Annotated in this window: 54 protein-coding genes and 3 tRNA genes (2 of these 57 only partly in view); 28 read left to right on the top strand and 29 right to left on the bottom strand. The window is 51.8% G+C overall.

Annotated elements, in window-relative coordinates; all coding sequences use genetic code 11:
• A protein-coding gene (locus B3B59_RS05730) for an MFS transporter (RefSeq protein WP_286808341.1) crosses the window boundary here: on the top strand, positions 1 to 1088 show its 3' portion. Its footprint begins 202 nt before the window's first position; the window shows 1088 of its 1290 coding nt (coding positions 203–1290); the start codon falls outside the window, past its left edge; its stop codon occupies positions 1086 to 1088.
• Positions 1089 to 1173: 85 nt separating this feature from the next.
• On the opposite strand, the gene rlmB is transcribed toward B3B59_RS05730, so the two are convergent.
• The 4 genes from rlmB to B3B59_RS05710 all read right to left on the bottom strand — a co-directional run bounded on the left by rlmB (position 1174) and on the right by B3B59_RS05710 (position 6357).
• Positions 1174 to 1905 (bottom strand): 23S rRNA (guanosine(2251)-2'-O)-methyltransferase RlmB, encoded by a 732-nt coding sequence (gene rlmB, locus B3B59_RS05725; protein ID WP_023334255.1) that lies wholly within the window; start codon positions 1903 to 1905, stop codon positions 1174 to 1176.
• A gap of 64 nt (positions 1906 to 1969) precedes the next feature.
• Complete coding sequence (rnr, locus tag B3B59_RS05720; RefSeq protein ID WP_040077494.1) at positions 1970 to 4411, bottom strand: ribonuclease R; 2442 nt, start codon at positions 4409 to 4411, stop codon at positions 1970 to 1972.
• Positions 4412 to 4449: 38 nt separating this feature from the next.
• On the bottom strand, positions 4450 to 4875 hold the full coding sequence (gene nsrR, locus B3B59_RS05715) for a nitric oxide-sensing transcriptional repressor NsrR (protein ID WP_040077495.1): 426 nt from the start codon (positions 4873 to 4875) through the stop codon (positions 4450 to 4452).
• A 183-nt stretch (positions 4876 to 5058) separates the two neighbouring features.
• On the bottom strand, positions 5059 to 6357 hold the full coding sequence (locus tag B3B59_RS05710) for an adenylosuccinate synthase (protein WP_040077496.1): 1299 nt from the start codon (positions 6355 to 6357) through the stop codon (positions 5059 to 5061).
• Positions 6358 to 6704: 347 nt separating this feature from the next.
• Here B3B59_RS05710 and B3B59_RS05705 point away from each other — a divergent pair, with 347 nt between their 5' ends.
• Positions 6705 to 7013: a hypothetical protein gene (locus B3B59_RS05705; RefSeq protein ID WP_286808339.1), complete on the top strand. Its 309-nt coding sequence runs from the start codon at positions 6705 to 6707 to the stop codon at positions 7011 to 7013.
• A 68-nt stretch (positions 7014 to 7081) separates the two neighbouring features.
• Here B3B59_RS05705 and hflC read toward each other — a convergent pair whose 3' ends face one another.
• The 9 genes from hflC to nnr form a co-directional block, all read right to left on the bottom strand.
• Positions 7082 to 8080: a protease modulator HflC gene (gene hflC / locus B3B59_RS05700; RefSeq protein ID WP_046886390.1), complete on the bottom strand. Its 999-nt coding sequence runs from the start codon at positions 8078 to 8080 to the stop codon at positions 7082 to 7084.
• Positions 8081 to 8082: 2 nt separating this feature from the next.
• Positions 8083 to 9336 carry an FtsH protease activity modulator HflK gene (gene hflK, locus B3B59_RS05695; protein WP_046886389.1) on the bottom strand — a complete coding sequence of 418 codons (1254 nt, stop codon included), beginning with the start codon at positions 9334 to 9336 and terminating at the stop codon, positions 8083 to 8085.
• Between the two features lie 64 nt (positions 9337 to 9400).
• A complete protein-coding gene (gene hflX / locus B3B59_RS05690) occupies positions 9401 to 10681 on the bottom strand; it encodes a ribosome rescue GTPase HflX (RefSeq protein WP_040077500.1) in 1281 nt (426 codons plus the stop codon).
• A gap of 77 nt (positions 10682 to 10758) precedes the next feature.
• Entirely contained in the window at positions 10759 to 11067 is a 309-nt protein-coding gene (hfq, locus tag B3B59_RS05685; protein ID WP_032616179.1) for an RNA chaperone Hfq, read from the bottom strand.
• A gap of 85 nt (positions 11068 to 11152) precedes the next feature.
• A complete protein-coding gene (gene miaA / locus B3B59_RS05680; protein WP_040077501.1) occupies positions 11153 to 12103 on the bottom strand; it encodes a tRNA (adenosine(37)-N6)-dimethylallyltransferase MiaA in 951 nt (316 codons plus the stop codon).
• Positions 12096 to 13943: a DNA mismatch repair endonuclease MutL gene (gene mutL, locus B3B59_RS05675; RefSeq protein ID WP_263616728.1), complete on the bottom strand. Its 1848-nt coding sequence runs from the start codon at positions 13941 to 13943 to the stop codon at positions 12096 to 12098. Before mutL ends, miaA begins: the two co-directional genes overlap by 8 nt.
• A 9-nt stretch (positions 13944 to 13952) precedes the next feature.
• Positions 13953 to 15287, bottom strand: coding sequence for an N-acetylmuramoyl-L-alanine amidase AmiB (amiB, locus tag B3B59_RS05670; protein WP_046886387.1), 1335 nt, complete (start codon positions 15285 to 15287; stop codon positions 13953 to 13955).
• Between the two features lie 16 nt (positions 15288 to 15303).
• Positions 15304 to 15765: a tRNA (adenosine(37)-N6)-threonylcarbamoyltransferase complex ATPase subunit type 1 TsaE gene (gene tsaE / locus B3B59_RS05665; RefSeq protein ID WP_207292856.1), complete on the bottom strand. Its 462-nt coding sequence runs from the start codon at positions 15763 to 15765 to the stop codon at positions 15304 to 15306.
• Entirely contained in the window at positions 15758 to 17284 is a 1527-nt protein-coding gene (gene nnr, locus B3B59_RS05660) for a bifunctional ADP-dependent NAD(P)H-hydrate dehydratase/NAD(P)H-hydrate epimerase (RefSeq protein WP_286808337.1), read from the bottom strand. The genes tsaE and nnr overlap by 8 nt, the downstream gene beginning before the upstream one ends.
• On the opposite strand from nnr, the gene queG reads away from it, so the two are divergent.
• Positions 17283 to 18422, top strand: coding sequence for a tRNA epoxyqueuosine(34) reductase QueG (gene queG / locus B3B59_RS05655; protein WP_046886385.1), 1140 nt, complete (start codon positions 17283 to 17285; stop codon positions 18420 to 18422). The two genes, nnr and queG, sit on opposite strands and share 2 nt — an antisense overlap.
• Positions 18423 to 18690: 268 nt before the next feature.
• Here queG and B3B59_RS05650 read toward each other — a convergent pair.
• From B3B59_RS05650 to orn, 4 genes are all read right to left on the bottom strand, one after another.
• Positions 18691 to 18766: transfer RNA gene (locus tag B3B59_RS05650), tRNA-Gly, on the bottom strand.
• A gap of 32 nt (positions 18767 to 18798) precedes the next feature.
• Positions 18799 to 18874: transfer RNA gene (locus B3B59_RS05645), tRNA-Gly, on the bottom strand.
• Between the two features lie 32 nt (positions 18875 to 18906).
• Positions 18907 to 18982 (bottom strand) — tRNA-Gly (locus B3B59_RS05640).
• A 205-nt stretch (positions 18983 to 19187) separates the two neighbouring features.
• Positions 19188 to 19733 (bottom strand): oligoribonuclease, encoded by a 546-nt coding sequence (orn, locus tag B3B59_RS05635; protein ID WP_040077508.1) that lies wholly within the window; start codon positions 19731 to 19733, stop codon positions 19188 to 19190.
• A 107-nt stretch (positions 19734 to 19840) separates the two neighbouring features.
• On the opposite strand from orn, the gene rsgA reads away from it, so the two are divergent.
• The 3 genes from rsgA to mscM all read left to right on the top strand — a co-directional run bounded on the left by rsgA (position 19841) and on the right by mscM (position 25299).
• The gene (gene rsgA, locus B3B59_RS05630) at positions 19841 to 20893 is read left to right on the top strand and encodes a small ribosomal subunit biogenesis GTPase RsgA (protein ID WP_040077510.1); all 1053 of its coding nucleotides are present in this window, start codon (positions 19841 to 19843) and stop codon (positions 20891 to 20893) included.
• A 97-nt stretch (positions 20894 to 20990) separates the two neighbouring features.
• Positions 20991 to 21959 carry an archaetidylserine decarboxylase gene (gene asd, locus B3B59_RS05625; protein ID WP_040077511.1) on the top strand — a complete coding sequence of 323 codons (969 nt, stop codon included), beginning with the start codon at positions 20991 to 20993 and terminating at the stop codon, positions 21957 to 21959.
• A gap of 16 nt (positions 21960 to 21975) precedes the next feature.
• Positions 21976 to 25299, top strand: a complete 3324-nt coding sequence (mscM, locus tag B3B59_RS05620) for a miniconductance mechanosensitive channel MscM (protein ID WP_286808335.1) — start codon at positions 21976 to 21978, stop codon at positions 25297 to 25299.
• A 38-nt stretch (positions 25300 to 25337) separates the two neighbouring features.
• Here the strand turns inward: mscM and epmA are convergent, their stop codons facing one another.
• Positions 25338 to 26315 carry an elongation factor P--(R)-beta-lysine ligase gene (gene epmA / locus B3B59_RS05615; RefSeq protein WP_040077514.1) on the bottom strand — a complete coding sequence of 326 codons (978 nt, stop codon included), beginning with the start codon at positions 26313 to 26315 and terminating at the stop codon, positions 25338 to 25340.
• A gap of 309 nt (positions 26316 to 26624) precedes the next feature.
• Between epmA and frdA the strand changes: the two genes are divergently transcribed.
• The 5 genes from frdA to blc all read left to right on the top strand — a co-directional run bounded on the left by frdA (position 26625) and on the right by blc (position 30531).
• Positions 26625 to 28415: a fumarate reductase (quinol) flavoprotein subunit gene (gene frdA / locus B3B59_RS05610; protein ID WP_263616674.1), complete on the top strand. Its 1791-nt coding sequence runs from the start codon at positions 26625 to 26627 to the stop codon at positions 28413 to 28415.
• On the top strand, positions 28408 to 29142 hold the full coding sequence (locus B3B59_RS05605; protein WP_286783885.1) for a succinate dehydrogenase/fumarate reductase iron-sulfur subunit: 735 nt from the start codon (positions 28408 to 28410) through the stop codon (positions 29140 to 29142). The genes frdA and B3B59_RS05605 overlap by 8 nt, the downstream gene beginning before the upstream one ends.
• Before the next feature lie 10 nt (positions 29143 to 29152).
• Positions 29153 to 29548 carry a fumarate reductase subunit FrdC gene (gene frdC / locus B3B59_RS05600; RefSeq protein ID WP_040077518.1) on the top strand — a complete coding sequence of 132 codons (396 nt, stop codon included), beginning with the start codon at positions 29153 to 29155 and terminating at the stop codon, positions 29546 to 29548.
• Positions 29549 to 29558: 10 nt separating this feature from the next.
• Positions 29559 to 29918 (top strand): fumarate reductase subunit FrdD, encoded by a 360-nt coding sequence (frdD, locus tag B3B59_RS05595; protein WP_286808333.1) that lies wholly within the window; start codon positions 29559 to 29561, stop codon positions 29916 to 29918.
• An 82-nt stretch (positions 29919 to 30000) separates the two neighbouring features.
• Complete coding sequence (gene blc, locus B3B59_RS05590; protein ID WP_040077521.1) at positions 30001 to 30531, top strand: outer membrane lipoprotein Blc; 531 nt, start codon at positions 30001 to 30003, stop codon at positions 30529 to 30531.
• Here blc and sugE read toward each other — a convergent pair.
• Positions 30528 to 30845 carry a quaternary ammonium compound efflux SMR transporter SugE gene (sugE, locus tag B3B59_RS05585; protein WP_040077522.1) on the bottom strand — a complete coding sequence of 106 codons (318 nt, stop codon included), beginning with the start codon at positions 30843 to 30845 and terminating at the stop codon, positions 30528 to 30530. The genes blc and sugE overlap by 4 nt on opposite strands.
• Positions 30846 to 31113: 268 nt before the next feature.
• Between sugE and B3B59_RS05580 the strand changes: the two genes are divergently transcribed.
• The gene (locus B3B59_RS05580) at positions 31114 to 31728 is read left to right on the top strand and encodes a helix-turn-helix transcriptional regulator (RefSeq protein ID WP_207292850.1); all 615 of its coding nucleotides are present in this window, start codon (positions 31114 to 31116) and stop codon (positions 31726 to 31728) included.
• Positions 31729 to 31747: 19 nt separating this feature from the next.
• On the opposite strand, the gene ecnB is transcribed toward B3B59_RS05580, so the two are convergent.
• The 3 genes from ecnB to efp all read right to left on the bottom strand — a co-directional run bounded on the left by ecnB (position 31748) and on the right by efp (position 32762).
• Entirely contained in the window at positions 31748 to 31894 is a 147-nt protein-coding gene (ecnB, locus tag B3B59_RS05575; protein WP_039055654.1) for a lipoprotein toxin entericidin B, read from the bottom strand.
• A gap of 109 nt (positions 31895 to 32003) precedes the next feature.
• Entirely contained in the window at positions 32004 to 32135 is a 132-nt protein-coding gene (locus B3B59_RS05570) for an entericidin A/B family lipoprotein (RefSeq protein WP_072056347.1), read from the bottom strand.
• Positions 32136 to 32195: 60 nt separating this feature from the next.
• Positions 32196 to 32762, bottom strand: coding sequence for an elongation factor P (efp, locus tag B3B59_RS05565; RefSeq protein WP_040077524.1), 567 nt, complete (start codon positions 32760 to 32762; stop codon positions 32196 to 32198).
• A gap of 40 nt (positions 32763 to 32802) precedes the next feature.
• Between efp and epmB the strand changes: the two genes are divergently transcribed.
• Complete coding sequence (epmB, locus tag B3B59_RS05560) at positions 32803 to 33831, top strand: EF-P beta-lysylation protein EpmB (RefSeq protein ID WP_212478510.1); 1029 nt, start codon at positions 32803 to 32805, stop codon at positions 33829 to 33831.
• 81 nt (positions 33832 to 33912) lie between these two features.
• Here the strand turns inward: epmB and B3B59_RS05555 are convergent, their stop codons facing one another.
• On the bottom strand, positions 33913 to 34488 hold the full coding sequence (locus tag B3B59_RS05555; RefSeq protein WP_286808332.1) for a transcriptional regulator: 576 nt from the start codon (positions 34486 to 34488) through the stop codon (positions 33913 to 33915).
• 1024 nt (positions 34489 to 35512) lie between these two features.
• Here B3B59_RS05555 and B3B59_RS05550 point away from each other — a divergent pair.
• The 9 genes from B3B59_RS05550 (at position 35513) to yjeJ (ending at position 46236) form a co-directional block, all read left to right on the top strand.
• Positions 35513 to 36076, top strand: a complete 564-nt coding sequence (locus B3B59_RS05550; protein ID WP_040077527.1) for a fimbrial protein — start codon at positions 35513 to 35515, stop codon at positions 36074 to 36076.
• Between the two features lie 63 nt (positions 36077 to 36139).
• A complete protein-coding gene (locus tag B3B59_RS05545) occupies positions 36140 to 36835 on the top strand; it encodes a fimbrial biogenesis chaperone (protein ID WP_286808330.1) in 696 nt (231 codons plus the stop codon).
• 31 nt (positions 36836 to 36866) lie between these two features.
• Positions 36867 to 39404 (top strand): fimbria/pilus outer membrane usher protein, encoded by a 2538-nt coding sequence (locus B3B59_RS05540; RefSeq protein WP_286808328.1) that lies wholly within the window; start codon positions 36867 to 36869, stop codon positions 39402 to 39404.
• A gap of 17 nt (positions 39405 to 39421) precedes the next feature.
• Positions 39422 to 40444 carry a fimbrial protein gene (locus tag B3B59_RS05535; protein ID WP_286808327.1) on the top strand — a complete coding sequence of 341 codons (1023 nt, stop codon included), beginning with the start codon at positions 39422 to 39424 and terminating at the stop codon, positions 40442 to 40444.
• Positions 40445 to 40883: 439 nt separating this feature from the next.
• Entirely contained in the window at positions 40884 to 41261 is a 378-nt protein-coding gene (locus B3B59_RS05530) for a hypothetical protein (protein WP_046885489.1), read from the top strand.
• Between the two features lie 161 nt (positions 41262 to 41422).
• On the top strand, positions 41423 to 41785 hold the full coding sequence (locus tag B3B59_RS05525) for a hypothetical protein (RefSeq protein ID WP_046885490.1): 363 nt from the start codon (positions 41423 to 41425) through the stop codon (positions 41783 to 41785).
• A 164-nt stretch (positions 41786 to 41949) separates the two neighbouring features.
• Positions 41950 to 43236 (top strand): HlyD family secretion protein, encoded by a 1287-nt coding sequence (locus tag B3B59_RS05520; protein WP_286808325.1) that lies wholly within the window; start codon positions 41950 to 41952, stop codon positions 43234 to 43236.
• Positions 43229 to 45343: a peptidase domain-containing ABC transporter gene (locus B3B59_RS05515; RefSeq protein WP_263616667.1), complete on the top strand. Its 2115-nt coding sequence runs from the start codon at positions 43229 to 43231 to the stop codon at positions 45341 to 45343. Before B3B59_RS05520 ends, B3B59_RS05515 begins: the two co-directional genes overlap by 8 nt.
• A gap of 26 nt (positions 45344 to 45369) precedes the next feature.
• On the top strand, positions 45370 to 46236 hold the full coding sequence (gene yjeJ, locus B3B59_RS05510; RefSeq protein ID WP_286808323.1) for a YjeJ family protein: 867 nt from the start codon (positions 45370 to 45372) through the stop codon (positions 46234 to 46236).
• A gap of 129 nt (positions 46237 to 46365) precedes the next feature.
• On the opposite strand, the gene B3B59_RS05505 is transcribed toward yjeJ, so the two are convergent.
• From B3B59_RS05505 to B3B59_RS05495, 3 genes are all read right to left on the bottom strand, one after another.
• On the bottom strand, positions 46366 to 46719 hold the full coding sequence (locus B3B59_RS05505; protein WP_040077535.1) for a DUF4156 domain-containing protein: 354 nt from the start codon (positions 46717 to 46719) through the stop codon (positions 46366 to 46368).
• Positions 46720 to 46850: 131 nt separating this feature from the next.
• On the bottom strand, positions 46851 to 48497 hold the full coding sequence (gene groL, locus B3B59_RS05500; RefSeq protein WP_040077537.1) for a chaperonin GroEL: 1647 nt from the start codon (positions 48495 to 48497) through the stop codon (positions 46851 to 46853).
• Positions 48498 to 48536: 39 nt separating this feature from the next.
• A complete protein-coding gene (locus B3B59_RS05495) occupies positions 48537 to 48830 on the bottom strand; it encodes a co-chaperone GroES (RefSeq protein WP_003855929.1) in 294 nt (97 codons plus the stop codon).
• 178 nt (positions 48831 to 49008) lie between these two features.
• Here B3B59_RS05495 and yjeH point away from each other — a divergent pair, with 178 nt between their 5' ends.
• Positions 49009 to 50250 (top strand): L-methionine/branched-chain amino acid transporter, encoded by a 1242-nt coding sequence (gene yjeH / locus B3B59_RS05490; RefSeq protein ID WP_286808321.1) that lies wholly within the window; start codon positions 49009 to 49011, stop codon positions 50248 to 50250.
• A 30-nt stretch (positions 50251 to 50280) separates the two neighbouring features.
• Here yjeH and B3B59_RS05485 read toward each other — a convergent pair whose 3' ends face one another.
• A complete protein-coding gene (locus B3B59_RS05485; RefSeq protein ID WP_040077540.1) occupies positions 50281 to 50751 on the bottom strand; it encodes an FxsA family protein in 471 nt (156 codons plus the stop codon).
• A gap of 335 nt (positions 50752 to 51086) precedes the next feature.
• On the opposite strand from B3B59_RS05485, the gene aspA reads away from it, so the two are divergent.
• The 5 genes from aspA to B3B59_RS05460 all read left to right on the top strand — a co-directional run bounded on the left by aspA (position 51087) and on the right by B3B59_RS05460 (position 56671).
• Entirely contained in the window at positions 51087 to 52523 is a 1437-nt protein-coding gene (gene aspA, locus B3B59_RS05480) for an aspartate ammonia-lyase (protein ID WP_040077541.1), read from the top strand.
• A 114-nt stretch (positions 52524 to 52637) separates the two neighbouring features.
• A complete protein-coding gene (locus B3B59_RS05475) occupies positions 52638 to 53939 on the top strand; it encodes an anaerobic C4-dicarboxylate transporter (protein ID WP_207292846.1) in 1302 nt (433 codons plus the stop codon).
• Between the two features lie 113 nt (positions 53940 to 54052).
• Entirely contained in the window at positions 54053 to 54376 is a 324-nt protein-coding gene (gene cutA / locus B3B59_RS05470; RefSeq protein WP_172657815.1) for a divalent cation tolerance protein CutA, read from the top strand.
• The gene (locus tag B3B59_RS05465) at positions 54352 to 56049 is read left to right on the top strand and encodes a protein-disulfide reductase DsbD (protein ID WP_286808318.1); all 1698 of its coding nucleotides are present in this window, start codon (positions 54352 to 54354) and stop codon (positions 56047 to 56049) included. The genes cutA and B3B59_RS05465 overlap by 25 nt, the downstream gene beginning before the upstream one ends.
• A 46-nt stretch (positions 56050 to 56095) precedes the next feature.
• A complete protein-coding gene (locus B3B59_RS05460) occupies positions 56096 to 56671 on the top strand; it encodes a transcriptional regulator (protein ID WP_040077545.1) in 576 nt (191 codons plus the stop codon).
• Here the strand turns inward: B3B59_RS05460 and B3B59_RS05455 are convergent.
• Entirely contained in the window at positions 56668 to 57258 is a 591-nt protein-coding gene (locus B3B59_RS05455; RefSeq protein ID WP_040077546.1) for a LysE family translocator, read from the bottom strand. The genes B3B59_RS05460 and B3B59_RS05455 overlap by 4 nt on opposite strands.
• 35 nt (positions 57259 to 57293) lie before the next feature.
• A protein-coding gene (locus B3B59_RS05450; protein WP_040077547.1) for an AraC family transcriptional regulator crosses the window boundary here: on the bottom strand, positions 57294 to 57671 show its end. The gene runs 468 nt beyond the window's last position; the window shows 378 of its 846 coding nt (coding positions 469–846); its start codon lies off the right edge, out of view; it ends in the stop codon at positions 57294 to 57296.

The following is a 57671-nucleotide window of genomic DNA, read 5'->3' as shown; positions in this document are numbered from 1 at the left end:
TCCGCCCGCTGGGCGCGGTGGTTTTTGGACGCCTTGGCGATCGTATCGGGCGTAAACCTACGCTGATCATCGTTTTAATTATGATGACCCTGGCGACGGCGGCCATCGGCCTGGTGCCGGTGTATGCCAGTATCGGCATTGCCGCACCGCTGATCATTACCGGGCTGCGCATTCTGCAAGGGCTGTTTGCGGGTGGCGAATATGGCGGCGCGGTGTCGCTGATGACCGAGTTTGCCCCTCGTGGCAAGCGTGGGCTGTACGGTGCCTGGCAGTCGTTTACCGTTGCGCTGGGTCTGCTGGCGGGGGCCGGTATTGTGGCGCTGCTGTCGGTGCTACTTACGCCCGAGGCGTTGTACGACTGGGGCTGGCGGATCCCGTTCTTTATCGCCCTGCCGCTGGGTGCCGTCGCGTTATGGCTGCGGGTCAGCATGGAAGAGACGCCAAGCTTTGTTAAGCAGCAGGCGCAGGCGGAAGTACAGCAGGCTGAAACCGGCGCCACGCTAAAAGCCATTATCATGGGGATTGGTCGTGTGATGGTCTGGTCGGCGGCGGGATATACCTATCTGGTGATTATGCCCGCTTATCTGCAGTCCGCTCTGCATACGGGCTTTAACCAGGCGCTGTTGATTGCGGTGATTTCGAATATTGGCTTTGCCCTGACCATTATCCCGGCTGGGATGCTGAGCGACCGGGTTGGCCGCCGGACGGTAATGGTGGTTGCCACCGTGCTGTTACTGCTTCTCGCCCTGCCACTACTGAAGATTTTGCAGGCGGAGTCCAGCACGCTGGTGGTGAAAGCTCTCGTGGTGCTGATTGCGGGCGGCCTGGTGGGCATGCTGGCAGGACCGGGGCCGGCCATGCTCTCTGAGATGTTCCCGACCCGCGTTCGTTATACGGGGCTGGGCCTGGCCTACTCGCTGTCGAATGCGATTTTTTCGGGCTGCGCCGGGTTGATCATTACCGGGCTGATTAAAGAGACGGGGAACCTGGATATTCCGGCTTACTACGTGATGGCAACGGCGGTGGTGAGTATCGCGGCTCTTATGACGCTCAGGAAGGATGACCATTTACGGTCGCTGGAGGAGTGAGGTGAGCACCGTCTGATGCCCTCCCGCCCTTACAGGGAGAGGAAGAAAACACGCAAGGCCGTCCCCTGGACGGCCTTGCTGTTTATTACCCGCGTTGACGTACCGCTTCAAACAGGCAGATGCCCGTCGCAACGGAGACGTTCAGTGACGACACGCTACCCGCCATCGGAATGCTGATCAGCTCATCGCAATGCTCGCGCGTTAAACGGCGCATGCCTTCCCCTTCTGCACCCATCACCAGCGCCAGACGGCCCGTCATTTTGCTCTGATAGAGCGTATGGTCGGCTTCACCGGCAGTGCCCACGATCCAGATGTTCTCTTCCTGCAGCAGACGCATGGTGCGTGCAAGGTTGGTTACGCGGATCAGCGGCACATTCTCAGCCGCGCCACAGGCTACTTTCTTGGCCGTGGCGTTCAACTGTGCTGAACGATCTTTGGGAACGATCACCGCATGCACGCCCGCCGCATCGGCACTACGCAGGCAAGCGCCCAGGTTATGGGGATCGGTTACGCCATCGAGGATCAGGAAGAACGGATTATCCAGCTCGGCGATCAGATCCGGCAGATCGTTCTCCTGATACTGCCGACCCGGTTTCACGCGGGCGATAATGCCCTGATGCACCGCACCCTCGCTTTTCTCATCCAGGAACTGACGGTTCGCCAGCTGGATCACCACGCCCTGTGCTTCCAGGGCATGAATCAGCGGCATCAGACGTTTATCTTCACGTCCTTTCAGAATAAAAACTTCCTGAAAACGCTCCGGTGCGCGCTCCAGCAGGGCTTGCACCGCGTGGATGCCGTAAATCATTTCACTCATTGATGGTTCTCGTAATGTACATTTCCCCTCTCCGCAGAGGGAGAGGGTCAGGATGAGGGGAATATTACTCCGCCTGCTTTTTCTTCGCTGCGCGCTTCGCTTTGGTCGCAGCAGCTATTTTCTGCGTCTTCGCGGAAGGCTTCTTCTCTGAGCGCGCCTCTTTCTTTGCCGCTTTTGGCTTCTGTTTTTTCTCACCACGGAAGGCACTATCAGGCTCGAAATTCACACGCTTACCGGCCTGACGGCGTTTACCGCCTGCCTTACCATTTCCGCCTTTTTTCGCCTTCTCACGCTCGGTTTTACCCACATTGCGTGGCGCACGTTCGCTGGAGATCAAGCTGAAGTCGATTTTACGCTCGTCCATATTAACGGCTTCAACTTTCACTTCAACGCGATCGCCAAGGCGATAGGTCTGGCCGCCGGATTCGCCAATCAAACGCTGGCCTACCTGATCGAAACGGTAGTAGTCATTGTCCAGACTGGAGACATGCACCAAGCCATCAATGAACAGCTCATCCAGTCGGACAAAGAAGCCAAAGCCAGTCACGCTGGCAATTACCCCTTTAAAGACGTTGCCCACCTGATCCAGCATGAAATCACATTTCAGCCAGTCAGAGACCTCACGGGTCGCTTCATCGGCACGGCGCTCCGTCATAGAACAGTGCTGCCCAAGCTGCAGCATCTCTTCCAGGGAATAGTGATAGCCACCGGTTTCAGTGGTCTTGCCTTTGTGACCCTGCTCCTGCGCCAGCAGATACTTAATGGCGCGGTGTAGCGAAAGATCCGGATAACGGCGAATCGGCGAGGTGAAGTGCGCATATGACTGCAGCGCCAGGCCGAAGTGTCCCCGGTTTTCTGGGTCGTAGATCGCCTGTTTCATCGAGCGCAGCAGCATGGTTTGCAGCATCTCGGCATCCGGACGATCGCTGATGGATTCAAGCAGTTCCGCATAATCGCGCGGCTCTGGTTTATTGCCGCCCGGCAGCTCAAGGCCCAGCTCTGCCAGCACGGTACGGAAAGAGGTGATCGCTTCCGTCGTTGGCTTATCATGAATTCGGAACAGCGCAGGCTCTTTCGCTTTCTCAACAAAACGTGCAGCCGAGATGTTAGCGAGGATCATGCACTCTTCAATCAGTTTGTGCGCATCGTTACGCTGAGTCTGCTCAATACGCTCGATACGGCGCTCGGCATTGAAGATGAATTTAGCTTCTTCACTTTCAAATGAGATACCGCCGCGCTCTTCACGAGCCTGATCCAGGGTTTTATAGAGGTTATGAAGCTCTTCAATATGCTTCACCAGCGGCGCGTACTGCTGGCGCAGCTCCTGGTCGCCCTGCAGCATATGCCAGACCTTGGTGTAGGTCAGACGTGCGTGCGAGCTCATCACCGCTTCGTAGAATTTGTAGCCTGTCAGGCGCCCCTTCGTGGAGATGGTCATCTCACAGACCATGCACAGCCGGTCAACCTGCGGGTTCAGCGAGCAGAGACCGTTTGAGAGGACTTCCGGCAGCATCGGCACCACTTGCGACGGGAAATAGACCGACGTACCGCGGCCACGCGCTTCGTTATCCAGTGGCGTATTCGGCCGGACGTAGTAGCTTACGTCCGCGATAGCGACCCATAAACGCCAGCCGCCACCCCGTTTTTTCTCACAGTAGACGGCATCATCGAAGTCGCGGGCATCTTCACCATCGATAGTGACCAGCGGCAGGTCGCGCAGATCGACGCGTCCAGCCTTGGCCTCTTCTGGCACCTGTTCTTTCAGGTCTTTGATCTGCTCTTCAACGGCGGTTGGCCAGACGTAAGGGATCTCATGGGTGCGCAGCGCCATATCAACGGCCATGCCGGTACCCATGTTATCGCCCAGCACTTCAACAATTTTACCTACCGCTTTGGTACGGCGGGTTGGACGCTGGGTGAGTTCAACCACCACCACAAAGCCCATGCGCGCGCCCATCACCTCTTCCGGCGGGATCAGAATGTCAAAGCTCAGGCGGCTGTCATCGGGTACGACAAAGCCCACGCCCGCATCGGTAAAGTAACGACCTACGATCTGACTGGTTTTTGGTACCAGCACGCGCACTACGCGCGCTTCCCGGCGGCCTTTACGGTCTGCACCCAGCGGTTGCGCCAGGATTTGATCGCCATGAATACACATCTTCATCTGTTCAGATGAGAGATAGAGATCATCTTTGCGGCCTTCAACGCGCAGGAACCCGAAGCCGTCGCGGTGGCCAATCACCACCCCTTTCAGCAGATCGAGACGTTCAGGCAGTGCGTAGCACTGGCGCCGCGTAAAGACCAGTTGACCGTCACGCTCCATGGCGCGCAGGCGGCGGCGAAGGGCTTCTATTTGTTCTTCACCTTCAATATTGAGTTCAACGGCAAGTTCTTCACGATTGGCGGGTTTTTCGCGTTTAGTTAAGTGTTCAATGATGAACTCGCGGCTGGGGATAGGATTCGCGTATTTTTCGGCTTCGCGTTCCTGGAAAGGATCTTGTGACATTTCGGTTCCTCCGTTGTCATCTCCGGTGGATATTCTCTTCATTCCACCAGCAATAATTTATAAAGCGGTTGATTCTCTTCAACCAAATCGGCCAGCGTATAGTTATCCAGTTCCTTGAGAAAACTTTGCACGGCCGTAGAAAGCGCCTGTTTCAGGCGACAAGCGGGTGTGATATGGCAGAACGCGCTGCTGCAGTTCACCAGCGACAAGGGTTCCAGCTCTCGTACCACATCTCCAACACGAATACTCTGTGCCGGTTTGCCGAGGCGGATCCCGCCATTTTTCCCGCGGACGGCAGCAACATATCCGGCACGGCTAAGTTGATTGATTATTTTGACCATATGATTACGGGACACGCCGTAGACCTCTGTCACCTCAGAGATACTGGTCATCTGTCCTTCGGGTAATGACGCCATATAGATCAGCGCACGTAATCCGTAATCGGTGAAACTTGTTAACTGCACATCAACCTCAGGAAAAGGGCAAAACGCGGTATAACCGCAGAGATATTCACTATTGATGATAAACCAGCCAGATGGTAAGCGGCTAATTTATTTAAACTGAAGCGGGGTGAAAAGCGGGAAAGAGAGGACAAAAACCGGGGTTGCAAGCCTGCAGGTTACCCAACAGGCTTGCAGAAACGCGTCTTATGCGTCGAACGGATCGCGCAGAATCATCGTTTCACTACGATCCGGGCCGGTAGAGATAATATCGATCGGCACTTCGGTCAGTTCTTCAATACGCTTGATGTAGTCCAGCGCTGCTTGTGGCAGGCCGCTACGCTCTTTCACGCCGAAGGTGGTTTCGGACCAGCCCGGCATGGTTTCGTAAATTGGCTCAATGCCTTCCCAGTCATCTGCCGCCAGCGGCGTGGTGGTCACTTCGCGGCCATCTGGCATGCGGTAGCCCACACAGATTTTAACCTCTTTCAGGCCGTCCAGGACGTCCAGTTTGGTCAGGCAGAAGCCAGACAGGGAGTTGATCTGTACTGCACGACGCACTGCAACAGCGTCCAGCCAGCCGGTCCGACGACGACGACCAGTGGTCGCGCCAAATTCGTTACCCTGCTTGCAAAGGAACTCGCCGGTTTCATCAAACAGCTCGGTCGGGAACGGACCTGCACCCACGCGAGTGGAGTAAGCTTTGATGATCCCCAGAACGTAATCCACATAACGCGGACCCAGGCCAGAACCGGTCGCCACGCCACCTGCGGTGGTGTTAGAGGAGGTGACGTACGGATAGGTACCGTGGTCGATATCCAGCAGCGTACCCTGTGCGCCTTCGAACATTACGAAGTCGCCACGTTTACGCGCCTGATCCAGCAGATCGGAGACATCAACAACCATACCGGTCAGGATGTCGGCAATCGCCATCACGTCGTCGAGCACTTTCTGGTAGTCAACGGCGTCAGCTTTATAGAAATTCACCAGCTGGAAGTTGTGATATTCCATCACCTCTTTCAGCTTTTCAGCGAAGGTGGCTTTGTCGAACAGGTCGCCAACGCGCAGACCGCGACGGGCTACTTTGTCTTCGTAGGCTGGGCCGATACCACGACCAGTAGTACCAATCGCTTTCGCACCACGTGCTTTCTCACGTGCCACATCCAGCGCGACATGATAGTCGAGGATCAGCGGACATGCTTCAGAGAGGAGAAGGCGCTCACGCACCGGGATACCACGGTCTTCCAGGCCTTTCATCTCTTTCATCAGGGCAGCAGGAGACAGCACAACACCGTTACCGATGATGCTGGTCACATTGTCACGAAGAATGCCTGATGGAATAAGATGGAGGACGGTTTTTTCACCGTTGATTACGAGAGTATGACCTGCGTTGTGACCGCCCTGGTAGCGTACAACATATTTAGCGCGTTCAGTCAGGAGATCAACGATCTTCCCTTTACCTTCGTCACCCCATTGGGTGCCCAGTACGACGACGTTGTTACCCATTTTTCAAAATCACCGTTTGCTTAAAAATGGATTCTACCATCGGTTTTGTTGATGTTCAGCTTTTTTTGTATACAAATTTCGGCGATATGGGCCGATTTGCAGAGAGTTAAACGATTACCTCAATATGTTGTGTAATCAGCTGGCTTTGATCACTAGTCAGACTCAGGCGCATCGTATTGTCCTGCATCTCTGTACGGCTATTTCATCTGTGACCGCCGGAATATGTGATTCAAGATGTGAAATAAAATTCATAATCTCATCGTATTGCTGGATATTTTAAAAGTTGTCACCATCCCTCATGCGCAACCGGAGGGTCGCGTAATAACAACATAATTAGGATGATTATCATGAAAGAATTAACCGTAATTGAGCTCGAACTCGTTAGCGGCGCAGGCTGGCTGCAGGATGGTCTGGCAACGCTGGGCGGGCAATTTGGCACCGCATTGTGGTCAACGGCCAGCGATATGCTCAATGTTGATCTGCCGCTGATCGGTAGAGTCAATCTGGGTATTTTTGCGCCGGATCTGGGTACAGAAGTGGGAACGTCTCTGGGTTCAACCATTGGCGGTTTTATCGAAACTTCGTTGTCTGCACTGCCTAAAACAGGTTCTTTCTTCACTAAGCTCTTCAGAGCTAACGTTAGCACTACCGCTTAAAATTTAACCTTAAGCAAAAATGGCGCCTCAATGAGGCGCCATTTTTATTTCATCAGCTGCTGAACCTGTTAGTTTGCAGCCGGTGATTTCATATACCGGAAGAAATCGCTATCCGGGCTCAGAACCATAACGTCCTGGTTGCTCTTAAAGCTGTTTTCGTAAGCACGCAGGCTACGGATAAAGGCGTAGAAGTCTGGATCCTGACTAAACGCATCCGCAAACAGCTTCGCCGCTTCGGCATCGCCTTCACCACGCTGAATACGGCCCTGACGTTCTGCTTCAGCCAGGGTTTTGGTGACTTCATAGTCTGCGGCTGCGCGCAGCTTTTCAGCCTCTTCCTGACCCTGTGAACGGTGACGACGGGCGACCGCTTCACGCTCAGCACGCATACGGTTGTAGATAGCCTCAGAGACTTCGGTCGGCAGGTTGATCTGCTTAATACGCACATCCACCACCTCGATACCCAGCGCAGCCATACTGTTCGGGTTGATCACCGGCACATTGCCGTTGGTTTCAGCCTGAACACGCTCAGCGGCTTTGGCAATTGCGTCATCCGCCGCCGGGGTTTCTACCTCGTCTTCGGTGCCTGCAGAGCCGGAGTTCAGCGCATCGCGCACTTCCGAGGTCAAACGACCACGGGAGTCGGTCACGATGTCTTTCACATCCAGACGACCAATCTCAGAACGCAGACGGTCAGAGAACTTACGTTTCAGCAGCACTTCCGCCTGGGAGACGTCGCCGCCGCCGGTGGCCAGGAAGTAACGACTGAAGTCGCTGATACGCCATTTGATATAGGAATCAACGATCAGGTCTTTTTTCTCTTTCGTCACGAAGCGATCGGCCTGGTTATCCATGGTCTGGATACGCGCATCAAGCGTCTTAACGGACTGAATGAAAGGCACCTTGAAGTGCAGACCTGGCTCATAGATCAGCGGCTTTTTGTCGCCGTCGCGCACAACGCTGCTGAACTGGAACTTGATCCCACGCTCGCCCTCTTTCACGACGAAGATAGAGGTATAAAGCACGACCAGCACGATGACAATGATCGCAATAACTGACTTACGCATCGTTATTCCCCCTGACGCTGGTAGTCGTTACGCTGCGCGTTAGCGCGGCGTTGGTCCATGATGTCACCCTCGTTCGTAGAGGTTGTATTCGCACTGGAATTACCTGATGAAGACGGTGGCAGACGTAGCATGCTGTTTGCACCGCTATTGCTATCTTTCGCCGCAGGCGCGTTACCGCCCTTCAGCATCTGATCCAGCGGCAGAACCATCAGGTTGCCACCTTTGTTATCATTAACCAGCACTTTACGGGTATGGCTCAGCACTTTCTCCATGGTCTCAATATAGAGACGCTCACGGGTAATTTCCGGTGCAGCTTTATACTCCGGCAGAATCTTCGCGAAACGAGCCACTTCACCCTGAGCTTCAAGGATGGTCTGGGTCTTGTACGCGCGAGCCTCTTCCAGAATACGCTGTGCCTGGCCGTTAGCACGCGGCTGAACTTCGTTGGTGTACGCTTCAGCCTCACGGATGTACTGCTGTTCGTTTTCACGAGCGGCAATCGCATCGTCAAACGCCGCTTTCACCTCTTCCGGCGGACGCGCAGCCTGGAAGTTGACGTCCAGCAGGGTGATACCCATGTTGTAAGGACGGATGGTCTCTTCCAGCTCACGCTGGGTATCGCTACGAATAACGGTACGACCTTCGGTCAGAATGCGGTCCATGGTGTATTTACCGATAACGCCACGCAGAGCGCTGTCGGTCGCCTGACGCAGACTGTCGTCGGGGCTGGTGACGCTAAACAGGTAGTTCTTCGGATCGGTCACGCGGTACTGCACGTTCATCTCAACGCGCACCACGTTTTCGTCAGACGTCAGCATCACGCCAGAGGCTGCCAGCTCACGCACCGATTCAACGTTCACCGCAGTGACGTTATCAATAAAGGTGGGTTTCCAGTTCAGGCCCGGCTCAACCAGATGGCTGAACTTACCAAAACGGGTAACCACGCCACGCTCCGCTTCTTTAATGGTGTAGAACCCGCTGGCTGCCCAGATGATTACCGCAGCGGCGGCAACAATCCCGACCACACGGCCACCCATATGAGGACGCGGCCCCTGACCAGTACCGCCGCCAGTGCCTTTACCGCCGCCAAGACCACCGAGCTTTTTGCTCAGCTTGCGGAAGATATCATCCAGATCCGGCGGCCCCTGCTCGCGACCACCTTTGTTGCCATTTCCCCCAGAGTTGCCGCCTTGATTATTGCTGCTTCCCCACGGGTCGCGGTCTTGTCCGTTATTACCGGGCTGATTCCACGCCATGTATATGCTCCATATTTGTTATGCAAGGGCGAATTTTTTCAGGCCTTGTGTAAACCTTTTCTGGTCAGACGACGTAGTCCACCAGCGCAGGTTCTTGTTTGCAGAGGCGACGCCAGTCAACGATCGGCATACGCACCTGCATCCCCACGCTGCCGTCATCCTCCATCCACTCTTTTTCTATCGCCTGAAGCTGATAAAAACGGCTGCGCAGTCGGCCTTCCTGTGGCGGGAGGCGCAGCGTATGCTGAGCCACCTCACCGGAGAGACGTTCTGTTAAAGCCTGGAAAAGCAGTGGCACACCAACACCGGTCTGGGCTGAAAGCCAGACCCGAATCGGCTTATTCTCTTCATCACGGTCAATACGGGGCTCGAAGTCATCCAGCATGTCGATCTTATTCATCACCAGCAGCGATGGGATCTCATGCGCGTCTATCTCTTCAAGCACGGTATTAACTGCATCGATGTTTTCCTGCACGCGGACATCCGCAGCATCAATTATGTGCAGTAGCAGGGTCGCCTGACGCGTCTCCTGCAGGGTGGCTTTAAACGCCGCCACCAGGTCGTGTGGCAAATGACGGATAAACCCTACGGTATCCGCCAGTACGGTTTCCCCCACATCCGCCACGTTAATGCGGCGCAGCGTTGGGTCCAGGGTCGCAAAAAGTTGGTCTGCGGCGTAAACCTGGGCCTCGGTGATCTGGTTAAACAGGGTGGATTTACCGGCGTTGGTATAACCGACAAGCGAAACCGTTGGGATATCGGCTTTCATTCGGGAACGTCGCCCCTGCTCACGCTGCTTCTCGACTCTTTCCAGCCGTGAGAGGATCTGGGTTATACGGCCACGCAATAAGCGACGGTCGGTTTCGAGCTGGGTTTCACCCGGGCCACGCAAACCGATCCCGCCTTTCTGTCTTTCAAGGTGTGTCCAGCCGCGCACCAGACGCGTGGCCAGGTGGCGCAACTGCGCCAGCTCAACCTGCAATTTCCCTTCATGGGTACGTGCACGTTGGGCAAAGATGTCTAAAATCAAACCTGTACGGTCGATAACACGGCATTCGCACAGGCGCTCCAGGTTACGTTCCTGGGCTGGGGTCAGGGCGTGATCAAATAGCACGACTGAAGCACCAGTCGCTTTTACGGCATCCGCAATCTCAACTGCTTTACCTTCACCAACAAAATACTTTGGGTGCGGCGCTTTACGGCTACCGGTAATCACCTGCATTGCTTCGACACCGGCGGAAGAGACCAGAGATTCAAACTCCTGGAGGTCTTCCATATCTTTGTCTTGCGAAAAATAGATGTGTACCAGCACCGCCTGCTCACCGGCATCATAACGGTCAAACAAGCGTAAACCCCTTAAAAAAGATCAGCGGGGAACACAGAAAACCTGGCTCCCCGACGTGGAAAAAACAGCCAGAAACCTTATTCGGTCTCTTCACTGTCCTGCGCAGGCGCTGAAGAACCCTGCGCGTTGCTGCCATGATGGTAGTTACTGGAACCGCCGCCTGCGTTATTGCTGTGATGAGATACCGGACGAGACGGAACAACAGTAGAAATCGCGTGCTTATAGACCATCTGGCTGACCGTGTTTTTCAACAGGATCACGAACTGATCGAAAGACTCAATCTGACCTTGCAGCTTAATACCATTCACCAAATAAATAGAAACTGGAACACGTTCACGACGCAGTGCGTTCAGGAACGGGTCTTGTAAAGATTGCCCCTTAGCCATTCTATCTTTTCCTTATATGCTTGTTTTGTACTTAGAATCTTGCGACTCTGAAAAATTGCGCACGATACGTCTCAATTGTACACATTCAGTCCGTGATAGCACCAACAACCTGTAATACTTCGTTGAACGCTTGTTGCGGTTTTTCACTGTCTAACCAATGAACACCTTCCCAACCGCGCAACCAGGTGATCTGGCGCTTCGCTAACTGTCTCGTGGCGCAAACACCTCGATAAACCATTTCATCATGAGATATTTCGCCTTCAATGTATGACCACATCTGGCGATAACCGACACAACGAATGGAAGGCATGTCCGTATGCAAATCTCCACGGGCAAAAAGCGCCCGCACTTCTGCTTCAAAACCTGAAGCTAACATCTGATGAAAACGCTGCTCAATTCGCTGATGGAGCAGTTCACGGCTCGCCGGGGCGATGGCGAACTGATGCACCTGATACGGCAGAGCCTCTCCTGACGTTTGCGTCAGTTCCGTTAAAGTTTTACCCGAAATGAAAAAAACTTCCAGTGCCCGGGAAAGCCTTTGCGGATCATTTGGATGAATACGTGCCGCAGCAACCGGATCGATCTGTTCCAGTTGTTGGTGCAACGCGCCCCATCCCTGCTCTGCTGCCTGCTGCTCAATCTTTGCTCTTACCGCCGGGTCTGCCGACGGCAATGGCGATAACCCTTCAAGTAACGCCTTGAAATAGAGCATAGTTCCGCCCACCAGAAGCGGAATGCGCCCCGCCTCGGTGATCCTGGCCATCTCTGCCAGCGCATCGCGGCGGAAATCTGCCGCCGAGTACGCCAGGGCCGGGTCAAGAATATCTAATAAACGGTGTGGAGCCGCGCGCAGCTCCTCGGCGCTGGGCTTTGCCGTGCCGATATCCATCCCTTTGTAGATGAGGGCGGAATCCACGCTGATCAACTCTACTGGCAAAACTTTACGTAGCTCAATGGCTAACGCCGTCTTGCCTGAGGCCGTAGGCCCCATCAAAAAAATCGCCTTAGGCAGGCCAGTCTTACTTACATCACTCATCTTTCAGGGCGTTCTTCGCCGATTGTAAATCAACAGGTTGTAATAAACCGCCCGGCGGCGCTTTCACCAGATGCGGGCAGAGGCGTTCTACCTCCGCCAGCACGGTGATGGCCTGCGCCATACTCCACACAGGATGATCGCTGGCCAGATGGCGTGCGATCCACTGTGCCGTATTGGCTGCATCAAAGGTCGTTTGCTGCGCCAGGTAGCCTATCAGTTCAGGAATCAAGTTTTGTAAATTTTGTTGGCGTAAGGGTAAAGGCACCGCGCGAAGGGTCACATGCTGGGCCTCTACTGCCGTTTCTATGCCCATTTCTGCCAACAGGGGCTGGAAACGCTGTAATACCCGGGTTTCTTCCGGGGTTATCTTTAAACGCACCGGGATTAATAGCGGTTGCGCACAGGCGCGATGTTCGCCAGGGGTTAACTGCGTCTGTTTCAGCCAGCGCTCCGCCACCGGCAGTGCCAGCAACGCCAGCTTACCGTCGCGCTCCAGAAGAGCGATATCCGGGGCGACTATCGTCAACACGCGGCCAAAACTCTGGCTGTGTCCTTCCAGCGTGTCGGCCGTCGGCGCGACATCGGCGCTACGTCTTTCAACCGGTGGGGTTTCCAACAGCTTGCGATAATTGGCTCCCTGCTGTTTCTGGTATCCCGTATGCGCATGCGGGTAGTTTGCTCCCGTCGCGCGCGACGCTTTGTCGCTGGCCGCATACCCCGGTGCAGATGGCGCTTTGGCCACCACCGGCTCGGCGAATTGGTTACGTCCTGCAGCGGCCCGGTTTTCAGGTATCGCACGGGGTGCAACGGGCTCGTCTGCCAACGGTAATGCAGGCTCGGCCTGTTGTTGCAGCACGCTCAATACGCCCTGATAGATAAAATCATGCACCAGCCGGGATTGATGAAAACGCACTTCATGTTTGGCGGGATGAACGTTGACGTCTACCTGATGTGGGTCGATCTCCAGATAGAGTACAAAAGCAGGCTGCTGATCGGCGCCCAGCTTGTCTTCGCAGGCCTGACGGATGGCGTGGTTGATCAGCCGGTCGCGCATCATACGGCCATTGACGTAACAGTACTGAATTTCGGCAAACGCGGCGCTGCTTACTTTAGGATCGGCCACCCAGCCGCGCAGGGTTAAATCCCCATGCTGCCATTCGATGGCCAGAGCCTGTTCAAGGAATGGCGTACCGCAGATGGCACCAAGACGGCGCTCTTTCTGCCCGCCTTGTGCGACAGCGCGGTATTGCCGCATCACTTTACCGTTATGGCTTAGGTTGAGAGTCACGTCGAAACGCGCCAGCGCGATGCGGCGAATGACCTCATCGATATGGCTGAATTCGGTTTTTTCAGTGCGCATAAACTTGCGACGCGCCGGCGTGTTGTAAAAGAGATCTAATACTTCCAGCGTGGTCCCCACCGGGTGAGCCGCAGGCTTTACCGTCACGTCCTGGTCGCGTCCTTCCGCATAGGCTTGCCAGGCTTCTTGCTGCTCAGCCGTACGTGAGGTCAGCGTTAAGCGGGAGACGGAGCTGATACTGGCCAGTGCTTCACCACGAAAACCGAGGCTGATTATGGCTTCAAGATCGTCAAGCGAGGCAATTTTACTGGTGGCGTGACGCGCCAGCGCCAGCGCCAGCTCCTCTTTTTTGATGCCACAGCCGTTATCGCGAATGCGGATCAGCTTGGCCCCACCGCGTTCAATATCGATATCAATGCGGGTGGCCCCCGCATCAAGGCTGTTTTCAACCAGCTCTTTCACGACCGATGCCGGGCGCTCTACCACCTCGCCGGCGGCGATTTGGTTCGCAAGCTGCGGCGGCAGAACCTGAATCGGCATGAATGCTCCTTAGTTAGTGGCGGTTATCCCGCCCGGTAGTTCGGCACTGGCGGTCTGTCCGACACCACCCTGCGGCGCAGACTGCAGTGGATGGGCATCGAAATACTTGCGCAGCCCGTTATAAATCGCCTCGGCAATTTGCTGCTGATAACTGTCGCTGCCTAACAGACGCTCTTCGCCGTTGTTACTGATAAACCCGGTCTCTACAAGAATGGAAGGGATATCAGGCGAGCGCAGTACGCCCAGACTCGCATGCTCAGGGCGACGCTTGTGCAGGGATCCGATACCGTCTAACTGGCTCAGTACGTTAGTGGCCACATCATACCCGACGCGCTGAGAATGGCCGAACTGTAAATCGAGAACCGCCTGGCTAAGGTAAGGATCGGACTGGCTGTTTGCCAGCACATCGCCCGCCCCGCCTAACAGCTCGGACTGTTTCTCATGTTCTTCCAGCCAGTTCGCCATTTCGCTGTTGGCGCGACGGTTGGACAACACCCAGACCGAAGCCCCCGTCGCACTCCGGTTTGGCGCGGCATCAGCATGAATAGAGACCAGGAAGTTCGCATTCTGTTTACGCGCCACGTCAGAGCGCCCCATCACAGAGATGAAATAGTCGCCGTCACGGGTGAGCACGCCTTTAAACATCGGGTCATTATTCAGCAGCGTACGCAGCTTACGGGCAATAGCGATAGTGACGTTTTTCTCACGCGTACCGCCAGGGCCTATCGCCCCTGGATCCTGCCCACCGTGGCCGGCATCGATAGCAATAATCACTTTATCGCCCGTGACGGCACGACGCGCACTGGACGCAGGCCGGGTCGCGGTATTACTGCTGGTCACGGTGGTGATACGATCGCTGCCCGATTTGAATGGGTTACGGGCAGGCTCTGCGGGCCGTGGCGTGTAAGCGGGGGTCTCCACGCGTTTCGCGACAACCGGCGGTGGTGGCGGTGGCGGCGTATCGGCTTTGATGGTGAAGACCACGGTGTAGTTCGCACCGTTCTGCTGCTTCACCGCCTGGGTTTTACCCTTTTCCGTAAGATCGACCACCAGCCTCAGCGACTGGGCATCCTTCGGTGTTCCCGAACGGATGGTTTTCACCAGATTGTTACCACTGAATTGCAGCGGCAGCCCCTGAATCACGCCCGTCTGTTTGATATCCAGCGCCACGCTGCGGCTATCAGGCTGTGAAAAAGCATATTCAGGATCGCCCATAAAACTGAAGGTAATCCGCGCCTGGCTATCGCCATTCGACACCTGAATATCCGAAAGTGTGGCCGCTCCGGCTTGTGCACAAAGCAATACCGTTGCTGCTAATAACCAATTTTTAACGCGATTAAACATCCCGTCATCCCTTCGCTTAACCGGCTAAACGCGCCAGTAGGGAACTGCCTGATGAGGAGACTGCGCTGATGCGAGCCTCACGCCCTTGCGCCTGGTAATCTAAGTGGATTTCGACATCCGGGTCAGGCAAGACACCCGCACCTTGTTGCGGCCACTCCACCAGGCAAATGGCGTCGTTGGCAAAATAGTCGCGGATCCCCATAAATTCCAGCTCCTCGGGATCCGCAAGACGGTACAGATCGAAATGGTAAACCATTAAATTTTCAAGCGTGTAGGGCTCAACCAGGGTGTAAGTGGGACTTTTTACGTTACCCTTGTGGCCTAGCGCCTGTAAAAAACCGCGGCTAAAGGTCGTTTTCCCCGCGCCCAGATCGCCATACAGATAAATCACCGTTGCGCCCTGGCAAGCCTCTGCCAGACGTTTACCCAGTGCTAAAGTGGCCTGCTCGTCAGGTAATGGAATCACTCGATTAGTCATTTTCTACATCAATCACATTCGGGTTTACAACACGCCGCAGCGTGTCAAAAAGATCGGTGGCCAGCATACCGCGCGTGCCGTACTGAACGGCAAGTTTGTCGGCTGCTGCGCCATGGGCTACACAACCCGCGCAGGCGGCATCGTAAAGGGGGAGTTTTTGTCCGAGCAACGCACCGATAATACCGGAGAGTACATCCCCCATACCGCCGCTCGCCATGCCCGCATTGCCGGCATCAACAATGCCCAGCGCGCCTGATTCACAGGCTACAACGGTTCCCGCCCCTTTTAAAACGACAACACCACCGTAACGTTGTACCAGACGTTGCGCAGAAAGTAAGCGATCGCTTTCAATTTCTGCGATGCTGCAATTTAGCAGCCGCGCGGCCTCGCCAGGGTGTGGCGTCAGGATGCGATTGTGACGTTTATCCGGATTGATTGCCAGAAGGTTCAGCGCGTCGGCATCCCAGAGCATCGGTTTCCGGACGTTTTCAACTTTCTGCAGCGCCTGTTTGCCCCATGCTTGCTGGCCGAGCCCGGGTCCTATCACCACGACATCCGCCCAGGCGAGGCTCTCTTCCAGTGAGTGCGCGGTCAGTTCATGCAGCATCAGCTCTGGCCGGGCAGTGATAATAGGCGCGATGTTCTCTGCGCGCGTCAGCACGCGTACCAGACCTGCACCTGCACGCAGGGCAGCCTCACCCGTCATCCGTATCGCCCCCGCCGTACCGTGATCGCCACCGATAATCACCAGCTTACCGTGGTCCCCTTTTTGCGAGGTCGCCCGACGCGGTGCCAGCCAGTCTGACAACTGACTGGCCTCAAAGCGGGTCATTGCCGTCTCCTGCCCTGCCAGCCACGCGTCTAGCCCGAGGGCGCTATGGTGAAGCTTGCCGACTACGTCCCGCGCTTTGCCCGTCAACAGACCGGGTTTTAGCGCGATAAAGGTCACCGTCCGGGCAGCCTGAATGACCGCTCCGGGTGTGGCCCCCGTCTGAGCCAGTAATCCCGAGGGAATATCGAGCGCCATCACGGGCGCGGGATTCGCATTAGCATGGTCAATCAGCGCGGCAACCGGGTCGCGCGGCGCGCTGCGAAGCCCGGTACCAAGCAGCCCATCAATGATCAGATCGACCTCTTCTGGCCAGCATACGTCGGGAGCATGAATGACACCGCCCGCATTAAGCCAGGCGTCCCTTGCCGCCTGGGCTTCTTCCGGTAAAGGGTTGTCGCTCTCTAATGCCAGCAGCGTGACGCTAAACCCGGCGGCAAGCGCCAGCCGGGCCACCACGTAGCCATCGCCGCCGTTGTTGCCGTGCCCGCAAAGGATGAGCCAGTGTGCTGCATCCGGCCAGGCTTCACGCGCCACGGTAAACGCCGCCTCGCCCGCGCGCTGCATCAGCTCATAAAGGGTAATGCCAAGGCTATCAGCAGCCTCTTTTTCGGCGCGACGGAGGTCATCCGCAGGCCAGATGGAATGTGGTATACTTGCGGGGTTTTTCTTCACAGTATGGTCCGTCATGTCACAGCCCCTCGATCTCAATCAGTTAGCGCTAAATATTAAACAGTGGGGCGCCGAGCTTGGCTTTCAGAAAGTCGGCATCACGGATACCGATCTCTCTGCCAGCGAGCCAAAACTGCAGGCATGGCTGGATAAACAATACCACGGCGAAATGGAGTGGATGGCGCGACACGGCATGATGCGTGCCCGTCCGCATGAACTCTTACCGGGTACCCTGCGCGTAATTAGCGTACGCATGAACTACCTTCCCGCTAATGCGGCATTTGCCCGCACGCTGAAAGATCCAACATTAGGTTACGTGAGCCGTTATGCCCTGGGGCGTGATTATCATAAGCTTCTGCGTAACCGGCTAAAAAAACTGGGCGAGATCATTCAGCAGCATTGCGATTCGCTGAATTTTAGACCCTTTGTCGACTCTGCGCCTATTCTTGAGCGCCCGCTTGCGGAAAAAGCCGGCCTCGGCTGGACTGGTAAGCACTCACTTATCCTGAGCCGTGATGCCGGTTCGTTCTTTTTTTTAGGTGAGTTACTGATCGATCTCCCTCTCCCGGTGGATAGCCCGGTTGAAGAGGGCTGCGGTCGCTGTGTGGCCTGCATGACCATCTGCCCTACGGGAGCGATTGTTGAGCCCTACACGGTGGATGCCCGCCGCTGTATCTCTTATCTCACCATCGAACTGGAAGGGGCCATCCCTGAAGAGTTCCGACCGCTTATCGGCAACCGTATTTACGGCTGCGATGATTGCCAGTTGATCTGCCCCTGGAACCGCTATTCACAGTTAACGGATGAAGATGATTTCAGCCCGCGTAAGGCGCTACATGCCCCACCGCTTGTCGAACTGTTTGCCTGGAGCGAAGCCTGGTTCTTAAAGGTGACGGAAGGTTCGGCTATTCGCCGCATCGGCCATTTACGCTGGCTGCGAAATGTCGCAGTGGCGCTGGGCAATGCCCCCTGGAGCGAGGCGAATATTCAGGCGCTGGAAAGTCGTAGAGGTGAGCACCCACTTCTCGATGAACACATCGAATGGGCGGTTGCGCAGCAGATTGAGAAGCGGAATGCGTGCGTTATCGAAGTGCAGCTACCGCAAAAACAACGCCTTGTAAGGGTGATCGAAAAAGGGTTACCGCGGGATGCGTGATATATTCACACCCTGTGAATAAAATTAAAAACCGAGGAATCATCATGGGTAGCTTACAGGTCAAGAGATCGCCATAACATTTTGAAATGAAATTTTATTACGGAATTTCAGTGAGTTATAAAGATACTATTCACCAGGCGAAGTTTTTACATATTGACGCAAATCGAACAAACCTGTGGATAAGTCTGTTGAGGAAAGTTTTTCAGAAACAACACAAATCACCCGCGGCGAGGGTTCTCGCTGTGGATATCTAAGAGGAGAGAAAATTTGGAGCGGGAAACGAGACTCGAACTCGCGACCCCGACCTTGGCAAGGTCGTGCTCTACCAACTGAGCTATTCCCGCTTGGGTGGTCTTACTGTGTAGCGAACAAATTTTGGAGCGGGAAACGAGACTCGAACTCGCGACCCCGACCTTGGCAAGGTCGTGCTCTACCAACTGAGCTATTCCCGCTTGGGTGGTCTTACTGCGTAGCGAACAAATTTTGGAGCGGGAAACGAGACTCGAACTCGCGACCCCGACCTTGGCAAGGTCGTGCTCTACCAACTGAGCTATTCCCGCAAATCTGTTGCTGTCGTAACGAATAAATCCTGTCGTTACGGGAGGCGCATTATACGAGAAATCCTTTTAGCTGCAACCCCCCTCAAAGCGTTTTTTTAGAAATTCAGTTCAAGTGATGGAATATTCATCGCTTTGCGCGTTTTTACACCATGCAGCCCTTCTGACGGCCGGGTAAGGCACAAGCACTACCCGGCAACGCCCTGAATCAGAGCTGAATAAAGTGTTCGCGATAGTATGCCAGCTCCGCCACTGACTCACGAATATCGTCCATTGCCTGGTGCGTGCCCTGCTTCTTGAAGCCATCCAGGATTTCAGGTTTCCAGCGACGCGCCAGCTCTTTCAAGGTGCTGACGTCCAGATAACGGTAATGGAAGTACGATTCCAGTTCCGGCATATATTTAAAAAGAAAACGGCGATCCTGCCCGATGCTATTGCCACAGATAGGCGATTTACCTGCAGGTACCCACTGTTTCAGAAATTCAATGGTGGCCAGTTCCGCTTCGCGATCGCCCTGGTTACTGGCTTTGACACGATCCACTAGCCCGCTGCCGGTATGGGTGCGCACGTTCCAGTCATCCATCAGCGCCAGCTGTTCGTCGCTTTGATGAACCGCAATGGTCGGCCCTTCCGCCAGGATATTGAGGTTCGCATCGGTGACCAGGGTCGCAATCTCAATGATGCGATCACGCTCGGGATCCAGCCCGGTCATCTCAAGATCGATCCAAATCAGGTTATTTTCATCCGCGCTCATGTTATTTTCCACCCTTCTCGCATAACCCGCCGCGGCAGGTTAACTAGTATTGATTAGTGTGTATCATAGAGGTTTTGCCCGTTACGGGCGACCAGGAGCCAGCACGATTGAGTAAAAATAAACTCTCCAAGGGGCAGCAGCGCCGGGTGAAAGCCAATCACCAGCGTCGTCTTAAAACCACTGCGGAGAAAGCCGACTACGATGACAACCTGTTTGGCGATACGGCTGAAGGCACGGTTATTAGCCGCTTTGGTATGCACGCCGATGTGGAATCTGAAGACGGCAGCGTGCACCGCTGCAATATTCGTCGCACCATCCGTTCGCTGGTTACCGGCGATCGCGTCGTCTGGCGTCCAGGCAAAGTGGCAGCGGAAGGGGTGCTGGTAAAAGGCATCGTAGAGGCGGTACATGAGCGCACGTCGGTGCTGACGCGCCCTGATTTCTACGACGGCGTTAAGCCGATCGCTGCCAATATCAATCAGATCGTCATCGTTTCGGCCATTTTGCCTGAGCTGTCGTTGAATATCATCGACCGCTATCTGGTGGCCTGCGAAACCTTGCAAGTTGAGCCGTTGATCGTACTGAATAAAATCGATCTGCTCGACGACGAAGGCATGGCGTTCGTGAACGAACAAATGGATATTTACCGCAAGATTGGCTATCGGGTACTGATGGTCTCCAGCCATAAAAAAGATGGACTGTTACCGCTGGAAGAAGCGTTGACTGACCGCATCAGTATCTTTGCCGGGCAATCAGGCGTGGGTAAATCGAGCCTGCTAAATAACTTACTGGGGCTGCAGAAAGAGATCCTGACCAATGATGTCTCTGATGTCTCCGGACTTGGCCAACATACCACTACTGCCTCACGCCTGTATCACTTCCCTCACGGCGGCGACGTGATTGACTCGCCTGGCGTGCGCGAATTCGGTTTATGGCACCTCGAGCCGGAACAAATCTTTAACGGATTTGTCGAATTCCATGACTATTTAGGCGCTTGTAAATACCGCGACTGCAAGCATGATAACGACCCTGGCTGCGCAATTCGCGAAGCGGTCGAAAACGGTGACATTGCGGAGACCCGTTTCGAAAACTATCACCGCATTCTCGAAAGCATGTCTCAGGTAAAAACGCGTAAAAGCTTTTCTGAATCTGATGACTGACAACTAAGCTTAGCGTCGCTAAAATCGTCCCCCATTTTCAGGTTCCGGCTGTTAACAGCCGGATCAGGAACGACAAAACAATGGCCTGGAGGCTACCTTGTTAAACTCATTTAAACTTTCGCTTCAATACATTCTGCCAAAACTGTGGCTCACTCGCCTGGCGGGCTGGGGCGCGAGCAAACGAGCGGGCTGGCTAACAAAGCTGGTAATCGACCTGTTCGTAAAATATTACAAGGTCGACATGAAAGAGGCGCAGAAGCCGGATACAGCCAGCTACCGCACCTTCAACGACTTCTTTGTTCGCCCGCTGCGCGACGAAGTTCGCCCACTGAATACCGACCCAAATGTCCTGGTCATGCCTGCCGATGGGGTCATCAGCCAGTTAGGTAAAATCGAAGAAGATAAGATTTTGCAGGCGAAAGGCCATAACTACAGCATGGAAGCACTGCTGGCAGGTAACTACCTGATGGCTGACAAGTTCCGCAATGGCTCTTTCGTGACCACTTACCTGTCACCGCGCGACTACCACCGTGTGCATATGCCCTGTAACGGTATTCTGCGCGAAATGATCTACGTACCGGGCGACCTCTTTTCCGTTAACCACCTGACCGCGCAGAACGTACCGAATTTGTTCGCCCGTAACGAGCGCGTCATTTGCCTGTTTGATACTGAATTTGGCCCCATGGCGCAGATTTTAGTCGGTGCGACCATTGTGGGCAGCATTGAAACCGTCTGGGCTGGCACCATCACGCCACCGCGTGAAGGCGTGATCAAGCGCTGGACATGGCCTGAAGGTGAAAGCGAAGGTTCCGTCGCTCTGCTGAAAGGCCAGGAGATGGGTCGCTTCAAGCTCGGCTCGACCGTTATCAACCTGTTCGCACCGGGCAAGGTGGATCTGGTCGAGTCGTTGCAGAGCCTCTCCGTAACGAAGATTGGCCAACCGTTAGCCCTCTCTACCGAGACCTTCGTTACGCCGGACGCGGAACCTGCCCCGCTTGCTGAGGAAGAGATTGCCGCTGAACTTGACGCCAGCCCGCTTGTTGACGATAAGAAAGCTGAAAGCTAATTAAAGGACCGCTGACGTGCGCCCGATTATCATTTTTCTGATGGCCTGGTGCCTCAGTACGGGGGCGTACGCTGCGACGGCCCCTGATGCCAAACAGATAACCCAGGAGCTGGAGCAGGCGAAAGCGGCTAAACCCGCGCAGCCTGAAGCCGTTGAGGCACTCCAGACCGCACTGAACGCCCTCGAGGAGCGTAAAGGTTCCCTCGAGCGCGCTCAGCAATATCAGCAGGTTATCGATAACTTCCCCAAACTCTCTCAGACGTTACGCTCTCAGCTGAATAACCTGCGCGATGAACCGCGTGAGGTGCCAGTGGGAATGACCACCGACGCCCTCAATCAGGAGATCCTGCAGGTCAGTAGCCAACTGCTGGAAAAAAGCCGTCAGGCGCAGCAAGAGCAAGAGCGCGCCCGTGAAATTGGCGACTCCCTGAACCAACTGCCGCAACAGCAAACCGACGCCCGCCGACAGCTTAATGACGTTGAGCGTCGCGTAGGAACACAAGCCGGCAACACAGCACAGAGTCAGGCGCAAAATATCGCCATTCAGGCCGAGTCCGCCAAACTCAAAGCGCTGGTGGATGAACTTGAGCTGGCACAGCTGTCTGCGAATAACCGTCAGGAACTGGCGCGCATGCGCTCTGAGCTTGCGCAGAAGCAGAGCCAACAGCTTGATGGCTACTTACAGGCCCTACGTAATCAGTTAAATAGCCAGCGCCAGCGCGAAGCAGAACGCGCGCTGGAGAGCACAGAACTGCTGGCTGAAAACAGCGCCAACTTGCCACCGGACCTGATCGCCCAGTTCAAAGTAAACCGTGAACTGTCGGCTGCCCTTAACCAGCAGGCCCAGCGGATGGATCTGGTCGCATCGCAGCAGCGTCAGGCCACCAATCAAACTTTACAGGTACGCCAGGCGCTAAATACCCTGCGCGAACAGTCTCAGTGGCTGGGATCGTCGAATCTGCTTGGCGAAGCCCTGCGTGCCCAAGTGGCACGTCTGCCTGAAATGCCGAAACCACAGCAGCTTGATACCGAGCTGGCGCAGCTGCGAGTGCAGCGTTTGCGCTATGAGGATCAACTCAACAAACAGCCGCAGCTACGTCAGATCCGCCAGGCCGACGGCGCGCCGCTGACAGCCGAGCAGAACCGCATTCTGGAAGCCCAGTTGCGTACTCAGCGCGAACTGCTGAACTCGCTTTTACAGGGTGGTGATACCCTGATTCTGGAGCTAACCAAGCTGAAGGTGTCTAACAGCCAGCTCGAAGATGCGCTAAAAGAGGTGAACGAGGCGACCCACCGCTATCTGTTCTGGACGTCTGACGTACGCCCAATGACCATCTCCTGGCCGATTGAAATTGTGCAGGATTTACGGCGCCTCATCTCGCTGGATACTGTCAATCAACTCGGCAAAGCCAGCATCATGATGCTGACCAGCAAGGAGACCATATTCCCGCTGCTGGGGGCGCTGATTCTGGTCGGATGCAGTATCTACTCCCGCCGCCACTTTACTCGCTTCCTGGAACGTTCTAGCGCTAAAGTCGGGAAAGTGACGCAAGACCATTTCTGGCTCACTCTGCGCACCGTGTTTTGGTCTATCCTGGTGGCGTCACCCTTGCCGGTGCTGTGGATGACGCTGGGTTACGGCCTGCGTGAAGCCTGGCCTTATCCGCTGGCCGTAGCGATCGGCGATGGGGTAACCGCCACGGTACCGCTGCTATGGGTTGTTATGATCTGCGCCACATTTGCCAGACCCAATGGGCTTTTTATTACCCACTTTGCCTGGCCGCGTCACCGCGTCACACGAGCGATGCGTTACTACCTGATGAGCATCGGGCTGATTGTGCCGCTCATCATGGCGCTGATCATGTTCGATAACCTGAGCGACCGAGAGTTCTCTGGCTCGCTTGGCCGCCTGTGCTTTATTTTGATTTGTGGTGCGCTGGCGATAGTTACCCTGAGCCTGAAACGTGCGGGGATCCCGCTCTATGTCGATAAAACCGGCAGCGGCGACAATATGTTTAACCGTCTGCTCTGGAATATGCTGCTCAGCGCTCCGCTGGTTGCCATTCTGGCCTCTGCCGTAGGCTATCTGGCTACCGCACAGGCCCTGCTGGCGCGTCTTGAGACTTCGGTCGCCATCTGGTTCTTGCTGCTGGTGGTGTATCACATTATCCGTCGCTGGATGCTGATTCAGCGGCGGCGTCTGGCTTTCGATCGGGCTAAACATCGCCGCGCGGAAATTCTTGCTCAGCGCGCCCGTGGTGAGGACGAACCGCAGCACACCACCAGCACTGAAGGCACCGCGGAGATTGATGAGGTTGAGCTGGACCTTGATGCCATCAGTACACAGTCTCTGCGTCTGGTGCGTTCCATTCTGATGCTGATTGCCCTGCTGTCAGTGATCGTGTTGTGGTCTGAAATTCACTCGGCGTTTGGCTTCCTTGAGAACATCTCCCTGTGGGATGCCACCTCAACCGTCCAGGGCGTTGAGAGCCTTGAACCCATCACGCTTGGCGCCGTTCTGATCGCAATTCTGGTGCTGATTATCACCACCCAACTGGTACGGAACTTCCCTGCCCTGCTGGAACTCGCCCTGCTGCAGCATCTGGATCTCACGCCAGGCACCGGCTACGCCATTACCACCATCACCAAATACCTGATCCTGCTGCTGGGTGGGCTGGTCGGTTTCTCGATGATTGGTATTGAGTGGTCGAAACTGCAGTGGCTGGTCGCCGCATTGGGTGTGGGGCTCGGCTTTGGTTTGCAGGAGATTTTTGCCAACTTCATTTCTGGCCTGATCATCCTGTTCGAAAAACCGATTCGTATCGGCGATACCGTGACGATCCGCGATTTGACGGGCAGTATTACGAAGATCAATACCCGCGCGACCACCATCAGCGACTGGGATCGCAAAGAGATCATCGTGCCGAATAAAGCGTTCATCACCGAGCAGTTTATCAACTGGTCACTGTCGGATTCGGTGACGCGTGTGGTCTTAACCGTGCCCGCCCCTTCCGATGCTGACAGCGAAGAGGTGACGAAGATCCTCTATACGGCGGCCGATCGCTGCTCGCTGGTGATCAACACACCGGAACCGGAAGTCTTCCTTGTTGACCTTCAGCAGGGGATACAGATCTTTGAACTGCGCATTTATGCCGCTGAAATGGGCCATCGTATGCCGTTGCGTCATGAAATCCACCAGCTGATCCTCGCTGGCTTCCGCGAGCATGGCCTGGAAATGCCGTTCCCGCCTTTCCAGATGCGTCTGGAAAGTCTGGATGGGCGTAAGACGGGAAAAACTTTGACATCGGCGGCGCGTTCCCGTCCGGCGGGAAGTTTGTAACGCCTTCACCCTCTCCTGCGGGAGAGGGTGAAAAAGAATTACGCGCGATCGACCGTAAAGGCAATCACGTCGCCCAGTTGCTCGGCGCCCAGCGCCAGCATCACCAGACGGTCTACGCCCAGCGCGACGCCGGAACAGTCCGGAAGACCGGCTGTTAATGCGTCCAGCAGGTTAGTATCAATAGGCTGCTGCGGAAGACCGCGGGCATTGCGCTTGCGGTTATCCTGCTCGAAACGTTGCTGCTGTTCACGAGCATCGGTTAATTCGTGGAAGCCATTCGCCAGTTCAATGCCCTTGTAATAGACCTCAAAACGTTCCGCAACGCGGTGATCTTCGGTGCTGATCTGCGCGAGCGAGGCCTGACTTGCCGGGAAGTGATAGACGAACGTCGGGCGGTCTTTACCAATCTGTGGCTCAACGCCAAAGGCAAACAGCAGCTGCAGTAAGGTATCGCGATCTTCTTCGGTGTCCGCCACATTGCTCAGATCGAGTTTGGCTGCCACTTCACGTAGCTGGGTTTTATCCGCTGAAAGAGGATCAATCTCCAGATAGCGCTGGAATGCTTGCTGATAAGAGAGCGTTTCGGCTTCCGCACACTCCAGAACCTGCTGCAGCAGATCATCCACCTCGTTCATCAGGCGATACATATCGTAATGCGGACGGTACCACTCCAGCATGGTGAACTCAGGGTTGTGATGACGTCCCATCTCTTCATTACGGAAACTACGACATAGCTGGAATACCGGGCCACAACCCGCCGCCAGCAAGCGCTTCATGTGGTATTCCGGGCTGGTCATCAGATAGAGGTTCATCCCCTGAGAGTGGCCAGGTCCAACAAAACGGGTTTCAAACGGGACCAGATGAATATCAGTCACCGTCGCCTGACTCATGCAGGGCGTCTCCACCTCCAGCACACCGCGATCGGCAAAGAAACGGCGAATTTCCGCCATAATTGCTGCGCGTTTTAACAGGTTTGGGATGGATGCGCTCGGCTGCCAGGTGGCCGTTTCGCTCATGAGATTTTCTCCGATTTCAGACAAGGGGACGAAGTCTACTCGTTACCCCGAGCGGAGACAAATTTTGCACAGTGAAATAGCCATTTTTTATTTAGGACATTAATTGCGTGTCGCAATTCATCAATCACGATGATAAATCGCGCGGTAGAACCGCAAAAAAATCGAACACGTCAAATTTCCCTCACGTCTGTGCGGCTATACTGCTTTACCCATAAAGGAGCAGTGGAATCGTTTTTGCATCCGCCCATTCGGAAAAGAACCCTCTTGATGGTCGCCGTGATGCGAAATAACAATATCTGGAGGAATGTCGTGCAAACCTTTCAAGCCGATCTCGCCATCGTTGGCGCTGGCGGAGCAGGATTACGCGCTGCAATTGCTGCAGCTCAGGCCAATCCGAACGCCAAAATCGCTCTGATTTCCAAAGTTTATCCCATGCGCAGCCATACGGTTGCCGCGGAAGGCGGTTCTGCCGCCGTTGCGCAGGATCATGATAGCTTTGAGTACCATTTTCACGACACCGTCGCCGGGGGCGACTGGCTTTGCGAGCAGGATGTCGTCGATTATTTCGTACATCATTGCCCAACCGAGATGACGCAACTGGAACAGTGGGGCTGCCCGTGGAGCCGCCGCCCGGACGGCAGCGTCAATGTGCGCCGTTTTGGTGGCATGAAGATTGAGCGCACCTGGTTTGCCGCCGACAAGACCGGCTTCCATATGCTTCACACCCTCTTCCAGACCTCCCTCCAGTTCCCACAAATTCACCGCTTCGATGAGCACTTCGTGCTGGATATTCTGGTCGATGACGGGCACGCGCGCGGCCTGGTGGCGATGAATATGATGGAAGGCACGCTGGTGCAGATCCGCGCGAATGCGGTGGTGATGGCGACCGGGGGTGCTGGCCGGGTATATCGCTACAACACCAATGGCGGCATCGTTACCGGCGATGGCATGGGTATGGCGCTCAGCCACGGCGTGCCGCTGCGTGACATGGAATTTGTGCAATATCACCCTACCGGCCTGCCGGGTTCGGGCATTTTGATGACGGAGGGTTGCCGCGGTGAAGGCGGGATCCTGGTCAATAAAGATGGCTACCGTTATTTGCAAGATTACGGCATGGGCCCTGAGACTCCACTCGGCGAGCCGAAGAATAAATATATGGAGCTTGGCCCACGCGATAAGGTGTCTCAGGCATTCTGGCACGAGTGGCGTAAAGGCAACACGGTTCCGACGCCGCGCGGCGATGTGGTCTGGCTGGATCTTCGTCACCTGGGCGAGAAAAAGTTACTTGAACGCCTACCGTTCATTTGTGAACTGGCGAAAGCCTACGTGGGCGTGGACCCCGTGAAAGAGCCCATTCCGGTACGCCCGACAGCACACTACACCATGGGCGGCATTGAAACCGATCAGCAGTGTGAAACCCGAATTCAGGGGCTGTTTGCCGTGGGCGAATGCTCTTCTGTAGGCCTGCACGGGGCAAACCGTCTGGGGTCCAACTCGCTGGCCGAACTGGTAGTCTTTGGCCGCATGGCAGGCGAAAAAGCGATGGCGCGAGCAGCAACCTCAGGCGAGGCCAATAGTGCCGCGCTGGATGCACAGGCTGCGGATGTCGAAAAACGCCTGAAAGCGCTCGTTAACCAGGAAGGCAGTGAAAACTGGGCGAAGATCCGCGATGAGATGGGCCTCTCCATGGAAGAGGGCTGCGGCATCTACCGTACACCTGAGCTCATGCAGAAAACCATCGACAAGCTGGCGGAGCTCCAGGAGCGTTTTAAACGCGTACGTATTACCGACACCTCCAGCGTGTTCAATACCGACCTGCTGTACACCATCGAGCTGGGCCACGGCCTGAACGTAGCCGAATGTATGGCTCACTCGGCAATGGCGCGCAAAGAGTCACGCGGCGCGCATCAGCGTCTGGATGAAGGCTGCACCGAGCGCGACGATGTCAATTTCCTCAAGCATACCCTCGCTTATCGCGATGCAGACGGCACAACGCGTCTGGACTATAGCGATGTGAAGATTACTACGCTGCCACCGGCGAAGCGTGTGTACGGTGCAGAAGCGGAAGCAGCCGATAAGAAGGAGACGGCGAATGGCTGAGATGCAAACGCTGAAAGTTGAAGTGGTGCGCTACAACCCGGAAGTGGATTCCGCACCACACAGCGCTTTCTATGAAGTGCCCTATGACGAGCAAACCTCCCTGCTGGATGCGCTCGGTTACATAAAAGATAATCTGGCCCCGGACCTGAGCTACCGCTGGTCATGTCGCATGGCGATTTGCGGTTCATGCGGCATGATGGTCAATAAAGTGCCGAAGCTTGCCTGTAAAACCTTCCTGCGAGATTACCCCAAAGGCCTCAGGGTTGAAGCCCTGGGCAACTTCCCGATCGAGCGCGACCTGGTTGTCGATATGACCCACTTTATCGAAAGCCTGGAGGCAATTAAACCGTACATCATTGGTAACCCACGCACCCCGGATCAGGGGCCGAACGTGCAAACGCCGGCACAGATGGCGAAATACCATCAATTCTCCGGCTGCATCAACTGCGGCCTCTGTTACGCTGCTTGCCCACAGTTTGGCCTGAATCCGGAGTTCATCGGCCCGGCCGCCATCACGCTGGCACACCGCTATAACGAAGACAGCCGCGATCGCGGTAAAAAAGAGCGTATGGCACAGCTCAATGGCCAGAACGGCGTCTGGACCTGTACGTTTGTGGGTTACTGCTCGGAAGTCTGTCCGAAGCACGTCGACCCGGCCGCCGCTATCCAGCAGGGTAAAGTTGAAAGCTCGAAAGACTTTCTTATCGCCACCCTGAAACCACGCTAAGGAGTGCGTAATGACGACTAAACGCAAAGCCTATATACGGCCAGTGCCGTCCACCTGGTGGAAAAATCTGCCGTTTTATCGCTTCTACATGCTGCGCGAAGGTACGGCAGTCCCCGCGGTGTGGTTCAGCATTGAACTGATGTACGGCCTGTTTGCCCTGAAGCACGGTCCGGAATCCTGGGCCGGATTTGTGGGTTTCCTGCAAAACCCCATAGTGGTGCTGCTAAATATCATTGTGCTGGCGGCCGCGCTGCTACATACCAAAACCTGGTTTGAGCTGGCGCCTAAAGCGGCCAACATTATCGTCAAAGGCGAAAAAATGGGGCCAGAGCCTGTGATCAAAGGGCTTTGGGTAGTCACAGCCGTTGTGACTGTGGTGATCCTTGGCGTTGCCCTGTTCTGGTAAGGAGGCCAGTATGATCAATCAAAATCCAAAACGATCTGATGAACCTCTCTTTTGGGGACTATTTGGCGCAGGCGGCATGTGGTGCGCCATTATCGCGCCTGCGATTATCTTGCTGGTGGGAATTATGCTGCCGCTGGGACTGTATCCTGGTGATGCCCTGAGCTATGAGCGAGTACTCGCTTTTGCCCACAGCTTAATCGGTCGCGTCTTCATCTTCCTGATGATCGTTCTGCCGCTATGGTGTGGGTTACACCGTATCCATCATGCCATGCACGACCTGAAAATCCATGTGCCAAACGGTAAGTGGGTATTTTATGGTCTGGCGGCGATCCTGACCGTTGTCACGCTGGTTGCTGTCGTATTTATGTAATTATCCTCGCTCTCCTGTCGCGGCAGGAGAGCAAATTTCTCGCCAGGCTCTACACTTAACAAAAACCTCTCAGGACATCTCTATGCGCATCCTGCCTGCTTTCGCTGCTATTGCCGCTGCGTTTCTGGTTGTTGCCTGTAGTACCCCTACCCCGCCGCCTGGCGTCACCGTCGTGAATAATTTTAACGCCCAACGTTTCCTGGGTACCTGGTATGAGATCGCCCGCTACGACCACCGTTTTGAACGCGGATTAGAGAAAGTGACGGCAAACTATAGCCCGATGCGCGACGGTGGTATCCAGGTCATCAACCGGGGCTATAACGCTGAGCGTGGAATGTGGCAGCAGGTGAAAGGGAAAGCTTATTTTACTGGCTCGCCGAGCAGAGGGGCGCTGAAAGTCTCTTTCATTGGCCCCTTCTATGGTGGGTATAATGTCATTGGACTGGATCGAGACTATCAGCATGCGCTGATATGCGGACCGGATCGCAACTATCTTTGGCTGCTGTCTCGTACGCCAACGGTCACGGCAGAGATGAAACAGCAGCTCCTCGATGTTGCGACCCGTCAGGGTTTCGACGTCAGCAAATTAATGTGGATTGAACAGCCACACTAATGGGTGCTGAGTTTTAGCCCAATGATTCCGGCAACGATCAACGCGAGGCTGGCAATTCGTGCCAGGCTCGCTGACTCGCCCAGAAGCAAAATGCCTGTGATAGCAGCGCCCACCGCGCCGATACCCGTCCACACCGCGTAGGCCGTCCCTACCGGTAGCGAACGCATCGCCCAGGAGAGCAAAACAATACTGATAATCATGGCGGAGACAGTGATGATGCTTGGAGTCAGGCGGGTAAAACCATGGGTATATTTCAGGCCAATGGCCCATACCACTTCCAGCAAGCCGGCAATAAAAAGAATAATCCAGGACATAGGGGCTCCTTAACTTAGAAAACAGTATGGGGCCGTCCCCGATGATAAGGCCTTTATGGGTCGTCCCATAAAGATAGGTCATTCTCATTGTGAAGAGCATGGGTTCACAATTCAATATATTTATTCAGCGAATAAATGAGAGCTTAAAAGCAAGAAATAGGCGCTGTTAGCTACGAAGTTCAGGCATTTACCACTCATCGGACTTCCCTATGATGGGGGGCTTGCCGAGAGCAGATCGTAGCCACCTCTTACCGATTGCGAAAATAATATGTTCAAAATACTTTTGATTGACCGATGTCACTTCACCCGCACCGGGCTAGAAGAGTGGCTCAATCATTCAGGGCTGTTTCCACACTCCCTGTTAGTTACCAGTCTTAATAACCTCTTTCTTGCCAAAGAGCATATCCTGCAGTGGAAACCGGCACTGGTTATTGCTGATTTAAACGGTTTTCAGTCAGATATACACCATCTTGAGCAGCTCTCTCCTCTGATGGCGGCCAGTGAAAATGTTCCTTTTATCTCTTTGCATACGGGCGAAGCGCCAGAGATGTCTGCATTTATGCAGCGCTTCCCGGTTTGGGCATCATTACAAAAAAACACGGCTCTGGACACCCTATCCGAAACCATTAACGACGCGCTCACCACTCACGAAGTATGTGAGCCTGCGTATATGGCGACGCCATTATTGACCAAACAGGAAGAGAGAGTGTTATCGCTATGGATGGAGGGGGACAGTAATCAAAAGATTGCCAGCAAGCTGAGTATTAACGGCAAAACCGTGTACACCTACAAACGAAATATTCGTATGAAACTACATATGGATACGCGGTATTCGCCGTTTTTATCACTACCTGAACATCAACTGGACGGTACGGTGACCTGAAGCCCCGTACCGTTCAGCATTACTGTTGTGCTTTCGTTGCGGCGCCAGAGATTGCGCTGCCACCGTCAGAAATATCCTCACCAACCCCACGGGTGGTATTACAGGCGGTTAAAACTGATGAAAGCACCAGAACAGAAAAGATCGCTGCAATTGTTTTCTTAACCATAATTTCTTCCTTTTTAAGCCAAAGTTATTTTTGTATAGCCACTTAAGCATAGCCAAAATCGCGCCATTCGACGGAAAAGGGAAAAATTTTAGGAATAAATGAGAAGAGATTAACTGGCAGCGCGAGAAATGATGTGGCCCAGGCCCTGAATATCCTCACCAACACCGCGCGCGGTATTGCATCCGCACAGCAAAGTGCCTGCGATAGTCATCATCAAGACGAGAGCGATTTTACGTTTCATCTTCCCTGAACCTCAAAAAAATAAGGCGCAGCAAACGCTGCGCCTTCGATCAAGAGTGCATTACTTGACGCGGGATACGTACTCGCCAGAGCGGGTATCCACTTTAATAACTTCACCGATCTGTACGAACAGCGGAACTTTAACCACTGCGCCAGTAGACAGCGTAGCGGGTTTGCCACCTGTACCTGCGGTATCACCTTTCAGGCCTGGATCGGTTTCGATAATTTCCAGTTCAACGAAGTTCGGCGGAGTGACAGCGATTGGCTGGCCATTCCACAGGGTCACGATGCACTCAGCCTGATCCAGCAGCCATTTGCCGTTATCACCGATAGCTTTTGCATCAGCGGACAGCTGCTCGAAGGTTTCGTTGTTCATGAAGTGCCAGAACTCACCATCGTTGTACAGGTAAGTCAGGTTCATATCGACAACATCTGCGCCTTCTGCAGAGTCGGTGGATTTGAAGGTTTTCTCAACACGGGTACCCGTCAGCAGGCGGCGCAGCTTAACACGTGCGAATGCCTGACCTTTGCCGGGTTTAACGAATTCACTGGCTTCAACCGCGTACGGTTCGCCGTCCATCATGATTTTGAGACCGGCACGAAAATCGTTGCTATAGTAAGTCGCCATAAGGCCCTCTGAAATTGTTAATTGGTAGCTAAGCCACAAAATGGCGCATATTGTAACCCTAAATACCCCATCCAGAGAAGATTGGTTATCGCAACTTGCCGATGTAATCACCAGTCCTGATGAACTGCTTCGTCTTTTAGATTTGGACGCCGATGAAACATTGCTTGCAGGTAGAGAGGCAAGACGCCTCTTTGCGCTGCGTGTCCCCCGCGCGTTTGTTGCGCGAATGGAGAAAGGCAATCCTAACGATCCTCTTTTAAGACAGGTACTTACTTCTCAAGAAGAGTTTATTTCTACCCCGGGATACAGCACCGATCCCCTCGACGAGCAGAACAGCGTCGTGCCGGGTTTGCTGCACAAATACCGCAATCGGGCTTTGCTGCTTGTAAAAGGAGGTTGCGCGGTAAATTGTCGCTACTGTTTCCGTCGCCACTTCCCTTACGCTGATAATCAGGGCAACAAGCGCAACTGGCAAGGTGCACTGGATTACATTACCCAGCATCCGGAGCTGGATGAGATTATTTTCTCCGGCGGCGATCCGCTTATGGCGAAAGACCATGAGCTGGATTGGCTGATGACGCAGCTTGAGAGCATTCCACATATTAAGCGGCTGCGGATTCATAGCCGTTTGCCGATTGTTATCCCGGCACGTATTACAGAACCGCTAGTTGCACGCTTTGCAGCCTCATCGTTACAAATCTTGCTCGTGAACCATATAAACCACGGCAATGAGATTGATGAAGAATTCAGTCAAGCAATGGCACGGCTACGAAAAGCGGGTGTGACACTGCTCAACCAGAGCGTCTTGTTGCGTGGTGTCAATGATAATGCGTTTACGCTAGCGGCCCTAAGCAACAAACTGTTTGATGCCGGAATCATCCCTTATTATCTCCATGTTTTGGACAAGGTTCAGGGAGGGGCTCATTTTATGGTGAGTGATAGTGAAGCGCGGGCGATCATGCGCGAGTTGATGGCCAGTATCTCTGGGTATCTGGTACCCAAATTGACGCGAGAAATAGGCGGAGAGCCTAGTAAGACGACACTCGATCTAGGCCTTAAGCAACATTAAAATCATAGTTGTCCGGGTATCCCTTTCTATCCGGACAAGAATCCAAATCCCTCTAATTCTAAACTTAAAATATCCATAAGCTTAAAATAACATTTTAAAATGTTTGATAATGAGGGAAATAAGCTCAGCGACTATCAAAATAACAAAAAGTACTATAACCCATTTCGGTAATTTCAAAATCACGCCCGAAGAGCCTGAAGGCGCTGCGTTATTGTCCATAACGTTGTAACCTGTGAGAGCACCCGGCTGACTTTTTATGGAAGCATGTCCTGAGATAGTCGTTGATGGGATAGTATTCTCACTGTCCTCCTCCTCAACGATCTCCAGATGCGTACCTGGGGCAAGAATAAACCCATTTCGGCGCACAGTAACAATGATTTCATCAGTCAAACCTGCTTTTTTAAGGGATTTCCTTAATAACGAAATATTTTGATAAAAGGTATTCTGTGACACAACAATACCTCTGGCCATCCAGACGCGCTCCAGGAAATCATCGCGTGAAACAACCTTTCCGCCATTTTCAATTAAGAGCTGCAAGCAACGCGCAGTTGGCGCATTAAGAGTCACCTTTGTACCATCAGGTTTAAGCGTTCTCAATTCGCATGAATTGACATCGAATATAATTTCTTTATTTATTAGAAATAAATTATATGCCATAACCTTTCAGCCTTCCTTTACTGTCAAGACGGTTAAAACGTAGCGGTTATTCCCAACCACCTGTGAAATCATTTCATCACAACGATTTTGATGTATGAATCCTACCGATTCATGATGACCTACAAACAACAGTTGAATATCGTATCATAATTTTCGTATTCGATGAAAGATACCACTCGCAGCCAAAAAACATGTCTAAGATCATTTTTAACTCTTTGATTATACTGAAATGAGAATAAAGTTAGCTTAAACAATGGTACCGTTTATCAAATACATAAATAAATCATACTATTCATGTAGTTGGATACTTTAGAAGTCTTATCCAAATCCCCGCAGCCCATGGAACCCAGCATTGATGTGTGGCTCGGAAAAATCGAATGTAGTTCTATTTCATTCTGATTTATTGATTTCTAATGCTAACCAGGCAATGTGATGTCAGAGGGAAGAGAATGCTGATAGTTGTTATGAATTTATGAAGGTTATGGCAGGTTATTTTTCTGAATAGCGTATCCATCAAAGGCGACAAGCACCCTATTGTGATACTCAAACAACTAACAATAAGGTGGCTAAAGCCCTCCATTATCGCATCGCTAAAGTATGACTGGAACATGAATTATTTGCGGGAAGAATGCCTTGCATCTAAACATATCTTAATTCAACGTTAAATTATTCTTCTTAGTTAATAAGAATCAATACAAATAGGATAAGACCGATTATTAACAACTAAACAATTCACCAACAAAATTAAATTCATCTTGCGACTATAACCAGAATCTACCATCTATAAAAAAACTAAATGATCCCTACTTCTGTGAACATGATATTTAATTCAACCAAATTCATATGCGCACACACATAAAAAGAAATACATTTACTCAGCTTTCTCGTTGCATAGACCTCTGATTACCATCGCATGGCGATAGATGAAAGGTTTGTGCCCAGGAGCAAAAGGGTAGGCCTAATCGCATGCATTAGCCGCTACTTAAATAGGATTGCTGTCGTTTTATATGAATGGAACAAACAAATGAAAAAGAATATTCTCGCCGTTTTAGTCGCCGCAACAACAGTTCTGAGCGCTCAGGCATTTGCAGCTGGCAACACAGCTCAACTGGTTATTCACGGTACCGTGTCTAACTCTGATGAATCCTGTAACGTTACCCCAGGTGCTGGTGCTATCAGCGGTGGTACCGTGGTACTGGACAACGTCAAAGCAACTGTACTGGAAGCCGCTGCTGCCAACGTTCCGGTATTAGCCTCTGCAAAAGATATCACTTACAAAATTGAAGATTGTAAGAAAGGTGGCAATGCGTACACAGGTAATCTGACTGTGAACGTTGCAGGTAACTATGTTTCAGGTCAGCCTCAGATTCTGACTAACGAAGCAGCAAATCCTGCAGCGAAAACAGGTATCGCATTGATCAATGGTGACTCTACCCGCGTTAAATTCGATGGTACTGAAGCAAAAACCGTTGCTTATAAAGCCGGTAGCCCAACCATCCTGAGTTATAAAGCAGCATATGTTAAAACTGCAACTGGCGTAACTGCTGGTGATGTAAAAGGTGTTGCTACCTTTACTATTACTTATTGATCGTTTGAGGGGCCTGCTACGGCAGGCCCTTTTGTTTTGCTTTTATTTTTTTGAGAATACATTATGCGCAAGTCATTATTAAAATTAGTGGCAATGTTAATTTGCTCCACCAGTTTCGTAGCTAATGGCGGCGTGGTTGTCGAGTCCACTCGTTATCTTTATAAAGAGGGCTCGCGTGAAATCAGCGCCCAGTTAGATAACAAAGATGATACACCTTACCTGATGAAATCATGGGTTGAAGCATCAGGTACAAGTACAGTCTCCGCTTTTATGGTGACCCCACCTCTTTTTCGATTAGAGGGTAAACAGAAAAACACTGTCCGCATTTTTCCCAATGCACATATCTCATCTGCAGCAAAAGACAGAGATACATTATTTTATTTCAACGTAATGTCGATTCCGCCAACAAACAGTGACGACGCAGAGAGTCAGAATAGGCTACAGCTTGCGGTTCGCCACAGAATGCGATTGATCTATCGTCCAAAAGCAATACAAAAATTATCCGTGATTGAAGAGTCAAAGAAAATAAAATGGCGGAAAAGTAACGGAAAAATCACCATTGAAAACCCGACTCCATTTTTCATTTATTTTACATCAGTGAAAATAAATGGAAAAGAAATGGTCGATAACATTCCTAACATTGAGGCGTTTGAATCAAAACAAGCAGACTTGCCAGCAGGGATAACTGGAGGAAAAGTCACATGGAGCGTCGCAACCGAATATGGAAGCGCGGGTCCGGAATATTCATCATCAATATAACTTAAAAATTCTGACCGGTTAGGGTGAAACTATGTCTGCATTCATAAAAAAAAGGGAGCACATCCTAGCAGGAGTATCCCAAAAATTTGTGGCGCTGATGCCAGCATTACTGATTGGCTTCAGTGGCAATGTTGCTGCTCGTGATTTTTTTGATCCTGCATTCATACGAAGTGTTGGTCAAAACGACACATCAAAGTTGCCGGATTTATCGATATATGCAACCCAGAATGCCCAGGCACCTGGGGAATATCGCGTTGAAGTCATGCTCAACAATGAGTACATCGAAACAACGACAGTACATTTCGTCGAAGTCGCTAAAAACGATGGGATTACACTCGTTCCTTGTCTCAGCCTAACCAAGCTTTCTGCCTATGGCTTACGTCTGAGTGCATTTCCTGATCTGAAGGAAGATACTAAAGGTTGCACTAATACAAATATTATTCCTGATTTCAAAGCTGAATTCAACTTCAATACGCAACAATTAAATATATCCATACCTCAAGCCGCATTAACACATATAGCGCAAGACGTAATACCTGTTGAAGAATTTGATGAGGGCATAACTAGCCTTTTAGCCAACTACCAGTTTACCGGTGGTAAAGATTTTGAGAATGAGCATGAAAGTTACAATCTCAACCTGCAGTCAGGTTTGAACGTTGGTCCATGGCGAATCCGTAATTTAGGTGCATGGAGTAAAACTGACGGCAATAAATCAGAATGGGATTCTGTCTATTTATATGCGCAAAGAAGTATTGTGCCACTGAAGAGCACCCTGGTATTAGGTGAAAGTTCATCTCTATCGAATATTTTTGATAGCGTTCCTTTTACTGGCTTACAATTAAGCACCGATCTCGATATGTTACCGGAAAGCGTTCGTGGTTATGCTCCTGTTATTCGAGGCATTGCAAAAACCAATGCGCGTGTTGTTGTCAAACAAAACGGATACCAGGTCTATCAGGCTTTTGTCTCTCCTGGCGCGTTTGAAATTAATGATATGTATGCTACGGGTGGTAACGGAGATCTCTATGTAACTGTAGAAGAAGCAGATGGAACAGAACAAAAATTTATAGTCCCATTTGCATCGCTGCCATTAATGCTTCGCGAAGGGCAAGTCGAGTATGAAGTGACGAGCGGTAAATACCGCCCTTATGACAACAATACCGATGAAACACCTTTCACTCAGGCAACCGTTAGTTATGGGGCATTCAGTAACACCACCTTCTATACGGGCTTGCAGGCGGCATCTAAATATAAGTCTTTAGTATTCGGTATTGGTCATAACCTTGGCGAAATTGGTGCAATCTCCGCGGACATCACCCAAGCCTGGTCAAAAAGAAAAGATGAAGATAAAACTTCAGGTCAATCATGGCGTATTCGTTATGGTAAAAATATCATTGAAACCGGTACGAATATCACGGTAGCTGGCTACCGCTATTCTACTAAAGGTTTTAATACCCTCTCAGAGGTTCTTGATACTTACGTAAGTGACACGCTATCAAGGACTTCGCGTTCAGTGCGTAACAGAACAAACTTAACGGTAAACCAAAGCCTCGGCGATGGCCTTGGGAATATTGCCGTCACCGGTCTGTTTGAAGACTATTGGGATAGCAGCCGTAAAAATCAGTCATTAAGCATTGGCTATAATGGCGGCTGGAAAAGAATTAACTACTATGTGGGTTACAGCTATAGCAGATATAGCTGGGAAAATAGCCAAAGCGATAAAATAAAAGAAGACAACCATCTTTTCTCTTTGAACATCTCCGTACCGTTAGCCGATTGGTTGCCGAACACTTATGCTTCGTATCAATTAAATAATAGTAACCCGGGATCGACTGAACAATTTGTCTCATTAAATGGCGTTGCATTAGAAAACAACCAGCTGGACTGGAACGTTCAGCAAGGTTATAGCAACCGCGACAGTACCAGTGGAGGCGTCTACAGCTCGTACAAAGGCTCGAAAGGCTCAGTTAACGGTGGTTACAGTTACAGTAGCAGTAGCCAACAGATCAACTATGGCGCCAGTGGCGGTGTCTTGCTCCATGAGAATGGGATCACCTTTGGACAGGAAATGTCAGACACTGCAGCATTGGTTAAGGCTCCCGGGCTCAGTCATGTTCGGCTGGAGTCTGATTCAACAATTGAAACTGATTCTCGTGGATATGCCATCGTTCCTTACGTCAGCCCTTATCGCAGAACCGGTATTACACTCGACAGCACAACATTAGCCGACAATATGGAATTACCTGTTACGTCGAAAAAAGTGGTACCTACCCGAGGCGCAATCGTAAGCGCAGATTTCGAGGGTAATATCGGCCGTCGGGCATTCCTCATATTGAAACAGCTATCAGGTGCAGACGTCCCTTATGGTGCAATGGTAACCTCCTCTGCCACACCTAAAGCCCAGGCCAGTATCGTTTCCGATGCAGGCATGGTTTACATGTCAGGCCTGAAAGACACGGGTGAGGTTTATGCTAAATGGGGTACAAATGCAGATCAACAGTGTACCGCATCATATAATTTAGCTTCAGTTACAGGAAGTATTGCGCAAACAACAGTGGTTTGCCGCTAATAAGGATCGTTAACACCATGAAAAAATTATTCTTACTAATAAGTTTATTTACCACAAGCTTGCACGTAGCGGCTGAATGTAGTTACAGCGGTACTGGTGGCGGTATTAACGTATCCTTTACCAATGTAAAAATATTATCTGATTCAAGCCAGCCCAACGGAGCAATATTAGCGGCCGCAACTCGTGGTGGTAACGTAACGGATGTCAAAACATTTTCAAACTGCGGTCCTGGTGATGTATATGTTATACATTCCACCAAAGATGTCGATTCCGGGATAAAAGGTGTTCAGGGTATGCCTGTTTATAATACGGGTATACCCGGCATAGGGTACCAAATAACGGACATTACTACCGGTACGAAAATACGACCTATTGCTGCAGAGTTCAACTCACCTGTACCCGCTGACACACGCTACTTTTCTAAGTCCTATATTCCAGAACAAGTGACCGTCTGGCTGGTCAAAACAGGCCCAATTACACCACAAACTTTAAGCGGCATGATTACAGTTTATTATTTGGCCGGAAATGCTACGGATACCGCGGGTACGGGTGCTCAGAACAAAGGGCAGCTCTTCAGGATTGGTATTAACTTATCTACTATTAAATTTAAGCAAACCAGTTGCAACATTACACCACGTAATGGAAATACGGTGATCCTTGATAAGATCACTGCGGCACAGTTGAAAGCAACACCTCAGGGGGGAGATACAGGGAAGCAAAAAAATATCAGGCTCGATATTGACTGCCCTTCAACTGAGGTTGGGAAAAATTATCTCTATTGGTTCAACCCAATTAGCGAAAACTCACCCACTAAAGATGGTGTTTTGCTGAACGATATTTCGAACGGGGTAAGAGGGGTTGGTCTCATCATAAAACAGGAAAACAAACCAATCACATTCTATGATCTTAATAAATATAAAATTTCTAACATTAAAAATAACCAATCGTTAAATCTCACAACAGACTACTATTTAATGTCAAATGATGTCACCTCAGGGGCTGTTAAGGGACAATTTGAAGTCATACTGCAAGAAAAATAACTCTCTATTTCAGTAAATTAAGTAGTCCTGTTAATTTTTCATCATCAGCCTAACCATCGGCTGATGATTTTTTTATAGTTCTGCGGTCCGCTCTGAAAAGACATCAATAAATAATGGCCATTAACACCCAGCCAAAGCGCCATACCGAACCAGGGAAACACTAAAAAAGCAACTTAGAAAAGTCTTTTTTATCAGTTGGATATTTTAAAATGAGACAGAGTTCACGATTAACTTCATAAGTGAAGTATGTTTCTTTTTTAGATTAACCAATCAAAATTCAACATCAAAGTATAATAAAAGTATTGGCATTGATATTTTATCGTTTTACCTTATTGCGAAAGAATGTCAGGGCACCGATTCCTGACATGCTTTTGTCTGTAAAGCACTCGTTTAGATTAATTACATACAAATTTAAATCATCATTATATAAGGAAATACAATGAAAGAATTAACTTCGATTGAAATGGCGAATGTGTCAGGAGCGGCTCTCAAATCTTTTATTAATGGTACACAAGGTTTTGGTGCCGCAGTCGTCGACGGTGTTCTGGGTGGCCTGCTTTCCGCTATCGTTTGTTCATCAGCGGGTGGTCTGCAGGGCGCTACAACTGCAAGCGGTGCGGGTGGCGGTCTGATTGGGGTAGGCGTTATTACTATGGCTGTAGGTTCAATCTGGGGTGCCATCCACGGCGGTATTCTTGGTGTTTGTTATGGCGCTTACAATGGCGTTGCAGAGGCTCAGGTAATCTCTAATCAGGTGCTAGACGGCATGTCTGATGGCACCATCGGTGGTTACAAACCTATTCAGTGGTTTAAGTAATAATACGTCTACGATAAGTGTAGTTATTATTTTATACGCTTAGCGTCTCCTCAGGCATTCTTAAAGGATGCTTACTTTTGAAGTTTAATGATTGCAGGATTAAGTCAGTCCTCATTCATTAGTTAATAACGAATACAGCAATATTAAAACAGGAATTAAAAATGAAAGAATTAACTTCAATTGAAATGAATGAAATTTCAGGTGCCGGCATTCTGAGTTTCCTGAATGGTGAACAAAGTTTTGGTGTCGCGCTTGTTGACGCCGTAGTGGGTGGTATTTACGGCGCGGTCGTTCTATCAGCTCAGGGCGCATTACAGGGCGCTACGACTGGTAACAGCACTGGCGGCGGTATGCTGGGTGTTGGTTCAGTGATGGCCTGGACTGGTTCCATCTGGGCTTCAGTTCAGGGCGGCGTATGGGGTGCCGTGATTGGTGCCTATGAAGGTACTGCTGCCATTGACGATCGCACCCGCATCTTCTTTGACAGCGTAGTATTTGGTACTGGCGGCGGCTTCAAAAACTAATTTTTCTTATTGATCGTGGAGAGCACATCGATATCACTTGTCGATGTGCTCTCCATTCTCTTTTTAAAATTCACGCCCATAGGAATTATAATTTCAATTTTACTGATAAAGAATCATTCTTTTTATTAACGATTTTAAACACTATAAAATAAAAGTGATTGAACATGACTAATAAACTTTATCGCAAGGAAGCGATTGAATACAAAAAGAATCACTGGAAAGGGAAAGCACTTTTATTAGCAGGCATGCCAGCATGGTTAATAAGCATACTTTCGCTGTGTTTTTTTTGCATGCTTATCTTTTCGTTGATTTTCTGTAGCTATACGCAGCGTATCGATGTGCGCGGCGAGGTCATTACATTGCCTCATTCGGTAAACGTCTTCTCTCCCCAGCAAGGTTTTGTTGTTAACAAATACGTGGAGCCAGGCGATATAGTGACTAAAGGAACACCACTGTATGAACTGGATGTCTCTCGCTCCACCGCAAGCGGCAACGTTAACGATTCCATGACGGCAGTCATTACTGAGAAAATTAGTAATGGCGAAGAGATTATCGCCAAAATTGCATCTAACAAGAATGAAACATTAGAGGCATTAAACACCCAGCTGCATCAGTATGAATTTTCGTTAAAAGAGACTAACGAAATGTTGCGCAATGCCTCGAGTGGCCTGCGGAAAATGAAAGAAAACCTGCAGAGTTACGATCAATATCTTAAGCAAGGGTTGATCACTAAAGATCAGTATAACTACCAGCACTCATTATTCTTTCAACAGCAGAGTACTTATCAATCGCTGGTCAGCCAAAAAATGCAGCTTGAATCGCAATTAACTCAGCTTAAAAGCGATATTGTGACTAAAGGTTCAGATTTTGATAACCAAATATCTAGTCAAAAGAACCAAATTAATGATTACAAAAACCAACGACTGGAATCTAATGCAAACGGAAATCTGGTTGTTAAAGCCACTACGGACGGCAAGATAGAATCAATATCCGTCACCACGGGCCAGATGGTTGATAAAGGAAGCAGCCTTGCTCAAATAAAACCAACGGACAACGTTGAGTATTACTTAATTTTGTGGCTGCCTAATAACAGCATTCCCTATGTCAAAACCGGGGATACTGTAAATATTCGTTATGATGCTTTCCCTTCGGACAAATTTGGCCAGTTCCCGGGAAAAATTGTCTCTATATCCTCCGTTCCGGCATCGCGACAGGAAATGGCTGAATATACGAACACTGCATCTGGCCCTAATCAACAAGAACTCGCGCTCTATAAAACAGTTGTTGCAATCAAAGATAAGAAAATCAGTTACAACGGCAAAACCCTTGAACTTTCTAATGGGCTTAAGGCCCAGGCGATTGTTTTTCTTGAAGAAAGACCACTGTACATGTGGATGTTTACCCCAGTTTATAAAATTGCACAAAGCGTGAGTGGTCCGATCAATGAATAAAGCGTTATTTGAAAATATTATATCCAAACTGAATTTTTCGTTCAGAAAAAGCACCCCTGTCATTTTGCAGTCCGAGGTTTCAGAGTGCGGAATCGCTTGCTTAGCAATGATTTCAGGCTACTACGGCCTGAATATTGACTTGTTCAATTTCCGTGAGCGTTTTGGTAGCCCCTCCCAGGGTGTGAGTCTGTTGTCATTATCTCACACAGCCGATCGTGCTGGCTTAAAGAACCGTGCATTATCTCTGGATCTTGATGAAATTCATCAGTTGAAATTGCCATGCGTGATTCACTGGGGAATGAATCACTACGTGGTACTGACTAAAGTACGTAAATCAAGCTTTGTGGTGCATGACCCCGCTCTTGGCAAACGTATTATTGGCATCCAGGAGATGTCTAATAACTTCACGGGCATTGCCATGGAGTTATGGCCTGATCAAAACTTCCAGCAGGAGAAAGCAAAGTCCCGTTTACGCTTATTAGATTTAATGCGTAATATTGTCGGACTTAAGAGTACGCTTATTAAACTCTTCGCCTTCTCTGTCGTCATCGAAGCGATAGGTCTGCTTTTGCCAATTGGTACGCAGATGGTTACGGACCATGTGATCATGGCTCACGATCAAAGTCTGCTGGCAGTCATCTGTATCGGTCTGGTGACCTTTACACTGTTCCGTACCTTCCTGAGCATGTTACGTGGCTGGACATCATTAACCTTGAATACGCTGACAAGTATTCAGTGGAAAACAACGTTATTTGATCATCTTGTCCGTCTGCCGCTGGCGTTCTTTGAGAAACGGCAGCTTGGTGATATTCAGTCGCGCTTTGGTTCGTTAGACACTATTCGTTCAACCTTTACGAATAGTATCGTCACCGGCGTCATCGATTCGATTATGACTATCGGGCTCCTGGTTATGCTCACCCTTTACGGTGGCTGGTTAGTCTGGGTAGTTGTCGGTTTTACAGTGTGCTATGCCATCATCCGTTTAGCCACTTATCGCTTCTATCGCCGCGTATCGGAAGAACAGGTGATTAAAGGAGCCAGAGCAAACTCGCACTTTATGGAGTCCTTGTATGGTATCGCAACCATTAAAGCCCTCAATATAAAAGAGCGTCGCTCACAGAACTGGTTGAATTTGAATATCGATGCCTGTAACGCTGGTATCAAACAGACGCGTTTTGACATGCTATTTGGTGGAATAAACACTTTTATTTCGTCAATTGATCAAGTGGTTATCCTTTGGCTTGGCGCACTTATGGTTATCGATAATAATATGTCGCTGGGTATGTTTATGGCCTTTAATGCTTATCGCGGTCAGTTCTCGCAGCGCGCATCCAGTTTGATCGACCTGGTCATGCAGTTACGCATGCTTTCCTTACATAATGAAAGGCTTTCTGAAATTGCATTTAGCGAGCCAGAAGCTGAAATGCCGGTTCGTCGGGTCTTTGCAGAAAACGAAGGCATTAAGCTGGAGATCAAAAACCTTAGCTATCAATACGATCCCTTTTCACAGCCTATATTCTCGAATCTCGACATTACCATCGAGCCAGGGGAATCGCTGGCGTTGGTTGGCCCGTCAGGTGTGGGCAAAACCACATTACTCAAAGTGATGTGCGGGTTACTTTCGCCTACCAGCGGCGATGTGAAGGCCAACAATTTAAGTATTGAGAAGATTGGTTTAAATAATTATCGCCTCAGCACGGCTTGTGTTCTTCAAGAGGACCGTCTGTTTTCGGGTTCCATCGCTGAAAACATAAGCTGTTTTGAAGATAATGCCGATATGGATTTCATTATTGAATGTGCACGCCATTGTAATATTCATGATGAGATTATTAACATGCCTATGGGATATGAAACGCTGGTTGGTGAATTAGGGACAGGCTTGTCAGGCGGGCAAAAACAACGTTTGCTTATTGCTCGTGCCTTATACCGGAAACCAGGCATTCTGTTTATGGATGAAGCAACCAGCCATCTGGATTTAAACAACGAAGCTAACATTAACCAGTCTATTTCATCGTTAAGTATTACCCGCGTTATTGTTGCCCACCGTCCATCGACGATTGCATCAGCAGACCGCGTAATTGATTTAAGTAAACTGGCTAAACATTAAACCTATTCACAGGTAAGGAACAACCTATGACGATAAAAGTAAAAGGGATTAATACAGGATCGATTAAAAGCAATGAACGCTTTGCCCTCATGGCGTTCAAAATCAGAGATATCGATAATGTTGAACATACCTTCTTTTTCCAGTTGAATCAGTTGATCGATTTACTTTTGATCCTACGCTTTCGTATAGCAAAAGTATCGCAGCGCCTCGCTGAGCGTGGGGAAAGTTATAAAGAAAAGCTTATCGCTGAAAGAGACAGTTTGATGGCTAACGTCCCCAATATTGATGTCATGGAAGTCAATAACCCGGACATTTCTAAAGTCGTTATGTCTATGGCGCCGAAGCAGAAAGATGAAAAATTCGAGCTCGTCGCTATGTTGCAAAATGAACAAATCGAGTGTATTGAAATAGATGATACTCAAATTGAGTTTATCGTCTTCGCTATTCAACAATCGCTCAATACAACAAATGACAAGCAAACCATACAACTGGTTACTTCATTGCTTGATTTTGTCATGCTGTATTTTGTTGATCTGTCAGATATGACTAATCTTAACTTCCGAAAAGTTGAACATGAGAAATGGAAGCTAGATTTGTTCACGCACTATATTGCCGTTCTGTTTTGCTTTGAACATGAAGAGGGCAAAAAAATATTGGCGGGTACCATCCTTAAAACAGAGGCCGAACCTAATACGGAGCAATTGCAGAGTATTCTTCACCGGGTTGCGGTGATGTCGCCTGGCGTGAAAGCCCTTCAGGAACAGCATCCGATATGCCAGACTTTTGCCAAAATCATTCCGTCAGAACCAAACCAGCTTCTTACCATGGAGGAGTGCATGCAGCCGCTGCATGATTTCTGTGTGGAAGTGAAGACGGCGATGCTCAACGCATAAGAATTTGAGCGTCTACAAGGATGTAGAAAACGGTAATCTTTCCCTCCGTTTGCTCAGGTTTCCCTCTCATTTATGAGAGGGCGAACCAGAGCGTCCAGACAAGATATTAATGCTTTTGCTCCGATAATATCAGTTCGGGCACTTATACACCTGGCCGTTCATCTCACTGGCCGTCGGGACAAAGCTTGATAACATCCCCTGCGTCGGGCTGCTCACGCCATAAATCACGTTACCGCCCATTGCAGCTGCCTGGTTACGCAGCGCATTCGCCGCACCGCGCATTGAGCCGCCCTCTTCCCCGTGCTGCCCAGAAAGCCAGTTGCTCTGTTTGCCATTGGCCGTGCCCAACAGCTGACATTCACTCCCGGGTTTATCTTCTACGAAGCGGACATTCTGCCCACCCGCAGATAACTCATTACCGGAACTGCAACCCGCCAGCAGCAACGCTGCCCCTACGATCCCTGCACAGACTTTTACGCGCATGTTATTCCTCGATTTTAATAAGATGGACAACCGTTGCCCTGTGTAAACCTTATACTAAAAAGATGACCAAAAGAAAAACCCCCAGCCATTTCTGACTGGGGGTTTCTTCATTTCTGCGAGGTGCAGGGCAATTACATCATGCCGCCCATACCACCCATGCCGCCCATACCGCCAGCAGCACCTAAGTCAGGCGCGTCGCTTTTCGGCAGGTCAGTCACCATGCACTCGGTGGTGATCATCAGGCCAGCAACAGAGGCCGCGTACTGCAGAGCAGAACGGGTCACTTTGGTTGGGTCCAGAATACCGAAGTCGATCATGTTGCCGTATTCTTCAGTAGCTGCGTTGTAACCGTAGTTACCTTCGCCCGCTTTCACGTTGTTAGTCACAACAGACGGTTCTTCACCGGCGTTAGACACGATCTGACGCAGAGGTGCTTCCATTGCGCGCAGCGCAACTTTGATACCCACGTTCTGATCTTCGTTCTGAGCAGTCAGGTTAGCCAGTTTAGCGGCAACGCGCACCAGCGCTACACCACCACCAGCAACAACGCCTTCTTCTACTGCAGCGCGGGTTGCATGCAGAGCATCATCAACACGTGCTTTTTTCTCTTTCATTTCAACTTCGGTCGCAGCACCCACTTTGATTACTGCAACGCCGCCTGCCAGTTTCGCTACGCGCTCCTGCAGTTTTTCACGGTCGTAATCAGAAGTCGCTTCTTCGATCTGCTTACGGATCTGACCAACACGGCCCTGAATCGCAGCTTCTTCACCCACGCCATCAATGATGGTGGTGGTGTCTTTGTTGATCACAACACGTTTAGCCTGACCCAGATCTTCCAGGGTCGCTTTTTCCAGCTCCATACCGATCTCTTCAGAGATAACGGTACCGCCGGTCAGGGTAGCGATATCCTGCAGCATCGCTTTACGGCGATCGCCGAAGCCAGGTGCTTTAACCGCAGCCACTTTCACGATGCCACGCATGGTGTTAACCACCAGGGTCGCCAGCGCTTCGCCTTCAACGTCTTCAGCAATGATAAGCAGCGGCTTGCCGGCTTTCGCAACGGCTTCCAGCACTGGCAGCATTTCGCGGATGTTGGAGATTTTCTTGTCAGCCAGCAGAATGAACGGGCTTTCCAGTTCAACAGCGCCAGTTTCTGGCTTGTTGATGAAGTATGGGGACAGGTAACCGCGGTCGAACTGCATACCTTCAACCACGTCCAGTTCGTCTTCCAGACCGGTACCGTCTTCAACGGTGATAACGCCTTCTTTACCGACTTTGTCCATCGCTTCTGCGATCAGCTTACCTACGGTTTCGTCGGAGTTAGCGGAGATGGTGCCAACCTGAGCAATCGCTTTAGAGTCAGAGCACGGTACGGAGAGCGCTTTCAGTTCTTCAACAGCGGAAGCGACAGCTTTGTCGATACCACGTTTCAGATCCATTGGGTTCATACCCGCAGCTACGGCTTTCAGACCTTCAGTGATGATAGCCTGCGCCAGTACGGTCGCGGTGGTGGTACCGTCGCCTGCAGCGTCGTTCGCTTTAGAGGCAACTTCTTTCACCATCTGCGCGCCCATGTTTTCGAACTTGTCTTCCAGCTCGATTTCACGTGCAACAGAAACACCATCTTTAGTGATGGTTGGCGCGCCGAAGGATTTATCCAGCACTACGTTACGACCTTTCGGGCCCAGAGTGACTTTAACTGCATCTGCCAGTACGTTCACGCCGCGGAGCATTTTAACACGAGCGTCGTTACCGAATTTTACGTCTTTAGCTGCCATGTTCTTATTTCCTCAAATTCGTACAGTTTCGTGCGTAAATTACGCTTCAACAATTGCCAGAATGTCGCTTTCGGACATGATCAACACTTCTTCATTGTCGATCTTCTCGGATTTCACGCCGTAGCCATCGTTGAAAATGACGATGTCACCAACTTTAACGTCCAGTGGCTGCACAGTTCCGTTTTCCAGGATGCGGCCCTTACCGACAGCGATGATTTCGCCACGCGTTGATTTTGCTGCTGCAGAACCGGTCAGAACGATGCCGCCTGCAGACTTGGTTTCAACTTCTTTACGTTTGACGATCACACGATCATGTAACGGACGAATACTCATTGATAGCTCTCCTTTGAGAAAGTCTTTATCAGTTATGGATGACGCCGGCCCGTATCCGGTTTTCCGGCTAGTGCCCTGAGAGATGGGGATAGGTTTTTCCCCCTTCAAGGGGGAGTCGAAAAAAAATTTGCGAAAGTGTTACCATCGCCTCTCTTTTGATGGTGGCAGGACGAAGTAGATGAGTGGACTCAAACAGGAGTTGGGCCTGGCGCAAGGCGTCGGCTTGCTCTCGACCTCTTTATTAGGAACAGGCGTCTTTGCCGTACCCGCTCTTGCGGCGCTGGTTGCAGGCGATAATAGCCTGTGGGCGTGGCCGCTCTTAATCGTGCTGGTGTTCCCGGTGGCGATTGTCTTTGCGATTCTGGGTCGTCACTTTCCCAGCGCCGGCGGCGTAGCGCATTTTGTCGGCATGGCGTTTGGCCCTCGTCTTGAACGGGTAACGGGGTGGCTATTCTTATCCGTGATTCCGGTAGGTCTGCCCGCTGCGTTGCACATTGCCGCTGGTTTCGGTCAGGCGCTCTTTGGCTGGCACGATGAGCAGTTGCTGTTTGCCGAGCTGGGGACGCTGGCGATTGTCTGGTGGGTGGGTTCACGGGGTACCAGCTCCAGCGCTAACTTACAAACGTTGATTGCGCTGCTTATTGTGGCGTTGATTGTCGCTATCTGGTGGGCGGGCAATATCCAGCTGCACGAAATCCCCTTCCCATCGATCGGCGAAGTGGAATTCCCCCCGCTGTTTGCCGCATTGTCGGTGATGTTCTGGTGTTTTGTCGGGCTGGAAGCCTTTGCGCACCTGGCGTCAGAGTTTAAACAGCCCGAGCGAGATTTCCCGCGCGCACTGATGATCGGCCTGCTGTTGGCCGGCACGGTCTACTGGGCCTGTACGGTGCTGGTGTTGCACTTCAACGCCTTTGGGGAAGATAAAGCGGCGGCGGCGTCGCTCCCCGGAATTGTGGTGCAGTTGTTTGGCACAAAAGCGTTGTGGGTCGCCTGCGTGATTGGCTATCTGGCCTGCTTTGCCAGTCTAAATATCTACATCCAGAGTTTCGCGCGTCTGGTCTGGTCACAGGCGCTCTACAAACCCACCAGCCCGCTGGCAAAACTTTCTCAGCGTCAGCTACCGCTGAATGCCCTCAATGCCGTACTGGGCTGCTGTGTGCTGAGTACGCTGGGCATCTACTGGCTTAACATTAATCTGGATGCCCTTATCGTCTATGCCAACGGTATCTTCATTATGATCTACCTGCTCTGTATGCTGGCAGGCGCGCGGCTGCTGAAAGGACGTTATAAAGCGTTGGCGGTAGTGGGTGGCGTGCTCTGTCTGTTGTTGCTGGCGATGGTGGGCTGGAAGAGTTTGTATGCCATTGTCATGCTGGCGGGGCTGTGGTGCTTTTTACCCGTGCGCGGCCGCCCAGCATAAAAAAACGCCCGGCAATGCCGGGCGCTTTTCTTAGCGGTCGTCTTTATGGTCAAGACGATCGCGCTCATCGTCCTTGCGATGATACTCACCGTCAAAGGTTTCGCCCCCGCCCGTCCCCGCGCTAAAGCCACCACCCGGCATACGATTGAAGCGCAGGTGCGGCATCAGCTTCATGGTCAGATGTTTTTGCACCGGCGGCAGCAGCAATAGCAGCCCCAGGAAATCGGTGAAAAATCCGGGCAGTAACAGCAGCAGGCCCGCAATAATGAGCGAGACGCTTTTGATCATTTCTGCCGCCGGACTCTCGCCTGCGGCCATCTTTTGCTGCATTAACAGGAAATTTTTGAAACCCTGGTTCCGTACCAGAGACATCCCAATCACCGACGTAAAGATGACGAGAATCAGGGTCAGCAGGACGCCAAAGACGTGGGCGACCTGAATAAAAATCGAAATCTCAATATAAACATAGAGAAAAATAGCAACTAACGGTATCCAGCGCACTGGCTTCTCCTGTGTGGCAGAGGCCCTGTGGCCCCTGTCTGAACATTTTCGCGATTCGCGTCTGTTCGAAATGAGGGCGGTTAGCCAAAATTCAATCGGTTTGCACGGATATTTTTTTTGGAAACATTAAAGCGGTGACTCATTTCACAAATTGATAATTATCATGCAACAGGGTCGATAATAAGTGATCCAGATTACGGCATTTCGCTATCATCAGCATATGATCTCGGATATCTGGTCGCTCATTGGGATAATCGTCGGTCAGTAAATAGACATAACCACAGATATACTGTGTGTTTAGTGCAATCAATCGGCAGCTTGAAAAGAAGGTTCACATGTTAAACAACATTCGTATCGAAGAAGATTTGTTGGGTACCAGGGAAGTTCCAGCGGATGCCTATTACGGTATTCATACTCTGAGAGCGATTGAAAACTTCTACATCAGCAACAGCAAAATCAGTGATATCCCTGAGTTTGTACGCGGCATGGTAATGGTGAAGAAAGCGGCAGCGCTGGCAAATAAAGAGCTGCAAACCATTCCCAAAAGCGTTGCAAACGCGATCATCGCCGCCTGCGATGAGGTGCTGAACAACGGCAAGTGCATGGACCAATTCCCGGTGGACGTCTATCAGGGCGGCGCGGGCACTTCCGTCAATATGAATACTAACGAGGTACTGGCCAACATCGGCCTGGAGCTGATGGGTCACCAGAAAGGTGAGTACCAGTACCTGAATCCGAACGACCACGTTAACAAATGCCAGTCCACCAACGATGCCTACCCTACCGGCTTCCGTATTGCGGTCTACGCCTCTGTGGTGAAACTGGTGGATGCCATTAATCAACTGGGCGAAGGTTTCCAGAACAAAGCGGTCGAGTTCCAGGACATTCTGAAAATGGGTCGCACCCAGCTGCAAGACGCGGTGCCAATGACCCTCGGACAGGAATTCCACGCATTTAACGTGCTGCTGAACGAAGAGACCAAAAACCTGATGCGCACTTCCGAGCTGCTGCTGGAAGTGAACCTGGGCGCCACCGCTATCGGTACACGCCTGAATACGCCGGATGGCTACCAGCAGCTGGCAGTACAGAAGCTGGCAGAAGTCTCCAACCTGGCGGTCAGCCCGGCAGAAGATCTGATTGAAGCCACCTCCGACTGCGGCGCTTACGTCATGGTGCATAGCGCCCTGAAGCGTCTGGCCGTTAAGCTGTCTAAAATTTGTAATGACCTGCGCCTGCTCTCTTCCGGCCCGCGTGCTGGCCTGAATGAGATCAACCTGCCAGAGTTGCAGGCTGGCTCCTCTATCATGCCGGCTAAAGTGAACCCGGTGGTGCCAGAGGTGGTTAACCAGGTCTGCTTCAAAGTGATCGGTAATGACATCACCGTTACCATGGCCTCTGAAGCAGGTCAGTTGCAGCTGAACGTAATGGAGCCGGTCATTGGCCAGGCGATGTTTGAGTCCATTCATATTCTGACCAACGCCTGTTATAACCTGCTGGAAAAATGCATTAACGGCATTACCGCCAACAAAGCGGTATGTGAAAGCTACGTCTATAACTCCATCGGCATCGTGACCTACCTCAACCCGTTCATTGGCCACCATAACGGCGATATCGTCGGTAAGATTTGTGCTGAAACAGGTAAGAGCGTGCGAGAGGTCGTACTTGAGCGTGGCTTGCTGACAGAAGCCGAACTGGATGATATCTTCTCGGCGCAAAACTTAATGCACCCGGCCTACAAAGCGAAAAGATATACTGATGAAAGTGAACAATAACAGTTCAGGTTAAAATTCATGAAGGCACGTCAATTGACGTGCCTTTTTTCTTTTTGGGGTTTACCAAACCACAACAATTCAATATCAACTTGTTAATAAACAAGGAAGGCACCTATGTTTGGAGCAGAACTCGTCATCGTGCTGTTGGCGATATACCTTGGCGCAAGGCTTGGAGGGATCGGTATCGGTTTCGCCGGTGGGCTCGGCGTCCTTGTTCTTACCCTCATTTTTCAAATCAAACCCGGCGCAATTCCCTTTGACGTCATCGAAATCATCATGGCCGTTATCGCCGCCATTGCTGCCATGCAGGTGGCCGGTGGGATGGACTACCTGGTAAGCCTCGCCGAGCGTATGCTGCGCCGCCATCCAAAATACATTACCTTCCTGGCACCGCTGGTCACCTGGTTTATGACCATTCTCGCCGGCACGGGCCATACCGCTTTTTCCACCCTGCCCGTTATTACCGAAGTGGCAAAAGAGCAAGGGATTCGTCCGTCTCGCCCGCTCTCTATTGCTGTGGTGGCGTCTCAGATTGCGATCACCGCATCACCCATCTCCGCTGCGGTGGTCTTCTTCGCGGGTATCCTTGAACCGATGGGCGTCAGCTATCTCACCCTGCTGGCGATCTGTATTCCGGTGACGCTGATCGCCGTGATGATCACCGCCGTCCTCTGTAACTTCCTCGGCGCCGAACTGAAAGACGATCCGGTTTACCAGGAGCGCCTGGCGAAGGGGGAAGTCAAACTGCGCGGGAGCCAGGTCTTCGAACTGAAGCCGCACGCTAAACGTTCCGTACTGCTGTTCCTGATCGGGATCGTGGCGGTGATGTTCTACGCTACCGCCATCAGCGACACCGTAGGTCTGATTGAGAATCCGGTACTGCCACGTAACGAAGCGATTGTAGTCTTTATGCTGACCATCGCCACGCTTATCAGCATTACCTGTAAAATCGATACCAGCGAAGTGCTCAATGCCAGCACCTTCAAATCCGGGATGAGCGCCTGCGTATGCGTACTGGGCGTGGCCTGGCTGGGTGACACCTTTGTCAAAGCACACATCAGTGATATCCAGACCGTAGCGGGCGATCTGTTACATAGCTATCCATGGCTGCTGGCGGTCGTTCTGTTCTTCGCCGCCACACTGCTTTACTCCCAGGCGGCAACCACCAAAGCCCTGATGCCCGCAGCGCTGATGCTGGGCGTTACTCCGCTGACCGCTATCGCCTCTTTCGCCGCGGTGTCTGCGCTGTTCGTCCTCCCGACCTATCCCACCCTGCTGGCGGCGGTAGAGATGGATGACACAGGCTCTACACGTATCGGTAAATATGTATTTAACCATGCCTTCCTCATCCCGGGTGTGGTGGCGATTTCCCTCTGCGTCATCCTCGGTTTCATCTTCGGCGGCATGCTGTTGTAAAAGGCTTTTCGCTGTAAAAATCATTAAAGTCGGGCCGCTTAGCGGCCCGATTCATCAATTCTTCACTGCCCGGCATGCTATAGTGGTTTTTTTCGCGATAACGAGGTCGACCTGTGAACATGTCTGACGCTGTTGTTGTTCTCTGCACCGCACCCGATGAAGCCACTGCCCAGGATCTGGCCGCTAAAGTCCTGGCTGAAAAGCTTGCCGCCTGCGTGACTATTCTGCCTGGCGCCACCTCGCTCTATTACTGGGAAGGCAAGCTGGAGCAGGAGTACGAAGTGCAGATGCTGCTGAAATCCCGAGTCTCACTCCAGCAGGCGCTCCTCGATTGTCTTAAGTCTCACCACCCTTACCAGACCCCGGAGTTACTGGTGCTGCCAGTCTCCCACGGTGATAACGATTATCTATCATGGCTCAACGCTTCCTTACGCTGATCCTGCTGCTGTGCAGCACCTCAGTTTTTGCCGGGTTGTTTGATGCACCCGGCCGTTCAAACTTCGTTCCTGCCGACCAGGCGTTCGTTTTTGATTTTCAGCAAAACCAACATGAACTGAACCTGAACTGGAGTGTGAAGCCGGGGTTTTACCTCTATCGCAAACAGATCAGCATTACCCCTGCTCAGGCCACTATCGGTGCGCCAACGCTGCCCGCAGGGGAGTGGCATAAAGATGAATTTTACGGCAAAAGTGAGATCTACCGGCAACAGCTCACCGTACCGGTGACCATTAACCAGGCCGGGAAAGGGGCGACTCTCACCGTCACCTACCAGGGCTGTGCCGATGCCGGTTTGTGTTATCCACCCGAAACCAAAGTGGTGCCGCTGAGTGAGGTGCAAGCTGCCGCCTTAGCGCCTTCCGCACCTGCCACAAATGCGCCTGACCCCGCGCCGAAAAGCGAGCTGCCCTTCTCCGCGCTGTGGGCGCTGCTGATCGGCATTGGCATCGCCTTTACGCCCTGCGTATTGCCGATGTACCCACTTATTTCGGGCATTGTTCTTGGCGGTAAAACACGTCTCTCCACGGGCCGGGCATTACTGCTGGCATTTATCTACGTGCAGGGGATGGCCCTGACGTATACCGCCCTTGGTCTGGTCGTGGCTGCGGCGGGATTGCAGTTCCAGGCTGCGCTTCAGCATCCGTACGTTCTGATCGGCCTCTCGGTGCTCTTTACTTTGCTGGCGCTGTCGATGTTTGGTCTCTTTAGCCTGCAATTGCCTTCATCCCTGCAAACCCGCTTAACATTAATGAGCAATCGCCAGCAGGGCGGCTCAGCGGGAGGCGTTTTTGCCATGGGCGCTATCGCCGGGCTCATCTGCTCCCCCTGCACGACCGCCCCGCTGAGCGCAATTCTGCTCTATATCGCCCAGAGCGGTAATTTGTGGCTCGGTGGCGGCACGCTCTATCTCTACGCGCTGGGTATGGGATTGCCGCTGATCCTGGTGACCCTGTTCGGCAACCGACTATTACCTAAAAACGGTCCCTGGATGACGCAGGTGAAAACCGCGTTCGGGTTTGTGATCCTGGCGCTGCCGGTTTTCCTGCTGGAGCGCGTTGTCGGCGACGCTTGGGGATTACGTCTCTGGTCGATGCTCGGCGTCGCCTTCTTCTTATGGGCCTTTATTACCAGTTTGTCAGCAAAACAAGCGTGGATGCGCGTAGTGCAAATCCTCCTCCTGGCCGCCGCGCTGGTAAGCGTACGTCCTCTGCAGGACTGGGCATTTGGCGTCAACGTGACGCAATCTCAGGCCCATCTTAACTTCACGCCAGTACGCAACGTAGATGAGCTGCAACATGCGCTGGCACAGGCCAACGGCAAACCGGTCATGCTCGATCTCTATGCCGACTGGTGCGTGGCTTGCAAAGAGTTCGAAAAATACACCTTTAGCGATCCGCAGGTACAAAACGCGCTGAAAGGGACTGTTCTGCTTCAGGCAAACGTGACGGCCAATAACGCAGAAGATAAGGCCCTGCTGAAGAGATTAAACGTGCTTGGCCTGCCGACGATTCTGTTCTTTAACGGAGAGGGCGAGGAGCAGGCGGCCCAGAGAGTGACCGGGTTTATGGATGCCACGGCTTTCAGCGCACATTTGCGCGATCGACAACCGTAAACGACACTGTAGACGGGACGTTCGACGGTATGCAGAGGAGATAATCATGCAACGCGAAGATGTTTTGGGAGAAACCCTGCAATTACTTGAGATCCAGGGAATAGCCAGCACGACGCTGGAGATGGTCGCCGAACGGGTGGATTATCCGCTGGATGAGCTGATGCGCTTCTGGCCTGATAAAGAGGCGTTGCTATACGATGCGCTGCGCTATCTTAGCCAGCAGGTCGATACCTGGCGCACGCAATTGCGGCTCAACGACGAGCTCAGCGCCGAGCAAAAATTGCTGGCGCGCTATAACGCGCTCGCTGAGTGCGTGCGTAATCACCGCTATCCCGGCTGTCTGTTTATTGCCGCCTGTACCTTCTTCCCGGATCCAGACCACCCTATCCATCAGTTGGCCGATCAGCAAAAGCGCGCTTCCCATGATTTTACTCATGAGCTGCTTACCACCCTGGAAGTGGACGATCCGGCGATGGTCGCAAAGCAGATGGATTTAGTGCTGGAGGGGTGCCTGAGCCGTATGATGGTCAACCGTAGCCAGGCCGATGTCGATACCGCACAACGCCTGGCAGAGGATATCCTGCACTTTGCTCAGTGCCGCAAAGGCGGGGCGCTCACTTAAGCCAGTATTCCCGCCCAGGCTGAAATAAACAGGCACAATGCCATCAGCCGCTGAAAGCGCACCATCGCAACGGTGGTGCGAAAGAGACGGGTCACCGCCTTTCCCAGCCATGCCCAGCACATCAGGCAGGCGATAGAAATCAGTAAAAACCAGAAGGCCATGAGCGCCACATCGTGCAACCCATTCCGCCCGGCCGGGGCAAAAAGTGTGACCACCGCCAGCGCCATCATCCAGGTTTTGGGATTCACCACCTGCAGCAGCGCAGCCGCTCGCGGGGTAAACCGCACAGGCGAGCGTCCGGAAATATCAGTCGCCGGCGCGCGAAACAACTGCCAGCTCATCCAGCTTAGCCAGAGCACCCCGGCCCAGCTCATCAGCTGTCGTATCAGCGGAGACTGGCGCAGGATCTCCCCGGCTCCGGCACCGGAGATCAGGACAATCGCGCTGGCCGCAGCGCAGGCGCTCACCAGCGCAGGAAGCGTGGATTTAACGCCATGTTGCTGGCTATGCGTAAACACAAGAATATTAGTCGGCCCGGGGGTAATCGAGGCGACGAAAGCAAATAGCAGAAATGGCATCAAATTCACAGGTGGCTCCTTATTATAGAGCTCTGACTGTGCCGCTATTTTTTAGAAAGATCTGGAAGGTTTGTGCACAAACGCCGGTAGTGGGCAGGCGTGATGCGATAGGCTCGCTGGAACCAGCGTCCCAGGTGACTTTGATCGGAAAAGCCCAGTGCTGCGGCCACATCAACCGGCTGCTCGCCTTGTGCCAGACGCTGACGCGCTTTCGCCAGACGCAGCTGGATAAGCCAGGCGTGTGGGGCCAGGTGGAACTCGCGTTTAAAGCTGCGCGTCAAAGTAAAACGGTCAGTGCCTGTCTCACGCGCCAGATCGGTTAAACCAATATTTTCGCCCATATGCGCGAAGAGATAATCTCTTGCCCGGTGAGCGATGGCGGCACTTTGTATCTGGGAAGGGACTTTTTTACGCCAGTGGCA

It is taken from the genome of Leclercia sp. UBA2479, from assembly GCF_002341985.1.
In the GTDB taxonomy this organism is placed as follows: Bacteria; Pseudomonadota; Gammaproteobacteria; order Enterobacterales; family Enterobacteriaceae; genus Enterobacter; species Enterobacter pneumoniae.
This window is presented reverse-complemented; position numbering and strand designations above follow the sequence as displayed.

Excerpts from the sequence above, each read along its gene's own strand:
- rlmB (WP_023334255.1), bottom strand. The coding sequence starts at position 1,905 with ATGAGTGAAATGATTTACGGCATCCACGCGGTGCAAGCCCTGCTGGAG.
- rnr (WP_040077494.1), bottom strand. The coding sequence starts at position 4,411 with ATGTCACAAGATCCTTTCCAGGAACGCGAAGCCGAAAAATACGCGAAT.
- B3B59_RS05710 (WP_040077496.1), bottom strand. The coding sequence starts at position 6,357 with ATGGGTAACAACGTCGTCGTACTGGGCACCCAATGGGGTGACGAAGGT.
- B3B59_RS05705 (WP_286808339.1), top strand. The coding sequence starts at position 6,705 with ATGAAAGAATTAACCGTAATTGAGCTCGAACTCGTTAGCGGCGCAGGC.
- hflC (WP_046886390.1), bottom strand. The coding sequence starts at position 8,080 with ATGCGTAAGTCAGTTATTGCGATCATTGTCATCGTGCTGGTCGTGCTT.
- hflK (WP_046886389.1), bottom strand. The coding sequence starts at position 9,336 with ATGGCGTGGAATCAGCCCGGTAATAACGGACAAGACCGCGACCCGTGG.
- hfq (WP_032616179.1), bottom strand. The coding sequence starts at position 11,067 with ATGGCTAAGGGGCAATCTTTACAAGACCCGTTCCTGAACGCACTGCGT.
- miaA (WP_040077501.1), bottom strand. The coding sequence starts at position 12,103 with ATGAGTGATGTAAGTAAGACTGGCCTGCCTAAGGCGATTTTTTTGATG.
- mutL (WP_263616728.1), bottom strand. The coding sequence starts at position 13,943 with ATGCCGATTCAGGTTCTGCCGCCGCAGCTTGCGAACCAAATCGCCGCC.
- amiB (WP_046886387.1), bottom strand. The coding sequence starts at position 15,287 with ATGTTTAATCGCGTTAAAAATTGGTTATTAGCAGCAACGGTATTGCTT.
- tsaE (WP_207292856.1), bottom strand. The coding sequence starts at position 15,765 with ATGACTAATCGAGTGATTCCATTACCTGACGAGCAGGCCACTTTAGCA.
- queG (WP_046886385.1), top strand. The coding sequence starts at position 17,283 with ATGTCACAGCCCCTCGATCTCAATCAGTTAGCGCTAAATATTAAACAG.
- nnr (WP_286808337.1), bottom strand. The coding sequence starts at position 17,284 with ATGACGGACCATACTGTGAAGAAAAACCCCGCAAGTATACCACATTCC.
- orn (WP_040077508.1), bottom strand. The coding sequence starts at position 19,733 with ATGAGCGCGGATGAAAATAACCTGATTTGGATCGATCTTGAGATGACC.
- epmA (WP_040077514.1), bottom strand. The coding sequence starts at position 26,315 with ATGAGCGAAACGGCCACCTGGCAGCCGAGCGCATCCATCCCAAACCTG.
- B3B59_RS05605 (WP_286783885.1), top strand. The coding sequence starts at position 28,408 with ATGGCTGAGATGCAAACGCTGAAAGTTGAAGTGGTGCGCTACAACCCG.
- frdC (WP_040077518.1), top strand. The coding sequence starts at position 29,153 with ATGACGACTAAACGCAAAGCCTATATACGGCCAGTGCCGTCCACCTGG.
- frdD (WP_286808333.1), top strand. The coding sequence starts at position 29,559 with ATGATCAATCAAAATCCAAAACGATCTGATGAACCTCTCTTTTGGGGA.
- blc (WP_040077521.1), top strand. The coding sequence starts at position 30,001 with ATGCGCATCCTGCCTGCTTTCGCTGCTATTGCCGCTGCGTTTCTGGTT.
- sugE (WP_040077522.1), bottom strand. The coding sequence starts at position 30,845 with ATGTCCTGGATTATTCTTTTTATTGCCGGCTTGCTGGAAGTGGTATGG.
- B3B59_RS05580 (WP_207292850.1), top strand. The coding sequence starts at position 31,114 with ATGTTCAAAATACTTTTGATTGACCGATGTCACTTCACCCGCACCGGG.
- ecnB (WP_039055654.1), bottom strand. The coding sequence starts at position 31,894 with ATGGTTAAGAAAACAATTGCAGCGATCTTTTCTGTTCTGGTGCTTTCA.
- B3B59_RS05570 (WP_072056347.1), bottom strand. The coding sequence starts at position 32,135 with ATGAAACGTAAAATCGCTCTCGTCTTGATGATGACTATCGCAGGCACT.
- efp (WP_040077524.1), bottom strand. The coding sequence starts at position 32,762 with ATGGCGACTTACTATAGCAACGATTTTCGTGCCGGTCTCAAAATCATG.
- epmB (WP_212478510.1), top strand. The coding sequence starts at position 32,803 with ATGGCGCATATTGTAACCCTAAATACCCCATCCAGAGAAGATTGGTTA.
- B3B59_RS05555 (WP_286808332.1), bottom strand. The coding sequence starts at position 34,488 with ATGGCATATAATTTATTTCTAATAAATAAAGAAATTATATTCGATGTC.
- B3B59_RS05550 (WP_040077527.1), top strand. The coding sequence starts at position 35,513 with ATGAAAAAGAATATTCTCGCCGTTTTAGTCGCCGCAACAACAGTTCTG.
- B3B59_RS05545 (WP_286808330.1), top strand. The coding sequence starts at position 36,140 with ATGCGCAAGTCATTATTAAAATTAGTGGCAATGTTAATTTGCTCCACC.
- B3B59_RS05540 (WP_286808328.1), top strand. The coding sequence starts at position 36,867 with ATGTCTGCATTCATAAAAAAAAGGGAGCACATCCTAGCAGGAGTATCC.
- B3B59_RS05535 (WP_286808327.1), top strand. The coding sequence starts at position 39,422 with ATGAAAAAATTATTCTTACTAATAAGTTTATTTACCACAAGCTTGCAC.
- B3B59_RS05530 (WP_046885489.1), top strand. The coding sequence starts at position 40,884 with ATGAAAGAATTAACTTCGATTGAAATGGCGAATGTGTCAGGAGCGGCT.
- B3B59_RS05525 (WP_046885490.1), top strand. The coding sequence starts at position 41,423 with ATGAAAGAATTAACTTCAATTGAAATGAATGAAATTTCAGGTGCCGGC.
- B3B59_RS05520 (WP_286808325.1), top strand. The coding sequence starts at position 41,950 with ATGACTAATAAACTTTATCGCAAGGAAGCGATTGAATACAAAAAGAAT.
- B3B59_RS05515 (WP_263616667.1), top strand. The coding sequence starts at position 43,229 with ATGAATAAAGCGTTATTTGAAAATATTATATCCAAACTGAATTTTTCG.
- yjeJ (WP_286808323.1), top strand. The coding sequence starts at position 45,370 with ATGACGATAAAAGTAAAAGGGATTAATACAGGATCGATTAAAAGCAAT.
- B3B59_RS05505 (WP_040077535.1), bottom strand. The coding sequence starts at position 46,719 with ATGCGCGTAAAAGTCTGTGCAGGGATCGTAGGGGCAGCGTTGCTGCTG.
- groL (WP_040077537.1), bottom strand. The coding sequence starts at position 48,497 with ATGGCAGCTAAAGACGTAAAATTCGGTAACGACGCTCGTGTTAAAATG.
- B3B59_RS05495 (WP_003855929.1), bottom strand. The coding sequence starts at position 48,830 with ATGAGTATTCGTCCGTTACATGATCGTGTGATCGTCAAACGTAAAGAA.
- yjeH (WP_286808321.1), top strand. The coding sequence starts at position 49,009 with ATGAGTGGACTCAAACAGGAGTTGGGCCTGGCGCAAGGCGTCGGCTTG.
- aspA (WP_040077541.1), top strand. The coding sequence starts at position 51,087 with ATGTTAAACAACATTCGTATCGAAGAAGATTTGTTGGGTACCAGGGAA.
- B3B59_RS05475 (WP_207292846.1), top strand. The coding sequence starts at position 52,638 with ATGTTTGGAGCAGAACTCGTCATCGTGCTGTTGGCGATATACCTTGGC.
- B3B59_RS05465 (WP_286808318.1), top strand. The coding sequence starts at position 54,352 with ATGGCTCAACGCTTCCTTACGCTGATCCTGCTGCTGTGCAGCACCTCA.
- B3B59_RS05460 (WP_040077545.1), top strand. The coding sequence starts at position 56,096 with ATGCAACGCGAAGATGTTTTGGGAGAAACCCTGCAATTACTTGAGATC.